The organism is Clostridium sp. K13 (genome assembly GCF_019734195.1).
Lineage (GTDB): Bacteria > Bacillota > Clostridia > Clostridiales > Clostridiaceae > Clostridium.
Map to the genome: position 1 here is coordinate 57,672 of NZ_JAASHM010000011.1, position 44,152 is coordinate 101,823.

The window sequence follows — 44,152 nt, forward strand, 5'->3', positions numbered from 1 at the left end:
TAAGATTAATATTTCATCTCCAACTTTAGCTTCTATATAAGTATACGCTTTATTTATACATAAAGCTAAGTTTGAAGGTAATGTCCAAGGAGTTGTTGTCCAAGCTAATATGTACTTGTTATCTTCTCCTTCAACCTTAAATTTAGCAACACAAGTTAAGTCCTTAACGTCTTTATATCCTTGTGCAACTTCATGAGATGATAATGCAGTTCCACATCTTGGGCAGTATGGCATTACTTTATGTCCTTCATATAAAAGACCTTTATCCCACATTTGTTTTAATGCCCACCAAACTGATTCAATATATGGATTGTGATAAGTTACATATGGATTTTCCATGTCAACCCAATAGCCAATTTGATTAGTCATTTTTTCCCACATACTTACATAAGTAAATACGCTTTCTTTACATTCTTTAACGAACTTCTCTACACCATACTCTTCGATTTGTTCCTTACCTGAAATACCAAGCTTCTTTTCTATTTCAAGCTCTACTGGAAGACCGTGAGTATCCCATCCTGCTTTTCTTATAACTTTATATCCCTTCATAACCTTGTATCTTGGGATAATATCCTTCATAACTCTTGTTAACACGTGTCCAACGTGAGGTCTACCATTTGCTGTTGGTGGACCATCATAGAAAGTGAAGTATTCACCATCTTGATTCATATCAAAATTCTTTTTTATAACATTTCTTGCAGTCCAAAGATTTGCTACTTCTTTTTCAAGACCAACAAAACCATTTGGTAGTTCTACTTTTTTGTACATAAGAATTCTCCTTTCTCTACGTTTATTAGCTATTAAAATTATTCTCTTAAAGACATATTTTAATCCTTTATTTTAAAATAAAAAAAACTCCATCCCAAAAGGACGAAGTGAATTCGCTATACCACCTAAGGTTAATAAACTCATAATTATGCTATGAGCTATAATTCAGATACTTTCATATCCTATCCCTTAACGCGGGCTAACGTGATAGCTTAATCGTAAAAACTTTCAGCCTCAAACTCCTAGGTGATTTTCCTTAAGTTATCTTATGATTTTACACCAACCAATCACTCTCTTAAAAGAATAAACTAAAGTACTTATCCTAATCATAGTCTTTAATGAATTTATTATATATTAATTAATTATGGGTTGTCAATTGCACCCAAAAGTTTATTTAAAGAAAAAGTAAAAGTGAAGAATGAAGCAACAAATTCAGCAAGACTTAAATTGAAAAAAATATACTTTTAAGAAGACTATAGGTTTCCAACCTCCACTATTCACTTTACACTCTTATTCTCCACTTAAATAATAATTATTATTATTTAATATTTAATGTTGACTATTTTAGTATACTATGATTTAATATAGGTGTTGAAACGTATTACATAAAATTAATTTCCCTAATAATTAATTTTTGTGTTTCCTAATATCTTTGTATTTTGGAGGATCTGTTATGGAAAATAATTTAAATGCTGATATCCTTGATAAAATAACAAAAGTTTGCACTTGTAAGTCTATATCTAGGGCCAAAATTAAGGAAGCTATTAAAAACGGTGCCCATACCGTAGAAGAAGTTTCTAAAATAACAGGAGCATGTACTGGAAGTTGTCATGGATTTAGATGTAAATCAAAGATTCAGAATTTAATTAACGATTATTCAAAATAATACCCAATCCAAAACTCCCCTATAAGTTTAACGATTTAAACCACTTACCTTGTAAGTGGTTTTTTATTGCAAAATTTAAGGTGAACTAATAGTTTTAAATTACTAGTTCACCTTTAGCAGTGTAAGCTTCAAGCTTCATCCACTTTACTACATTTATTTATTAGCATTAATTTTTCACTTCTTTTTAACTGTTTAATTGCATACTCTCTTTTCATAGCTTCTATTTTATCTTCAAATTCTTCAAAATAAACTAATTCAACTGGTAATCTAGCCCTTGTATATTTTGCGCCTCTTCCATTTGAATGTGCCTTAATTCTTCTCTCCAGATTATTTGTCCATCCAGTATATAAACTATTATCACTACATCTTAAAACATAAACATAATTCATACTTAATCTACCTATCTAAAATTTATTCTATATAGATTATATATTTCACTTAAAATAATTACAAAAAGCCACAGATTTTTTCTGTGACCTTTCGTTATATAATATTAAACTATTTATTATCATATAAATGACAAGCTATTTTATGTCCATTCTTTTTTAACTTTAATTCTGGTTGCTCTTTTTTACATATATCCATACACTTAGAGCAACGTGTATTAAACTTACATCCAACTGGTGGATTAGCTGGAGATGGAAGATCTCCTTCTAATATAGTTCTATTCATTTTAAAATCAGGATCAGGAATTGGAACTGCACTTAATAATGCTTGCGTATATGGATGTAGAGGATTATCAAAAAGTTCATCTTTAGGTGCCATTTCAACTAAATTACCTAAGTACATTACACCTATGACATCAGAAATATATTTTACTACTGATAAATCATGGGATATGAAAAGATATGATATGCCTCTCTTTTCTTGAAGCTCTTTCATTAAATTTATTATTTGAGCTTGAATAGACACATCTAATGCACTAACTGGTTCATCAGCAATTATTAAACTTGGATTAAGTGCTAATGCACGAGCAATACAAATACGCTGACGTTGTCCACCTGAAAATTCATGTGGGTAACGATCAATATGATAAGGTCTTAAACCACAGTCCTTCATTATTTGCATTATATAATCTCTGTATTGTTCTTTAGGAACTATATTATGAGCTCTTACTGCTTCACCTATGATTTCACCAACTGGCATACGTGGATCTAATGATGAATATGGATCTTGGAAAATAATTTGAACCTCTGGTCTAATTTTTTGAAGTTCCTTTTTAGACATTTTAAAAATATCTTTTCCATTTAATATAGCTTCACCCTCAGTAGGTTCTGTTAATCTTAATATAGTTCTTCCTGTTGTAGTCTTACCACATCCTGATTCACCAACTAATCCAAATGTTTGTCCCTTTTTTATTTCAAAAGATACACCATCTACTGATTTAACATGTCCAACAACATGCTGAAATACTCCTGCCTTTATAGGAAAATGCTTTTTTAAGTTTCTAACTTCTAAAATATTTTCGTTACTCATGTTTTACCTACCTTTCTGCCTTACTCATAAAGATGACAACTTACTTCATGTGTTTCTGTTATTTTCTTAATAGAAGGATAATCACCAAAACATGTATCAAAACATTTATCACAACGATTTTTAAAATAGCAATGATTTGGCATATTAATTGGATTAGGGACATTTCCTGGAATAGAATATAATTTTTCATTTTCCGAGTTCATACTTGGTAATGATTTTATTAACCCTATTGTATAAGGATGTTTAGGATCTTTAAATATTTCATGTACCGTTCCCTTTTCAATGACTCTACCTGCATACATAACTACAACATAATCACACATGCTAGCTACAACTCCAAGATCATGAGTAATAAGCATAATAGAGGCATTAATTTTACACTTTAAATCATGAAGTAACTCTAAAACCTGTGCTTGAATAGTAACATCAAGAGCAGTAGTTGGCTCATCAGCAACAATTAATTGTGGATTACAAGATAATGCCATTGCAATTACTATTCTTTGCTTCATTCCTCCACTTAGTTCATGGGGATATCTCTTAACTATTCCTTCTGGATTAGCTATACCTACTAATTTTAATAAATCAATTACCTTTGTATTAACTTCATCCTTTTTCATTTTTGGATTATGTAACACTATTGGTTCTGCTAATTGATCACCTATAGTAAATACAGGATTTAAACTTGACATAGGCTCTTGGAAAATCATCGAAATTTCATTTCCTCGAATTTTTTGCATTTCTGTTAAGGGTAATTTAGTAATATCTATTGCTTTCCCTCTATTTTTACAATTAAATTTTATTTCTCCACCTACAATTTGACCTTGAGGTCCTTGTAATAATCTCATTATAGATAAGCTTGTTACAGATTTTCCACAACCTGATTCTCCAACAAGCCCCACAGTTGCCCCTTTAGGAATACTAAAAGATACACCATCAACAGCTTTTACAGTTCCTGTATCAGTAAAGAAATGAGTTTGTAAATTATTAAACTCTAATATATTATTTTCATCACTCATAGTAGTTGTATAATAAGACTCTGGTACATTCTTCATTTTCTTTTCTTTATTATACTTTTTATACATCTTAGCATTGAATTTTTTAATTTCTTTCATTTTAGCTTTTTGTTGTTTATTAAATTCTTTTTTTGTCATTTCCATCTAAGCTCACCTACCTTTTCATCCTTGGATCAAATGCATCACGCAAACCATCACCAATAAAGTTAAACGCCATAACTATAAATAAAATTAATATTCCTGGTGGTAACCAGATATTTAAATAGTTTTTCATTATTATAGAACTATTAACTGCATTAACCATATTACCTAGTGAAGCATATGGGAATGCAAGTCCTACTCCCAAGAAGCTTAATGCAGATTCCGTTAATATAAATGAACCAAGGTCCATAGTTGCCATTACAATAATTACTGGAGTAACATTTGGTATTAAATGCTTAAATATTTTACGTGGTACACTAAGTCCACAAGCCTCTGCTGCTTGCATATAGTCCATTTCACGAATAGATAGTATTTGTCCACGTACCATTCTAGCAACACCAGACCAATTAAATACTCCCATTACTATCATTAAAAAATAAATTTTTGATTGTGGCTTAATTCCAAATGCCGACATTAATGATGCGGTAACTAACATTAACGGGAAAAATGGTATACAGTAAAAAATATCTACTAATCTCATAATTATCATATCTATTTTCCCACCATAATATCCTGCTACGCCTCCTAGAGTTACTCCTAATAATAGCTCTATAATTGTTACAACAACACTAAATACAAGTGAGATTCTTCCACCATACATAAGCCTAGTTAATACATCACGTCCATCAGCATCTGTTCCTAATGGATGAGCTGCTGACATAGGCGCTTTAACATTAACACCTACATTTTTTTCTTTAATCTTATCTGTATCTGTCATTCTTATTTCTTCGCCAGTTGTTTGATTTATATAAAATATTTCATATTCTCCATAGGGTGAAAAAAATGGTCCTACAAATGAGAATAGGGAAATTGCTAAAATAATACATACTCCTAAAATAGCTAGTTTATTTCTTAAAAATCTTTTCATTATTAATTGACCTGGAGTTTGAATTATTTGATTTTGTTCAAATATATCTTGTTCTTCTTGATTAGCTTGATTTGTATTTTTAATTTTCTCTGAAGTTAACATCAAAACCCCTCCTAATTATATCTAACTCTCGGATCAACTACTGCATACAGAATATCAGAAATTAATGTTCCAACTAGCGTAAGTACTGCCATAAACATTAAATATCCCATTAAGAAAGGTAAATCCTTACTATTAACTGCATCAAGAGCAGCTTTTCCCAAACCTGGAATTGAGAATATACCTTCAGCTATAATAGCTCCAGCAAATAAACTTGGTATTGTACCACCAATGAATGTTACTATTGGAATTAATGTGTTTCTAAATCCATGTTTATATATAACTTTATGTTCTGATAATCCTTTTGCACGTGCAGTTCTTATATAATCTGCATTTAAAACTTCTAGCATATTAGTTCTAACATATCTTAACCAACTACCCATACCTATAATTGCAAATACTGTAATAGGCAGAATAAAATGATACCCAATATCTAATGTTAATCTAAATCCTGTAAAATTTTCTCTAGCTGTAACCATACCTGATAAAGGTAACCAACCTAATCCCATTGCAAAAACTCTTTGTAATACTGCTGCTAGGAAGAAACTTGGTAAAGATATACCTGCTAAAGCTAAGAAAACTATAGCGTAATCCGTTTTTGTATATTGTTTCGTTGCTGATATAATTCCTAATGGAATAGCAATACAAAGCTCTATAACAAAAGCTATTGCTGCTAATGAAAAAGATGTCCACATTCTACTTGATATTACCTCTGTAACAGGCTTTGAATAAAGAAAAGATGTCCCAAAATCACCCTTAACAGCATTTTTAATCCAACTCACATAACCTTCAATAACACCACCATTTAAACCATAAGATTCCCTCAATAATTCTTTTTGCTCTGCAGTTATACTAGGATTTCCTGAAGTCATTTGCTCAACGAAGTCTCCAGGCATAGAACGTAATATTCCATAGATTAAAAAAGATACTCCAAAAAGAACTACAATACTAATTAACACACGACGTATAATATATTGCTTCATAATCCACCTCTTTCGTTTATATTAAAAATTATTAAAATATTAACCATAATTAATAAACTCTATAACTATCTAATTTCAATTCATATATATTAAAATATGAGGATGCTAATTAAAACATCCTCATACCTAAATACTATAAAACTACTTTAACTCTAATAAATGAATTTCATTTACATAGTTATAGTAAGTTGAAGTATTTTCTGGAATTGTATCTACATTAACTGTATCCCCGTTGTAAATCCATAAGTTTTTACGTTGATAAACTGGCATATAAGTAGCCCAACTCATAATTTGATCTAACTCTTCTTCTACTAATGCTTTTCTTTCATCAAAATCAAGAGTCTGCATTACTTCTTTTAATAAAGCATCTACTTTTTCATCTTGTACCCAAGTTCTATTAGAACCACCAGCTTTTACAAATTCACTACCGAATAATTGAGTTAAATCACAGTCATTAGAATTACCCCAAGCCATAACCCACATATCTATATCATCATTTTGTTGACGATTATTTAAAATTGAGAAATCAAGGTCACTAACAACTAACTCAGCTCCTAATTCTTCCATGTCAGATTTCATTTGAGTTAATATTGGTGTAGAAGGATGTGATGACGCACTACCAATACCAACTTCAACACTAAGTTGTTTTCCATCTTTAACTAATTTACCATCAACTTGTTCATACCCAGCTTCCTTGAAACATTCTAAAGCCTTATCTTTATCATATCCCCAATATTCTTTAGCATCTTGTGGGTACTCAGCTAATGTTGGAGTCATTGGTCTTTCAATAACTTCAGCTAATTCACCATAATAAGTAGCAATAGCTTGCTCTCTAGTCATTAAGTGCATTAAACCCTCACGAACCTTTAAATCTGGAATTCTCTTAGCAGAAATTGCAATATATCCATACCCTGGATTACCAATTAAAGAGTATTCAATTTCATTAGCTTCTAATTCTTCCATTATTTCTAAGGAAGCACTTGGATCTGTAATATCTATATCACCTGAAATAACAGCATTTACCTTTTGCTCTTCATCAACAACTTGATATTTAATATTTTCAATCTTAGGAGTACCTAAGAAATAGTCATCAAATTTAGTAACAGATACTACGTTGTTATCATATCCAACCCATTTATATGGTCCAGACCCCATTGGTGAATCATTCTTAGCTTTTACCATTGATAAGTCACCTTTAGTAAACCCTTCACCATAGTAGTGTTTTGGAGTTATAGGATCTAAAGTTAATTGACGGTCAGCTGTAATATTTATTCCATTAACTAATACTGTACAAGTTAAATCATCAACTTTTTCAATACCTGTTATTGTTTCAACGTTTATTCCATCAGCAAGACCTGCACTAATATATTCTTCAGATAATTTATCTACCCACCAAGAAACTGCATCATAATTATCTTTATACTTTTCATATTCACATTTTGCTAATAATTTTAAGAATTCATCACTATTTGATGCAACACTATCAGCATCATATCCTTCATTTTTTAAATACTCAACGAAAGTTGTCCCATCTCCTGGATCCCCATTTGGATCTCCTGCATACCAACCATCACAATTACTTGAAACTAAGTACTCCATAAATCCTTCTTCAGTTCCAGCCTTTTCAGTAGCTTGAGCATTTATTTCTGCTACTTTTGTAGAATAATCAGCATCATCATAATAGTATTCCTTCATTCCTACGATATCTATTGATGAAACAAATGATGCCATTCCATCATATGTTGGATCTGCTTTTACATAATAAGAGAATATTAAGTCATCAATAGTTACAGGCTTACCATCATGGTATGTCATTCCATCCTTTAACTTAATAGTGTATAAAGTTTGTACACTTCCATCTTCAGCTGTTACTTGTTCTGAAGTTATACTACCACCCTTATCTATCAATTCATTATTTTCATCTCTTTCACAAACAGATGTAAAAACTGTTTCAAATGCTTGTGCATCGTACGCTGACGTGTAAAAGAATGGATTAAATACTCCATTAAATGTTTGAGTTCCAATAACTAATGTATTATTGCTGCTACTGCTAGTAGTTCCATTATCAGTACTACTTCCTTCATTGCTTTTACTATTACCACACCCTGCTACAGTTAGTAACATAGTAGCCGATAATAACACTGCAAGTATCTTTCTTTTCATAATAAATTTCCCCCTTTTTTATATTTCTAAAATTTATATAATAATCTATAAAAAACTTATAGAAATTATCCCCCAGTAATTTTGTTCCTTTTATGTAATTATTTTTATTGTATTACAGTTTATTACATTTTATATATTGTTAAATATATAATAGCTTTTTTATTAAGTCAATTATCATTTGCTATTTTTTTTAACACTTTATTCACTATTTTTATCTTTTTAATCATTTTGCTGTCATAACCTATTTAAAAATCAAATTTTATTATTTTAATATAAGTTATCATTACGAAATTCATATATTTCTTCTTATTTATTACAATTTTTATATTAATTTATATATAAAAATAGTAAATTATTTTATAAGTAAAATTTACACTGTTATTTAATAGTTATGTTATAATTTTATAAGATTTAAAATAAGGAGATGTAAATGATGAGTAGTAAATTTTTCTTACATAAAGGAAAAAACAAAAGAGCTGAGCAAGGTCGTCCTTGGATATACATAGATGAAATAAATGAATATGATGGTGACTATGAAAATGGAGACATAGTTGAAGTATATAATCATAAAAATTACTTCATAGGTAAGGGTTACATAAATGATAAAAGTAAAATAACAATTAGAATAATGACAAGAGATATAAATGAAGAAATAGATGAAGCTTTCTTCAAAAAAAGATTTGCTGCTGCATGGGATTATAGAAAAACTGTTATTGATACTTCTTCTTGTAGATTTATATTTGGAGAAGCAGATTTTCTTCCTGGATTAACGGTAGATAAATTCGAAGATTATTATGTAATACAAATTTCTACTTTAGGAATGGATAAATATAGAGACTTAATAGTTAAAATATTAGTTGAAGAATACAATGCTAAAGGTGTTTATGAAAGAAGTGACATAAAAACTAGAGAAATTGAAGGCTTAGAACAAACTAAAGGCTTCTTAACAGAACCTTTTGATACTAATGTTGAAATTATTGAAAATGGAGTTAAATACATAGTTGATTTAGAAAATGGCCAAAAAACTGGATTCTTCTTAGATCAAAAAGAAAATAGAGCTGCAATGCATAAAATTTGCAAAGGTAGAGATGTTTTAGATTGCTTTACTCATACTGGTTCATTTGCTTTAAATGCTGGTATTGCTGGTGCAAAATCAGTTTTAGGAATTGATGTATCTCAACATGCTGTAGATTGTGCAACAAGAAATGCAGAATTAAATAATCTACAAGATACAGTTAAATTTGAATGCCATAATGCTTTTGATGTTCTTGGAGATTGGTCAAGAGAAGGTAAACAATATGATGTTGTTATTTTAGATCCTCCTGCATTTACTAAATCTAGAAATACTGTTAATGCTGCAATTAGAGGTTATAAAGAAATTAACCTTAGAGGATTAAAAATGGTTAAATCAGGAGGGTATTTCGCTACTTGTTCATGCTCTCATTATATGAGTGAAGAACAATTAAAGAAAACAGTACTTGAAGCTGCTCATGATGCAAGAAAAACATTAAGACAAATTGAAGTTAGAACTCAAAGTTCAGATCATCCAATTCTTTGGAATTCTGATGAATCATACTACTTAAAATTCTTTATATTCCAAGTAGTATAGAATCAGTGACAAGTTTCAAGTTATAAGTGGCAAGTTAAGTTAGAAACTCCTTAGGAAGTTTCTAAATATATATTCTAAATTCAGCTTAAGCTAAATTTATTCATTAACTTGTTACTTGTAACTCACTAAGCTTGTAATTTACCAATCTTACTCCCCTTGCTAACTTATAGCTGATTAAATATTGCTTTTTCATTATATTTCATAGGTTCTACATTAGGAAATAAAAATGACATTCTTAAAATATACACTGTCATTAATAATGTAATTGCTATTATTAATATAAATTTGAAATACTTTCTTTTGAGAATTAAAAAGAACATTACTACAAATGGTAACCAAAATAATGGATGAAATTTAAAGGCTTTTATAATATCACCATTAATTACTTCTGTAATAGCTCTACTCATACCACAAGATGGGCATGGAACTCCTATAACACCTCTTATTAAACAAATACTTCCCGTTATTGAAGAAAATTTTTTCATAAGTAAAAATATAATAAAGATTCCTATCACTATTAAACTTAATACCTTTATAAATTTTATCTTCTTAGTATTATAAGTAAAATATTTATTCATCATCTTAACCTAGCTACATATAAATTAATAATTACAATAAGGTATAGTATTTTTATCATAATTTAAGTTATTATACATATCTTTAAAAATATTAATATCTTCAGGACTTATTTTATAATATTTATCATCTATATTCATAATATAATCCTTAATAATTATGGTATGATTACTTTCTAACCCATTAGTCTGAATTAAAAAATCCCAATCTCCTAATAATTGTCCTGGAACTTCTTCCTTAGAAATATTATTTATAAATTCAATAATATTATCTATATCTATTTTATTATCTACAGACTTATAAGTGTTTCCATCTATTACATTCTTAATTATTACTTTATCAATATTAGTAGAATCTATAAAACTATCTCCTAGTGTATCTTGTAAACTAAACTCTTCTGTTATTCCTTTTTGTGCATCATTATCAATAGAACTTCTAGCTTCAGATTCATTATTACTAGCTATCTCCGGAATATCTGCACTATATCTTGCAATTTGATTATCTAAACTTTTTTCTATAGAATCTGACTTATTAAAATCAACTCCATATTTTACTGACATTCCAGCTATAAATATAAATGCAAAACATGCAGCAGTAGTCCATAATTTCTTGTTATTGTACCATCCATTAGTTTTCTCTTGTTTTTCCTTATCTAAATTTTCTAGAGTTTCTTCAAATTTATATTCAAAAGATTTTGGTAAGGCAAACTCTTGCTTTTCATTTTCACTTTTATTTTCTAAATATTCATCAAATTTATCCATGAAGCTCCTCCTTTAAAATATTATATAGCTTTTCTTTAGCTCTAGATAACCTGGATTTTATAGTTCCTTCCCTTACATTAAGGACTTTTGCTATATCCTTATATTTCATATCCTCAAAGTAAAATAATATTGTTGTAGTTCTTAGTTCATCATCTAAAGAATTAATTGCATTATATAGTGATAAATCTTTATAACTATCATTAACCTTTATGTTTTTAAAGTGATCTTTATCTACCGCTACTTCTCTTAATCGTTTTTTATATAAATTATTGCTTTCATTTATAACTATTCTTATTAACCAAGTTTTAAAAAAGACTTCATCCTTCAATGTTTTTATATTTTTATAAGCCTTTAATACAGCCTCACTAACTGCATCCTCTATGTCTTCTTCCTTACTTAATATGGATTTAGCCACTCTATATAATGCAACCTTATTTATTCTAATTAAATTACAAAAAGCTTCCTTATCGCCTCTTTTTGCCCTTTTAACTTCCATTATCAATTCATCTTTACTTAGATTATCTACTGAAGCCTCCAAACTATTCGCTCCCTTCATCCATTAGACTTAAATTTATCCTTCTTTGTTCCATAAGGAACACTATAAATCTTTAATTTTATTGACCTAACTTATACCTACTAACATAAAACAGAGTAGAAATTCTCTTAGATATATTATAAATTAAAAAGCGACTGTTGCAAAAATTATTTGTACAGTCGCTATAATATCTCTATAAATTTAAAATTATTTAAAATCTTTTCCTTGCCAAATATTATTATCTACAAGTGCTTTATCAATATCATTTAATACTTCCCATTTTTTCAAACTCCACATTGGCCCAATTAAGCTTTGTCTTGGTGCATCACCTGTTAGTCTATGAACTACCATATCTTCTGGTATCATAGCTACACTCTTACATATTAAATCGATATAATCCTCTCTACTTAGAAGTTGTAATTCTCCACTTTCATATTGCTCTACCATCTTAGTTCCCTTCATCAGATGTAATAAATGAAACTTAACTCCTTGAGCTCCTGAATGTGCAACATAATCTACTGTCTTTAACATATCATCTTTAGTTTCTCCTGGAAGCCCAAATATAGTATGTACAACAACTTCAATTCCTCTTTCCTGTAATTTCTTTAAACTACTATCAAAAGTTTCAAAATCATAACCTCTATTAAAATTATGTGCTGTTTTATCATTTATAGTTTGTAGTCCTAATTCAACCCAAAGGTAAGTTTTTTTATTTACTTCTTCAAGATAATCTAAAACATCATCATCTAAACAATCTGGTCTTGTTCCTATAGATAAAGCAATAACATTTTTTTGAGCTAATGCTTCTTCATATTTTCTTCTTAACTCTTCAACTGGAGCATATGTGTTAGTATAAGCCTGAAAATAAGCAATATACTTACCATCCTTCCACTTTTTCTCCATCATTTCTTTTCGGTCTTCAAACTGTTCTGTAATAGATAGTATTCTACTCCCAGCAAAATCTCCTGACCCTCTTGCACTACAAAAAGTACAACCGCCCTTTGCAACTTTTCCATCTCTATTAGGACACGTAAATCCCCCATCTAGTGATATTTTATATATCTTTTCTCCAAATTTATTTCTTAGGAAATAATTTAAACTGTGATATCTTTTTCCATTCCACTCTTTTATCATTTTTTTCTCCTTATATTAATAGCTATTTATATTAATACATTTATTTTAATATTAACTATGTAATTAAAATAGAGGTAACGCATATAAGCATTAACCTCTTTTATTTTTTACTATATTATAAATTACTTATTAACTAATTACAATTTAATCATTTCTTCACTTTTCATATTAAAACTGTATTTACCTGTAATATCATCAATACTACCATCAGATTTATAAACATCCATTATTAATTTATCTCCATCAAAATATCCAGCCTTAACATTATATATATCTCCATTAAAAATATCATCTAATTTAGCATCTACAGCCTTTCCATCATCAGCTTTATATATATTTAATCTACTTATTCCAACCTGATTTTTATAATTAACCGCTATATTATCATCCTCTTTAGAAAATATAAAATCATCTATTTTTATATTATTTAATAAATCTACTGATACAACTTTACTTGTAACAGGCTTTTCTAAAACTTCTTGCAGACTATTTAGTGTTGAACCTTGTGATGCTGTGTCTTGAGATATATCATCAACACCGTCTTTCATCAGTGAATTATCAATATAAGCAATACAAATAAAAGTATTCTTATCATCTATAGTCGAAATAGCCACCTTTTGACCAGTAAATCCCAAAACTACTTTTCCAAAGCTATTATTAGGTACTTTTTCCTTGTATAGCATAATCTTGTTTTCTCTTAAATATGTATCCTTAGGAATATTATTCAAGCTTATTATTAAGCTACTTTTACCACCCTTTTCTCCAATTATTCTTAATGAATTATTACTTATATATAATTCTCTTTCTGTTTTTGAATTTATTTCTCCTATACTATAATTTTCACCATTTCTATTTACTTTAATAGTATAGCTTTCTAAGTTACTCTTAGGTTCAATACTTGAATCTCTAATAACATTAAAAATATAATATCCAAACTCACTACTTACTATAGTTTTATCTAATTGAAATCCTGTTATATCAGAAACTCCTTCTGATATACTAACATTCTCCTTAATTAACTCACTTTCACAAATATCATTAGCTTTTGCTATATCACCATTTCTAATATTTATTAAATAATTAGTTGCTAACTCCTTTCCTTTGAATACATCAAATAAATCTATGTTTGCTTCCGTATTCTCATTTATCTTAGTACATCCTATTAATAAACTAATTGTTAAAATCAATATGCTACTTAAAACTCTTTTAAAATTAACCATATCAATCTCCTTATATACTTTTATTACTCTTAAATTTATTTTTCCTAATAAAATATAGCTTATTCACAAAAAAAGAATAATTGTACTGTAACCTTTATATATTAGATATTAGAAATATATTGGGGGGATATGCGTGAAAAAGGATTTCACTAAGATTTTTCAAATTGCTGTTGTATTTATTGGAACAGTTGTAGGTGCTGGACTTGCTTCTGGTAAAGAAATTACTCAATTTTTTACCTCTTTTGGTTTGACTAGTTTTTTGGGAATACTCTTTTGTGGAGTGTTTTATGTATTGATGGGGTCAATAATAGCTAAAATAGGTATTAAATATAGTCTTAACTCTTATAGTGATGTTCTAAAAATAATAAGCCCTAATTTATTAGGTAAAATAACAGGAGTAATAACAACCTTTTATTTAATTTCTAGTGCATCAATCATTCTAGCTGGAAGTGGTGCTTTAATTAATCAGTTTTTTTGTATTCCAAAAATTGTTGGTTCTCTAATTATGCTATGTATCGCTTGTATATTTTTATTAAAAGATACAGAAGGTCTTATTGAAGTAAATTCATTTATTGTTCCAGCTTTACTAGGTACAATCACCCTTATTCTAGTACTATATTTTTTATTTTGTAAAGATTCTATTTCATTACAACATATTGCTAGCTTCGAACCTCCTAAAGAAGGAGTTTTTGTTTCTACAATACTTTATGCAGGATATAACATACTTTGCTGCTCTGGTGTATTAGTTCCATTAAGTAATGAAACTAAAAACTCTAAAATAATGGTTTATGGCGTTGCATTTGGAGCTTTAGGCCTAACATTATTATCTGGTGCTATCAATTTATTATTATTAGCTAATCAACCATATATATTTGAACTTGAAATACCATTGCTTTTGGTTGCCCAAAGATTCGGAACTGTTATACAAGCTTTATTGCTAGTAATAATTTGGCTTGAAATGTTTTCTACCGAAGTTTCAGATGTTTACTCAATTAGTAAAACATTAGAACAAACTTTTAATATTAAATTTAAAAAAGGAATCTTTATCGTTTTAGCTGTAGCTCTACCAATATCACAAATTGGATTTTCAAATTTAATATCAACACTATATCCTCTTTTTGGTTTACTTAGCTTAATATTCATAACACAATGTATTTATTTCTATTATAAACATAAATCCGAACTTAATGAATAAATTGCGAAGCAATTTATTTAGTTAAGGGCCTTCGGCCTGTTAAGTTTTTTTGAACAGCGCTCCGCTAGTTCAAAAAGGTAAAAGTTGACTACGCCAACGGTAAAAGCCTTTTGGCTAGTTAAGGAGGAAACTTCATAAGAAGTTTCTAAAATATATATTTAAAGAAATTACGAAGTAATTTCCGCCTTAACTTTTTACCGTTTGCTTTAGCAACCCCTTACCTATGATTAATTAGCGCCAGCTATATTAATCACTTTACCTTGGCCATTAGGCCCTTAACTTTTATTTTCCTTCGCAATATATTTGAATTAATCGTCAAAGTAGTTTATTTTCGGTATTTCTTTTGAATTCATAATATCAAATGATAGTGGTGGAACAAATACTTTTTGATTAATAGATGACCTTAATTCTGCAATTCTTGTTACCCCAACATAAACATCTGATATTTTATACCAAGTTGCATAATCTACAACTCCTGTTTGTGGTAAGTTAAATATACTTTGAAATACCTTAACTGCTTCTTGCGTTTTTGATCCATAAACTCCATCAACTGCTAACTTAGGTATTAGTGGATAATTTTGAGCTATTCTATTTAATTGGTCTTGAATTGTCTCAACCTCAGCTCCACTAGAGCCTATAGTTAAATCATATCCTGGATAAGAACTAGGACTTCCTTTTACAATTTCTGCTGTAACTAATTCAATATCATTTCCATAGTAATTAGTTAATATTTCATATGGAGTTTTTCCTTGATCTCCAAGATATTTACTTCCCCATTGAGTCATCCAACCTGGACATTGAACATTCTTTCCATCGCAATACTGTGTTAATAAGGGTTGCTTTCTACCTACTCTTCTTATATAACTTGAAAAAATATCATCAACAACTGCGCTTATACTATCATATATATTTCTTCCATAAGTAAAAGCATGATCATATGCTGTAGAATTAGTTATATCATAATTCTTTCCTTTTCCCCTATACCATTCCGTATATATTCTATTTAATGTAAATGATATTATTGCATAAACATTAGCCCTTATAGTATTTTCTGGCCAAGTTGAATATATTTCACATGAAGCTACATTTTTAATATACTCCTTATACAAAACAGTATAATTAGGTGCTGAAGTATTGCTTGGCGTTCCAGTATGAACAGTTATAAACTCTGGAACTACTGGCTTTGGAAGTACAACTCCACTAGTTGGAGGTGGTAAAGGCTTATCAACTTCTTCTGGAATTTTGGCTGGATAATTTCCATTTAATGTATTAGGGCCTATATTTATTACATCTGCTCTGCTATTCCTACTATCAGATTTTATTAATTGACATTGTTGAATTGCTGTTTGGCCTGGAAATATTTGAACACCATTAATAACTAATGTTTGAAACCCCTCCCTATCTATTCTTAAATCATACAAACTGTAGGGTGTTGGTTGTGATGGTTCTTGTGAATATTCTAGTGGTGGTGCATTTAATTCAATAACTTGCGATTCTCCTGATGAATTAGTAACTAAGTTAACTTCTTTATTATCACTCGTTTTACCTGAAGATGATACTATGGTTATCTTACCACCCTCTACAGGTATATAAGTATCACCTACAAAACATTGTATTTTTAACCTACCTTTATCAGCCATAATAACTCCTTAATATATTAATCCATTAATTATTAATATGCTTTTTTATTATATTTAGTGATTATTATAAATCTCTAGGCTTTCTAATAAATAAGTTTTTAACTCTATACTCCTCAAAATCTGTATTTATTCTAGGTGTATATGTTTGTTTTATCCAATCAAATACACCTTGTAAATCAAACATTCCATATCCCCATTGCCTATTAGGATAAATATCACCAGGTCTTGTCTTTGCTCCACTTATAATGTATGTTTTTATTTGTGATGAATATATACCTGGATAATTTCCATCAGTAACTGCCCACTGAAGAATAAGAGCACAACATCCTGCCACAACAGCACCTGCAACTGAAGATCCACTCATCACTGAAGTTGCTCCTCCTGGAATAGTAACTAAAGCATTACTTCCTCCAGCTACTATATCCGGTTTTATATTTCCATACCTTGTATAACCATTACTGGATTCTGATACAATGGAATTATTATTTTGATTATAATATCCTACTGAAATTGCATTATTAGAAGTACTTGGTAATGTAATAGTTGTATATTCAACTGGATTTAAAAACTTAGTTTCATCATCTATAAGTTCCCTTTGAGGTATCCATGCATAATAATTACCCTCTACTATATATTCTCCAGTTAACCTAAATTTCCAAATTCCTGGTCTTAAATTATATGCTCTTATAAAAATAAGTGTATCACCTGTTGATAATTCAGGTGAAGTAAAATTAACTATCATTTCAGTTTTTTCATATAAAAATTTTATTCTTCTATTATTTGTATTTTTGGCTTCTATGTTATCAATTATTTCTCCTGTCGGTGATATTATTGATAACTTAACTCTATTAGGTTTATTTATCCATATTGTTATTGGTAAGTTTTTTTGCCTTTCGCCAATTCTTATTTCTATATCTTTAATATCACCTGCTTTCTCAATTATTCCTTCAGTATGAGTATCTGTATTTCCTTGGTTTCCAACTGGAACAACAATTACAGTTTCCGCTTGAGTTGAATAGTTATCAATAATACTTTCATCAATTCCATTTCCAGTATGAGAACCCATATTGCTTCCCATTGGAATAAATAGAACTAATGGCTTATTTAATTCCCTTGCAACTGAAACTACATATCTTATTCCCAGCAATACACTCCATGGGCTATATGATGGCACATCCATTTTATCAATAAGTGCTGCATCAAGTTCTACCTTAGTTGTTCTAGATAACTTAACAATAACAAACTTACAATCTGGGGCAACTCCCTTTAAATCTGGGTTTATTCCTCTTCCACCAATAATCCCACTTACCTTAGTACCATGCCCAATCTCATCCTTAGATGGAACTATACTATATGGATCCCCACCTGAAGTTTGCAAACTTATTGCTTGATTTATTTGATCTTCAGTATATTCTACTCCATATTTTAATCCATATATATACTTATCTCCTTGAATAGTTTGATCCCATAACCTTACTATTCTTGTTGTATCATCTTCCATTTGAAATTCTTTGTTAAGATAATCTATTCCAGTATCAATTACTCCAACCAATACGTCTCTTCCATTAAGCCTTAAATATGGATTGGTATTAAATACAGGTGCTCCACTTGCTTCTACTGGTGAAATATCATTTAATGTTAATATAGTAGAAACTTCAATATTAACTATTCTAATTGCTAATTTTTTTACTTCGTCAACTTTATCAGCTGGTGTAATTATCACCGCAAAATTTGATGATATCATTACTCCTTCAATATCTTGTATTTTCAATAAATTTTTTAAAACTTCTTGATTTGAAACTTCAGCTAAAAGGAAAATTTTATCTTTACTATCTGAATTATAATCCACATTTATTTCATCTGCTCTTTTAAGATAATCATCCATAAGTATAACTTTACTCTCTTTATTTCTAAGACCTAACCCTAATGTTTGAGATACTAAATTAATACTTTCTCTTAAACAAAGTTCACCATATCCCCAGCCTGCATCTGGATACTCTATATCTTGCCTAGTCTTTTTTGAACCTAGAATTAAAAAATATTTTACTCTTTCCCCATATAAATAAGGATCATTTCCATTTACTATTCCCCATTGCATCATAAGAGCTGCGGCACCTGTAACTTGTGGTGTTGCCATAGAGGTTCCTGTTTTTTTATCAAATGCCCTATTAGGTATAGATGAATAAATTCCTTCTCCTGGTGCAACTATATCAGGCTTTATATATTGTCCATTATATTTTTCTCCTCTTCCACTAAATGGTGAAATAATATCAACTAAATAATTATAACTTCCAACTGATATTACATTTTTAACTGTGGCAGGTATTCCTAATGTGTTATAAACAACAGGTTCTAAAAACTTAGTATTAACATTTAATCCTTCTGAAATAGGTAACCACATATCAAAGTTTCCGTCATATTTATTTAATTTTCTTAATGTTATTTTCCATTGTCCTGAAGATACAAAGCCATTAATTCCAGTTAATATAATTCCAATTTCTCCACTTACATCAAATGGCTTAGGTCCAGTTAAATATATGGAATATCTAGAATTTCCTATTGTTCCTTCATTAACTCCTTCTTTTACTAATATTTCACCAGTACCAATTCCATATGGAGAAATTAACTCTATACTTAATTGTGGCAATATTGATTTATATAAATTTATTACAACTATAGATTCATCTGATGAAATATTAAAATACACATCATTTACTTCTTCTAATGTTCCTCCTACATGATGTGCTGCTTCACCTTCATTTCCTGCTGCTATAACAATTGTTACTCTTTCAGTAGCAGAAACTGTTGAAATATATTGTTCAAGCAAACTACTACCATTATGTGCTCCATCATTAGTACTTAAACTCATATTTATAGCTAATGGCATATTTAGCTCTTTTCCCTTATCAATAAGAAACTTTATTCCCTTCATTATTTGAGTACTTAATGCAAATCTACTTCTAGCCACCTTGACCATTGCTATTGAACTTTCAGGTGCTACACCATAATATTGCTTATCTATTTTTCCTCCAGCACAAGCTATTCCTACAACATGTGTTCCATGTCCAGTAATATCAGTTGAATTAACTATTGAATATGGATCAGATGATTTAAGTGCTTCATTAATTTGCTCCTTAGTATATACCTTTCCACCTTCATCTAAATCATATATATATTCTATTCTAGTTGTTCCATCAGGATTTCTAAATGCAGGATGAGTATAATCTATTCCAGTATCAATAAATCCAATTAAAACTCCCTTTCCATTAAATTCACTTGAATTTAACTGTGTAATACAAGAAGCCCTATTACTTTCATAATCATCTGCATATAAACTTTTAGGTAGTTCTATATATTGAATTTCTGGGCTAGTTGCTAAAGCAACAAGATTTTCTATTGGAATTTCTGCTATTCCATATCCATATCCCAAATCAACATACTTTCCATTTAAGTTTTCCACTATTTTAGAAATTTCACTTGGAGAAGCTCCTGAAATTATACTTACTTCAATTTCAGAATCATTATTAGTTGCTAAAAAGCTATGTGATATATTAAGCTTTGATAATATTGATGTTGGCATATTCTTTAATATACCTAAATTATTTAAATTACCTTCTATGTTTACCACCTCGTAATAATTTCTCTTATCAATATATGTTTAATTTAAAATATCTGAACTATTAAATTTATTATTAATATCAAAGTTATCCACATGTTTTATTAAGTTATCCACACTATCCACATATTAATATATTGTTTTTTATTTTATTATTTATATAATAAAAAAGGTGCCCTTTGGCACCTTTTTATAATCTAATTTCTATTCTTTCTAACTTTGCAATTACCGATATTTCTCTAGATTCTACAGTTTCAGTCATAAGAGCTCCCCCGTTACTTACAAGAAGTAGCTTTGAATTTCCTAAGCTCTTTATTTGTCTTATTTTTCTATTTCCTTTATAATCAACCAAGAATATTCCATTATTGCTTATTTCTTTTACTAAATGTGCAAAAGCTAAATCTCCTTGCATCATTCTAAAGCCAGACATCTCATTATCCTGAATTTCTAAATACATAACTTTATCTTGAGGAAAACCTTCTACCTTATTTGAATGAATAGGTAACTCTATTTTCCCCTTAACATTTTTTAAACTATAATCATAAATTGGAACATTCTTTAAAACAGATGAAAATGCATTATCCCATACTTCCTCTGTTTCAATTTTTGATGGCTTCTTATTAACTGCAGCATAAGTTTTTCTCTCTTCCATTAATGCTTCATCAGTTACAACCATACTTACATCATTTAAATCTACTTTTAAAATTTTAGCAGCCTTATCTATAAATGATTCTTGTACAATTCTTCTTCCTGTTTCAACTTCATTTATAAATTTCTCTGCAACACCTAACTTCTTTGCAAATGCCTTTTGTGTCATACCAGATTTTACTCTAGCTTCTTTTATTTTTTCACCAACTCTACTCATTGTCCTTTTCCTTTCTAACTTTTGAATACCATTCTTTCTCATCTTTTAAATGCTTAATAAGATGATTTATCTTCCAATTAATTGACTGCTCAGTTACTACAGCTAAGATTCCATCCTTGATCTTTTGCCTAGTATCAATTATTGCCTTTCTAAGTTCATTCTCTGATAAATTATTATATAATATTACCTTCTCCTTAATTGGATTGCAATTAAATATATCTAATCTAGTACCTTTTAATACATCCATTAATGTCATTTCGCACATTTCAGGAGTTATTTCTATTATCTTATATCCAAGCTCACTTAAGTTTAATAACTCTATATTAGATAATCCATATACTAAAATACATTTATTATTATCAAGCATACCAACACCCCTTTTATACATGAAGATTTAATTTTAGGCTGCATTAAAACTTAATGTGAAAATAAAAATATTCACATCGTATTTAATACAGCCTAACACTCTTACAAACTTTTCTAATTAGTCTTCTATTATTTGAGGTTCTTCAAATTTTTCTCCAAAAGTATCTACAGTTACTTTCTTCATTACTTGATCCTCATATGGTTTATCACTATAATCTCTCTTAGTGTTAACTATCTTTGTAGCAACATCTAATCCCTCTATAAGCTTTCCAAATGAAGCATATTGTCCATCTAGGTGTGGTGCATCTTCAACCATTATAAAGAATTGACTACCTGCTGAATCTGGGTGCATTGCTCTAGCCATAGATAAAACACCTTTTGTATGTTTTAAGTTATTTGCAACTCCATTTCTTGAGAATTCACCTTTTATACTATATCCAGGACCTCCAATTCCCATTCCCTCTGGACATCCACCTTGAATCATGAATCCTGGTATTACTCTATGGAATATTAATCCATCATAAAATCCTCTATTTATTAAATCAACAAAATTTCTAACTGTATTTGGAGCTACTTCTGGATATAACTCCGCTTTCATTATATCTCCATTTTCCATTTCTATAGTTACTATAGGGTTTTTCATATTAATTACCTCACTTTCATTTTTTGGTATAATTTATTATTATCATATTTCTATACACTAATTCAATGTTTTATAAAAATTTTATATAAATTTTTACTTAAACTATCTCTATTATAATTGAATAAGTAACACTAAAATAAGTATTTAAGTTATGAAATTAAACTTTTGAGGTCCACTTAAAAGAAAAAAAGCCTCGAAAATCGAAGCTAATGAGATTTTAACTAATTAAAGAACGAAACTTTAAAATATATTTAATTCAAGGTTTTATTTATTGTTGAAAAGCAGTTCCTAAAACTACTCTTGAATAATCATTATAGTTTGATAAATTTTTAACATCTATTTGCTTAAAAATATAATCTCTTCCGAATTTATTTATTAAATCACTAAATAGACAAGTTAAAAAAGTTGATGGAATTCTATCTAATCCATAAAAATCTAAACTTACACCATTATCTAAATTATTTTTTACTATCTCCCTTAATAAGATAGCATCCTCTATTGAATATCTCTCTCCTAAGAAATCCTTTATTTTTATATTCATACTCATTACCCCAATCTCCTTTTTTAAATATTCTGAAAATTCTTTCTACAATAATAATATATACAATTTTCAGAATATTGTCAATGATTTAACAATTATTTTTTAAATAATTTCCTTTTTTTTAATTTTAATAAAAAAAACGCCTTTTGGCGTTTCTTTATGGTTGTTGAATTAACTTCCAACTTAAATCAATAACCTTTTTTTCATCTAAAGAATTATATATATCTACATTCCCTTTTTTAATCCTATCCGTTAATAGATTTTTTTCTCTTAATCTTCTTTTTATTTCTCTAGCAGTTCCCTCTCCACCATCCATTATAATAACATTACTTCCAACAATTTTAGCTATTACATCTTTAACAAAAGGATAATGAGTACATCCAAGTACTATAGAACTTATTTCACTTTTATCATATATACTTAGTTTTTCTTCTAAATATTCCTCTAGTTCTTCTCCACTCAAAACGCCATCTTCTATAAACTCCATAAGACCAGCACAGGGTATTGGAACTATTTCAGCCTTTTCCTTATATTTATTAAGTAACAAATTAAACTTCTCTTGTTTAATAGTCATAGGTGTTGCCATTATTAATATTTTTCCACTTCTATTTAACTCTACAGCAGGCTTTATTGCAGGCTCTATTCCAACTAAAGGTATATCCGGATATACCCTCCTTAATTCGCTTACAGCTGCACTTGTTGCTGTATTGCAAGCAACTACTAATCCCTTTATTCCCTTTTCAATTAAAAAATCAACAACATTAAAAGTTAAATCTCTAATTTCTTTTGTTGGCTTCACACCATATGGAGCATTTTTTGAATCTCCAAAATATATATAATTTTCATTAGGCATTATCTTTATAGCTTCTCTAAGTACACTTAGTCCACCTACGCCAGAATCTAAAAAACCTATTGGCAAATCCTTTTTATTCAAGTTCTCTCACTCCAATTTATATATTCCTTAATTTTATTTTATACCTTAATTAATAGTAAATCTACTTTCAAATTAATATTATATATAAATTATTGTGTGTTTTTCTTTCAATAAAAAACTATTAGTTATTAGACATCCAAGAGGGAATTGATACTCTATCATTTTCAAGTAATTGTGATTGTAATATATGCTTCTTTTTATCCAGCTCTCTCTTAGCAGAATTTATACTTAATAGTTCTTCTGCCTCTCTAATACTTTTTGCTTTAAAGACCATTGTCCATCCATCTTTATTATATTTTCCTGCACACATAACATACTTATCTTTATTTTTATTTACACCATTCATGCTATCGTAAATAAAACTATTAAGTTCCCCGATATTTTTATAATTAACTTTTACAAATATTCCTCTATTACCTTTCATACCGCACCTCCGAACAAACGTTCATTTCTTAAGTAAATAATACCAGAACATTTGTTCTTGGTCAACATTTTTTTACTTTTTTAGAGGGTTTTCTTTAATTTTATAGAATATTATCCATACTAAAGAATAATTTATCATAAAAGAAAGAACTAATATTATGAATTTTAAAACTGATAAATTTCAAAATATATCTATTATTATTTTATTAGTTGCTATTATCTCAATATTTATAATTGATTTTACAAAAACTAAAGCAGCTACAAACCTATCTATTTCTTTAAAAGAAAAATTACCTATATTAGATACAGAAATAGAGGCATATATTCCACCTAAAGAAGTTATAGGTGAATTACCTGAAGAAATCAATATACTTGATAACTATATTGATTCTAAAGTTAATAGTTATAACTATAAAGAAGACAATAGCAGTACGAATACTTCTACATCAAATAATCAAGATAATTTACAGCCTGAGCAATCTCAATAACTTACTCTATTTCATATAATTTATTATTGAAGTAATGCAATTTAAAATAAAAAAGAGGATTCAAATTTGAATCCTCTTTTTTATTTATTAATTTCTTACATTATTCAGCTATATTAAATACTTCTAAATCTCTTTTATCAATTTCAGATACCTTAACATCAGCAATCGCTCTTAATGTATCTAACGCTGTTATAACTCCTATATTTCTTTCTATAGCAGCTCTTCTAATTAAGAATCCATCTCTCTTAGAGTCATTACCCTTAGTTGGAGTATTTACTACTAAATCAACTTCTTTATTCTTAACAACATCTAATATATTTGGCTCTTCTTCATTAAGTCTTCTTACTTCTTCACAATCTATACCTGCTTCTCTTAATAGCTTGCAAGTTCCTTCAGTTGCAATAAACTTATATCCAGCCTTAGCTAAATCCTTAGCTATTGGTAAGAACTCTGCCTTATCATGCTTATTAATAGTAGCTAAAATCTTTCCTTTTTCCATTAATGGATACATGCTACCACCAACAAATCCTTTATATAAAGCTTCCTTAACATCTCTACCTACACCCAAAACTTCTCCTGTAGATTTCATTTCAGGTCCTAAAGATACTTCAACCTTTGGTAACTTTTGAGTTGAGAATACTGGAACTTTAACTGATACTAATTCTGGTTCTGGATAAACATCTACTCCATATCCTAAGTCAACTAACTTTTCTCCAAGCATAACTTTAGTAGCTAAATCTACTATTGGAACTCCACTTACCTTACTGATATATGGAACTGTTCTTGAAGCTCTTGGATTAACTTCAATTACATAAAGATTTCCTTCAAACTCTATGAATTGAATGTTTATCATTCCCTTAATTCCTATAGCTAAAGCTAATTTCTTAGTGTAATCTAAAACTTTTGCTTTAATTTCATCACTAATATTTTGGCTTGGATACATTGTTACAGAGTCTCCTGAGTGAACCCCAGCTCTTTCTAAATGTTCCATTATACCTGGTATTAAGATATTTTCTCCATCAGATATAGCATCTACTTCTATTTCTCTACCCATTAAGTATTTATCTATAAGTATTGGGTTTTTCGTATCCTTTTTAAATGCATTACTTAAGTAATAAGTTAACTCTTCTTCATCATGAGTTATTTCCATACCTTGACCACCTAATACATATGAAGGTCTAACAAGTACCGGATATCTTAATCTATTTGCTTCTTCTATACCTTCTTCTAAAGTCCAAACACCTTTACCCTTAGGTCTTGCTATATCAAACTTTTCAAGTAATTCTTCAAACTTTTCTCTATCTTCAGCCATATCTATTTGATCTGCTGTAGTTCCTAAAGTTTTAATTCCTTTTTCTTTTAAGAAGTTTGCAAGCTTAATTGCTGTTTGACCACCGAATTGAAGAATAACTCCATATGGTTTTTCTTTTTCAATGATGTTTAATACATCTTCTTCTGTTAATGGTTCGAAGTAAAGTTTATCTGAAATATTGAAATCAGTACTTACTGTTTCTGGGTTGTTATTAACTATTATAGTTTCAATTCCCATCTTCTTTAATGCCATTACACAGTGAACTGAAGCATAGTCAAACTCTATACCTTGACCTATTCTTATTGGTCCTGAACCTATTACTATAACTTTTTTCTTATCTGATACTTCAACTTCATCATATTGTTCATAAGTTGAGTAATAGTATGGTGATAATGCTTCGAATTCTCCTCCACAAGTATCAACCATCTTGTAAGCTGGTTTTATGTTCCAGATGTTTCTTAATCTATAGATATCATCTGGGCTAACTTTTAACATATCAGCTATAGCCTTATCTGAGAATCCTTTTCTCTTAAGGTTTAATAACCATTCTTTATCTAAATCATCTATTTTGCTTAATTTTAATCTAGTTTCTTCATGTACTATCCATTTGAATTTTTCTAAGAAGAATATATCTATTCCAGTAATTTTAGCTATGCTTTCAATTCTGTAATCTCTTCTTATCATTTCTGTAAGAGCAAATAATCTTTCATCATCTGGTTTCATTACAGCTTCTTTTAATTCTTGGATACTCATTTCTTTAAACTTTGGATGGTCTAAAGAATATTTTCCTATTTCTAAACTTCTTATACCTTTTAATAATGCTGACTCTAAGTTAGCACCTATAGCCATTATTTCTCCTGTTGCCATCATTTTTGTTCCTAAAGCTCTATCAGCTGTAAAGAACTTATCGAAAGGCCATTTTGGAATCTTAACTACTACGTAGTCTAATGTTGGCTCAAAACATGCATAAGTCTTTTGAGTTACTGCATTTTTAATTTCATCTAATCCATATCCTAAAGCTATCTTAGCTGCAAGCTTTGCTATTGGATATCCAGTAGCTTTTGATGCTAAAGCTGAAGATCTTGAAACTCTAGGGTTGATTTCAATAACTGCATATTCAAATGAATTTGGATTTAAAGCAAATTGTACGTTACATCCACCTTCAATTCCTACAGCATTAATAATGTTAATTGATGCAGTTCTTAACATTTGATATTCTTTATCTGATAAAGTTTGTGATGGAGCTACAACTATACTATCTCCTGTATGAATTCCTACTGGATCAATATTTTCCATGTTACATACAGTTATACAGTTTCCGTAAGAGTCTCTCATTACTTCGTACTCTACTTCTTTCCATCCCTTAACTGATTTTTCTAATAAAACTTGCCCTATAGTACTTAATTGTAATCCTGATGCAAGAATAACTTTTAATTCTTCTTCATTTTCAGCTATTCCACCGCCAGATCCTCCTAATGTATAAGCAGGTCTTACTATAACTGGATATCCAATCTTATTTGCAAATGCCATACCAGCTTCCATGTCAGTTACTATTTCTGATGTAATAACTGGCTCATTAATTCTGTACATCATATCTCTAAATAACTCTCTATCTTCACCTTCTTTGATAGAAGCTATTGATGTTCCTATAACCTTAACGTCATATTTTTCTAATATTCCTGCATCGTGTAAATCAACTGCTAGGTTAAGTCCTGTTTGACCCCCCATACCTGCAAGTAAGCTATCTGGTCTTTCTTTTGCTATTACTTTTTCTACAAACTCTACTGTTAATGGTTCTATATAAATTTTATCTGCAACTTCTTTGTCAGTCATTATAGTAGCTGGGTTAGAGTTAACTAATACAACTTCTATTCCTTCTTCCTTTAAAGCCTGACAGGCTTGAGTTCCTGAATAGTCAAACTCAGCAGCTTGCCCGATAACTATTGGTCCTGATCCTATAACTAAAACTTTTTTAATATCTTTATTTAATGGCATTTTCTAAACCCTCCTATAGTGCATATTCCATAAATCTGTCAAATATATATTCACTATCCTTTGGACCTGCTGCAGCCTCTGGATGGAATTGAACTGAGTATATTGGTAAAGTAGTATGTTTCATACCCTCTACTGTTCCGTCATTGATATTTAAGTGCGTTGCTACAACACCCTCTGGTAATTCATCAACTACATATCCATGATTTTGAGAAGTAATATGAACTCTATTTCTTTCTAAGTCTTTAACTGGATGGTTACATCCTCTATGTCCAAACTTTAATTTAGTAGTAGTTCCACCTAAAGTTAATGCTAATAATTGATGACCTAAACAAATTCCAACTATAGGTTTAATTCCAACTATTCTTTTAACATTTTCTATTACATCTGTTAAATCCTCTGGATCCCCAGGGCCATTTGATAAAAATACTAAATCAGGATTTACTGATAATACTTCTTCTGCAGTAGCAGTCATTGGGAAAACTGTTATTTTACAATTTCTCTTTTTGAAATTTCTAATTATATTAGTTTTTATACCAAAATCCATTATTGCAACATGCTTTCCTGTTCCTTCAATTGTGTATGGTTCCTTAGTTGAAACTATACTAACTGCTTCTTTATTTGAAAAAGCACTTATTTTTTCTTTAACTTCTTCTAAAGTTTCATGTTCTAATGAAATTATTCCCCTCATTGTCCCATTATTTCTTAATACTTTAGTTAAAGCTCTTGTATCTATTCCTTCTAATCCAATTATTTTATTTTGTTTTAAATAATCTTCTAACCCAATTTCACATCTAAAGTTATTTGGGAAACTACATTTTTCTCTTACTATAAATCCTCTTACTTTTGGTGTATCAGATTCATTATCTTCTAAATTAATTCCATAGTTCCCGATTAACGGATATGTCATAGTAACAATTTGACCATAGTATGATGGATCTGTTAATACCTCTTGATATCCTGTCATTCCAGTTGTAAATACAACTTCTCCTACGCTATCTTTTAAGTATCCAAATGCCTTACCTTCAAAAGTCATACCATTTTCTAATATAAGCCTTGCTTTCATTCCTAGCCCTCCTGAAATTTATGTATATAACAGCTAAAAATACACTTTCTAAAAGCTCTTTAACCTTAAATATATTTTCTTATAAATTCACTATATATTAATGAATTTATAAGAAAAGGATAGTAGGGAGACATTTAACTATGTAATCTCTCCATACTATCCTTATTATATTTAAAATCTACTTTAGAAAATTCTTTTGATAAATCGATGTAACTATTGCTATTTACGTATAACATACCTACATACTCCTTTCTGGCCTCTCTGGACCAATTTAAAGTGTACTTTTTAACTAATTAATTTATTCTATATCTTTGTATATTATTGTATATTCAGCTCGAATTATTGTCAATATTAAATTGATTATATTCGGATATTTTATATATTCAGTTAATTGCACACTTTTATTCCAATTATTTCATTGTGTATTTTTTATAATTATACATTTTTATGAATATTTATGCAATTGATTAGTGCTTTTATTCTTAACCTTCATATATTATATTAATTCTTACTAATATAACATTATTTTAAATTTTCAATCCACCTTACTATAAATTCTATTGGGTTATCATCATTACTTGGTGCTATGTACTTTGATTTATTTTTTAACTCTTCACTACCATTTCCTATGCAAAATCCATAATCAGCCTCTTCTAAAAGTTCTACATCATTCATATTATCTCCAACAGTAACTACAGTAAATTCACTCATACCTTTATGCTCAATTAGTTTATTTAATGCTTGTCCTTTAGAAATTTCCTTTGGTATTATTTCTAAATATACATCAGCACTTCTTACAATATCATTATCTCTATAACAATTCTTTAAATATGATTCTACAGAATCTAATTCTTCCTTTTCTCCAATAATTAAGGCTTTAGTCCACTTCTTACTCCAAATGCTATCATCAATATCATAAATTACATCATATCCAAGCTTGCTAAACCTCTCAGTTCTACTACATTGTTGATAAATATATACTGTTTCATCACTATATATTTCAATTCCTACATTTTTATCGAATTCTTTTACAGCTTTAACTATATTTTTTCTTTCTTCCTCTAAAAACTTTTCCCAAATTATTTTTTCCTCATTAAAATCATATACTTTCGTTCCATTATACATAATTACAGGTAATGTAACTTTCATTTTATGAATATGTCTTTTTATAGATGGCATCATACGGCCTGTAGCTAAAGTAAAATGTCCTCCATTATCTACAAAATACTCTATAGCTTTCTTATTCTCTTCAGATAATTTTCCTTTACTATTTAAAAGTGTTCCATCCATATCTGAAACTAATAAATATCCATCAAAAATCTTCATATATTATTATCTCCTTATTTCTTATTAGTCTTTAATATTATTTTTCTTGAAATGCTTTCTGGCAAAAATTTATTCCCTAGAACTAATAATTTATTTTTCACTCCTGGAATTATAATAAGCTTGCCTTTATTAAATTCTTTATACGTAATCTTTGCAACCTCTTCTGCATCCATTAAATACTTTTTAGCTGATTCACTTTTATTAATACCAGCTTTACCTTGAAATCCTGTTTTTACTGGTCCTGGACAAAGGCATGAAACCTTTATTCCAGTATCTTTACACTCTTCATATATAGCTTCTGTTAAATTAAGCACATATGCTTTTGATGCATAATAAGTTGCCATTCTAGGTCCTGAACAAAAAGCTGCTGTAGAAGCAACATTTAAAATTCCACCATTTTTATTTCCTATAATTTTAGGTAAAAAATACTTTGTTAATCTAGTTAATGATTTTATATTTATATCAATTAATGCTTCTTCCTTTTCCCACTCTATCTCTTTAAAGTCTCCAAATGTTCCTATACCCGCATTATTAATCAAAGTATTTATATTTAAATTATTTATTTCTACATAATTAAATAGTTTTTCTATATCATAATTCTTCGATATATCTAAGCTCAAAATTTTTATTTCTACATTATATTTATTTAATTCAGACTCTACTTTTTTTAATCTATCTATATTCCTAGCAATTAATATTAAATTTTGCCCACTTCTAGCATATAATTTTGCTAATTCATACCCTATTCCAGAGCTAGCCCCTGTAATTAATACATATTCTTTGTTGAAAGTCCTCATTTTTCCCTCCAATAATACATTTTTATTTTTTTATTAAAAAGGTCCCTAAAATTAAATTATACATTGTATTTAATAATGACAAAGTTCTTAAAACAAAAAACTTAATACTTATATAATAAAAAATTTTAAAAAAAGTACCTAAATTAAAATTACATATTGTATTTAATAATGACAAGATTAGTACTAAAAAAATATAAATTTTATAAAATAAAAATTTTTTAAAAAAGTACCTAAATAGAATTTATGCATTGTATCTAATAATGACAAAATTAACAACACTAACAATTAACTATTTATTTAAAAATATAAAATTAAAAAATTATTTAAAAAAGTACCTAAAACAAAAATAATAATTGTAATTAATAATATAAGAAAAAATGGAGGAATTAAATTATGAAAAAATTAATGATAGGTTTAGTATTAACAGCAATATGTGGTGGAGTTGGAGCAACAGCTTGGGCTACAACAAATAATGGTGAAATAAATAGAAACAGCGTAAATGTACAACCAGTAAATAATAACATCAAATCAGAAATAGAAAATTATATAAACAATACTTATGGTTCAAACTGGGCAATAGATTTATACGAAAAAAATGGTGAAGAATGGGATGAAATTTTAGAAAATGAATTAGAAAATAAATTTGGTCATAATTATGAAGACATAATTGACAATATTATTGATGCAAAAGAATTTGAATCTGGCTTAGATATAGATAATGATGATCTATATGACGATCAAGATGATAATGACGATATGTTTGACGATCAAGACGATATTAATGATATTGATGACAATGATGATCAACACGATAATGATGACATTAATGATACTCATTATGATGATCATGATGTTAATGATAGATATGATGATTAAACTTTAGAAAATTATAATTTAAAATATATAAATAAAAAAAAATAAAAATTATATTTTATTTTTAGGAGGCTATTATGGAAAAAAGCAGAAAAATAAATGAAGTTATTAATAAATATGGATATACATTAAATTTACATGAAATCAAAGCTAAAACTGGTGCTGGAAATGGACATAGACATACTATTGTAAATGTAGATAATAATATATCTAACAACTCACCTAAACTTGAAAAACTATATGAAATAATAACAAATACTAAAGGAAGCGTTAATCTTCATAAAATCAAAGCTCAAACTGGTGTGGGAAATGGATATAAACACATTGATAAAGTAAATATGTCAACTACTATAAATAATGACACAGATAAAACTTATACTCATAAAAGTCATAAAATTAATGATTTAATTATTAATACTTCTAAAAAACTTAATCTTCACGAAATAAAGGCACAAACAGGTGCTGGAAGTGGATATAAGCATTAATTTAAAACTAAAAATAGCCTTATAAAGATACATTATTAATGTATCTTTATAAGGCATAAAAAGAAATCTTTAATTTGAGCTAAACGCTCTCTTCTTCTATATCTTTTCATCCTATCATATTCCCTCATATCTGAGGCAATACCATAAGCTTCTATTCCAAATCTTCTTGCAATAAAAATAGCTCTTGGCAAATGATATCTATTAGTTGATATTATAGCACTTTTTATATTAAATTTATTTTTTGCTCTATTAATACTATCATAAGTACAAAAGCCACAATTATCTATTAATAAATCTTCGCTTCTAACATTTGCTTCCGTATAATTTTTCATAATCCAATTTTTCATTACTGCAGGCTCATTATACGATTCACCACTATTATCACCAGTTAATAAAATAGTTTTACAAATTCTTCTTACATATACTTTAGCTCCTGTATCTAGTCTATCAGCTAATAAATCGCAGGGATTTCCATCGTGCCTTACACCTGCCCCTAAAATAATTACAGTATCACAATCTATCGGAAGGTCTTTTAAATCTAAGATATACTTATCCCCATACAGATCCATTATTGCAAATATACCAAGAACAATTGCCACTACTATTAAACAAAAAATCAATACATAGGTCATATAGTATTCCTTCTCGACTATTTCTCCTACTATATGATATGTATCGATTTGTAAATTTGTACATAAATTTTTATAGTTCTACTTTCATCTTAACATGAGGAATATTGACTTCATCATAAATATCAGATATAACCTTAAAACCTACGCTTTCATATAAGCCTTTTGCATAAAGCTGCCCAGATAATACCACAATATTTTCATCTAAATTATTTTTTATAAAATCTAATGCTACTCTCATCATTTTTTGAGCTATGCCTTTTCTTCTATGACTTGAAAGCACTAAAACTCTTCCTACAGAAACATAATCATATGCAATGCCCTTAGGCACTATTCTACTATAAGCAACAATTCTTCCATCTTCTTTTAACATTATATGATAGCAATTCTTATCCTTATCATCAAAATCCTGCTCTTCGACTATTTTCTGTTCACAAACAAAAACTTCAAATCTAGATTTAGCAATTTCATACATTTCATCAACATTTAATTCATTAAATCTCTTTATCTCAAAATTCATATTATTTACCCTCCTATACATTATTTAAAATAGAACGCTAAAATTATGCCTCCAACATTTTAATTTCTTAATTATGCTGAAGGCATCTTAACTTATTAATTATCTTATTTGTCCATTTCCATAAATAATATATTTAATAGTAGTAAGCTCCTTAAGGCCCATAGGTCCTCTTGCATGAAGTTTTTGAGTACTAATTCCTATTTCAGCTCCAAATCCAAACTCTTCTCCATCAGTAAATCTTGTTGAGGCATTTACATAAACGGCTGCTGCATTTACTTTTTGTAAGAACTTTTGAGAATTTTCATAATCTCTAGTTACTATAGCCTCTGAATGACCTGATCCAAATTTATTAATTATGTTAATAGCTTCATCTATATTTCCGACTACTTTTACTCCAATTTTATAATCTAAGTATTCATTATACCACTCTTCATCATTTGCTTTTATTATTGATGAATCATAAGCAATAGAAGATTCATCTCCTCTAATCTCTACATCTTTTTCTCTTAAGGCTTTTAATATTATTGGCATAAACTCCTTAGCTATATTTTCATTAACTAATAATTTTTCAGCTGCATTACATACAGATGGTCTTGAAGTTTTTGCATTAATTACTATATCTTTAGCCATTTCAAAATCAGCATATTCATCAACATATATATGACAGTTTCCTGTTCCAGTTTCAATTACAGGAACAGTTGCATTTTTTACTACTGCTTGAATAAGACCTGCTCCACCTCTTGGAATTAAAACATCTATATACTCATTTAATCTCATCATTTCAGTGGCAACTTCTCTGCTAGTATCCTCAATTAATTGAATTGAATCCTCTGGAAGTTCTACAGACTTAAGTCCTTCTCTTAAAACTTTAACTATAGATTTATTAGAGTTTATAGCTTCACTACCACCTCTTAAAATAACTGCATTACCAGCCTTAAAGCAAAGCCCAGCAGCATCACTTGTTACATTAGGTCTTGCTTCATATATTATTCCTATAACTCCTAATGGTACTCTTTTTTGCCCAATTTGTAATCCATTAGGTCTAGTCCACATTCCTAAAACTTCTCCAACAGGATCAGGCAGTGATATAACTTGTCTTAATCCATTTGCCATTCCTTCTATTCTTTCTTCATTTAAAGCTAATCTATCAAGCATAGACTTTGAAGTACCTTTTTCCATGGCCTTTTGTAAATCAATTTTATTAGCGTTAATAATTTCTTCCTTATTATTAACTAAAAAATCAGCCATTGCATTTAAGCCTTTATTTTTTTCAGCAGTACTTAAATTCCCTAGTATAAAAGAAACTTCTTTTGCTTTTTTACCTTTAATAATTAATTCATTCATTGTTACCTAACCCCCCTCTTATTATTTTTTTATAAATAATGTTCCAATTTCTTTACCTTCAGTTATATCCATTAATATTGCTGGATCATCTCCATTTGCTAATATCATATTACATCCTGCCATTGTAGCTCTTTTAGCTGCTGTTAATTTAGTAGCCATTCCACCTGTTCCAAGTGAACTTCCTGCACCACCAGCACATGCTTCTAATTCTGGTGTAATTTCTTCTACAACTCTTATTAACTTAGAATTAGGATTTTTTCTTGGATCTGAATCATAGAATCCATCAATGTCAGATAATATAATTAATAAATCTGCCGATACTAATTGTGCAACTATTGCAGATAAATTATCATTATCTCCAAACCTAACTATATTTTCTATCTCATCTATAGCAACAGTATCATTTTCATTAACTATTGGTATTATTCCATTCTCTAATAAAGTTTCAAATGTATTAACAACATTTTCTCTTATATGATCATCTTCTATAACATCCCTAGTTAATAATACTTGCCCTACTATATGACTATATTCACCAAACAATTTACTATATATATGCATAAGCTCACATTGTCCTACTGCAGCAACAGCTTGTTTTTCTTTTATACTCTTTGGCTTTTCCTTTAATTTTAATTTGTTAACACCAACTCCAACTGCTCCTGATGTAACAAGAACAACTTCTTTACCTGAATTCATTAAATCCGATAATACTCTTGTTAGCTTTTCTATTCTTGTTAAATTTATATTTCCATTATCATATGTAAGAGTTGAGGTTCCAACCTTAACTACTATTCTATTACAATTTTTCATTTGCTCCCTGAAATTCACTTTAATCATCTCCCAAATCATAGCTTGTTATTTTTATATTATAATTATCTTTATTAATATTTGCTATAAAAATTTCCTTTACATTTATGTCCTTATATTCCTTTTAAAATGTTTTATGCCCATAAATTTGAATAAAAAATCTATAAAATTTAATGTTTTTGCATAAAAATTAAATTTTATAAGATTTTTTTTAATTTTTATGCATCAAAAGTATTGATTTTTAATATTCTTGCATTTAAAATTAATGTAGTTGAATAAATATAAAAAAATTATGTATATATATAAAGGAGATAAAATGGAAATTTCAAAATTCAAACCATTTGATGATAATAATAAAGTTACATTAAAAGATAACTTAAAATTTATAATTCCTTCACTAATTGGTGTTCTATTATTTATGATTCCACTAAAGCATGAAGGTGATGTAACAATTCCAATAGCTATTTTCTCAGGAATGTTAGTAGATTTTCTTGGTGAATATCTAGTATATATAATTACCGGAACATTAACTATTTCTGCTGTACTTAGTTTAGTAACTACGTTATTTAAACCTAGATTTATTACTAATAATAAATTCTTAAATTCACTTTTTAATACTACACCTTTATGGTTAACAGCTAGAATTCTTGGTGGAATATTTGGAGTTCTTGCAGTATTTCAAGTAGGCCCTGAAATGATAATAAGTGCAGATACTGGTTCATTTGTATTATACGACCTTTTAACTGTATTATTCTCTATATTCTTATTTGCAGGATTATTCTTGCCATTATTACTTAACTTTGGTTTATTAGAGTTCTTTGGTTCTTTATTAACTAAAGTAATGAGACCAGTATTTAAGTTACCTGGACGTTCATCAATTGACTGTATTACTTCTTGGTTAGGTGATGGTACATTAGGAATAATGTTAACTAATAAACAATATGAAGATGGATTCTATACAGAAAGAGAGGCAGCTACTATAAGTACTACATTCTCTGCTGTTTCAATAACATTTAGTTTAGTTGTAATAAATACTGTTGGACTTGGTAATATGTTTGTACCATTCTATTTAACTGTTACTTTTGCTGGTATAGTTGCTGCTGTAATAGTTCCAAGAATTTATCCATTATCAAAAAAGAAAGATACTTATTATAATGGTGAAACTACAAAAATAGATGAATCTATTCCAGAAGGACATACTTCTTTATCATGGGGATATGAGCAAGCTATAACAAAGGCTAGAAAGAATTCTAGTATTAAAGAATTCTTTGTTGATGGTTCTAAAAATGTTTTAGATATGTGGATTGGTGTTCTTCCAGTTGTTATGTGTATGGCAACAATTGCTCTTATAATAGCAACTTATACTCCTTTATTTAGAATTTTAGGTTTACCTTTTGTTCCAATACTTCAATTATTACAAGTGCCTGAAGCGCTTCAAGCCTCTCAAACATTAGTAGTTGGTTTTGCAGATATGCTATTACCTTCAGTTGTTGCTTCAACAACTATCACTAGTGAGATGACAAGATTTATAGTTGCTGCAGTTTCTGTAACTCAACTTGTATATATGTCTGAAGTTGGTGGAGTTTTATTAGGTTCAAAAATTCCAATAAATATAAAAGAATTAATAATTATTTTTATAGAAAGAACTTTAATAACTTTACCAGTTATAGTTTTAATAGCAAACCTTATTTATTAAAATATATAAAAGCTGTCGCAAATGCGACAGCTTTTTTTAATAAAAAAAAGGAGCAAACAAATTTGTTTAACTCCTAAATCCTTGATAATGGTGACCTGTAGGGGAATCGAACCCCTGATTTCACCGTGAGAGGGTGACGTCTTGACCTCTTGACCAACAAGCCTTATTGTAAATAAATTCCTTATAGTATTAATATTACCATATTTCTTTTAAATATACTAGATAATTTTTCCAAATATTATCTTTTTAACTATTTTTTCATAAAATAAAAAATTTATTTAAAAACCCTTGACTTTTTATTAGGTAATAATTATTATTAGTTACAAGAGATAAATGATAATAACTATCATTTGAAATGAAATATCAGGAGGTTTTATTATGTCATTAATAAATAAAAAAGTTTCAGATTTTAAGGTTCAAGCATATCACAATGGGGAATTCGTAGAAGTTACTTCAGATTCATTAAAAGGTCACTGGTCTGTAGTAGTATTTTATCCAGCAGATTTTACATTTGTTTGTCCAACAGAATTAGGAGAATTAGCTGATAACTATGCTAAATTCCAAGAAATCGGTTGCGAAGTTTACTCAGTATCTACAGATACTCACTTCGTTCATAAAGCATGGGCTGATACATCTGATACAATTGGAAAAATTAAATATCCTATGTTAGCTGATCCAACTGGTAAATTAGCTAGAGATTTCGAAGTTATGATTGAAGAAGAAGGTTTAGCTTTAAGAGGATCATTTGTTATTAATCCAGAAGGTGAAATTAAAGCATACGAAATCCATGATTTAGGAATCGGAAGAAGTGCTGAAGAATTATTAAGAAAAGTTCAAGCTGCTCAATTCGTTGCAGAACACGGAGATCAAGTTTGCCCAGCTAAATGGCAACCAGGTGAAGAAACATTAACACCAAGCTTAGATTTAGTAGGAAAGCTTTAATAAATAAAAAGAGTGGTACATCCACTCTTTTTATTCAAATCTTATTATTCTCAAGATATCCTTAAATTATTTAAAATTGATAATTTAAAAATGTTTTGATATTAATGCAAAATATTTAATGTTAGGAGGTATATTAAATGAATGATATATATGATTTATTAATAATAGGTGGAGGTCCTGCTGGTCTTTCAGCAAGTATTTATGCAGGAAGAGCTAAATTAAATACACTTATCATAGAAAAATCTGAAATAGGTGGTCAAGTAAATAAAACCTTTGAAATTTCTAATTATCCTGGTGCAAGAGATAGTAACGGCCCAAAGCTAATGTCTGAAATGAGAGAACAAGCTGAAGACTTTGGGGTAAACTTTATGTCTGCTGAAGTTACTGAAGTAGATTTAGAAGGCGAAATTAAAACTTTAAAAACAGATAAAGGCGAAGTAAAAGGTAGGTCGGTAATAATAGCAACTGGAGCTTCTCCTAGAAAACTTGGATTTAAAGGTGAAGAAGAATTTACTGGTAGAGGTGTTGCTTATTGTTCAACTTGTGATGGACAATTCTTTGAGGGATTAGAGGTATTTGTAATAGGCGCTGGATTTGCATCTGCTGAAGAAGCTATATTCCTAACTAAATTTGCTTCAAAAGTTACTGTAATAGCAAGAGAGCCTGAATTTACATGTGCAAAATCAATTGCAGATAAAGTTTTATCTCATCCTAAAATTGAAGTTAAATTTAATACAGAAATCCTTGAAGCTAACGGTGAAGAAATGGTAAACTATGCAAAGTTTATCAATAATAAAACTGGTGAAACTTTTGAATATCATGCAAAAAAAGAAGATAACGCTTTTGGAATATTTGTTTTCGTTGGATATGCTCCTAAAAGCAACTTATTTAAAAATATATTAGATTTAGATAAATTCGGTTATATTTTAACTAATGAAAATATGGAAACTAATATTGATGGAATATACGTTGCTGGAGATTTAAGACCTAAGCAATTAAGACAAATTGTTACTGCTGTAGCTGATGGTGCAATTGCGGCAACAACCGCAGAAAGATATGTTATTGAATTAAAAGAAAAATTAGGAATTAAAGAAGATACTTATTCCCCTAAGAAACCTGTTAAAGAAAATAAAATTATTGAAAATAATTCTTTAGGTAATGTTTCTAGAAAAAGTTCTCTTTTAAATGATTCTTTAAGAAATCAACTTAAAGGTATTTTAGAAAAATTTGAAAATAAAATTACTCTTGTATCAATTGTAGATGAATCAAATACTAAATCTATTGAATTAAAAGATTTAATATTAGATATCGGTGATTTAGGTGAAAAGATATCTACTGAAATATATAAAGTTGGTGAAAATTTAGATATTGAAACTAAAATAAATGCAAATAAATATCCAGTAGTAGCACTTTTAGATAAAGAAAATAACTATAGTGGTGTAAAATTCCATGGAGTACCAGGGGGACATGAATTAAATTCATTTATTTTAGCAATGTATAATTTAGCTGGGCCTGGTCAACAAATTCCAGAAGAAACTTTAATTAATATTAATGAAATTTCTAACTCTACTAATATTAAAGTTTGTGTATCATTATCTTGCCACTTATGCCCTGATGTTGTTGTATCAGCTCAAAAGATCGCTATAAATAATAAAAATATTGAGTCTGAAATGATAGATATATCTAACTTTAAGGAAATAAAAGATAAATTTAAAGTTATGAGTGTTCCTGCAATAATAGTAAATGATGAAAAAATATATTTTGGTGCGAAAAAAATAGATGAAATTATAAATTTAATCAAATAGCATTTATAAATGTATTGAGAGTAGATAAATACAAATTTATCTACCCTCAATTTACTTTAACCTTAATTTTCTATATCTATTATATGCACATATAATTTCTTGCTTTCTAACCATAGCAAGACTTCCATAGCCACCTCTAGCATTGTCAATTCCAATAAGTTTAGTATTTATTTCTTTAATAATTTTATCTGTAATTTCAATTAATGTTAGATCTTTTCCCATAAAATTATTTTCAACATATTTCATTATGGCACCAATGGTATTTAACTGTTCACTATCTACTATTTGTTCAACAGCGCATAAATCTATGTTTTCTCTATTAATAGAAATTCCATCTTTCCCTAATGTTTTAACTTTAACTCCTTTAGGTCCACTTTCTATTGTTCCTTTAAGAATTACTCTATTAAAATCTATATTAATATTTATTTCTTTAGTATGTTCTATATTTCCTTTACTTAAAGCTTTAGCCTTTTCTGTTACTTCAAAAGGTTCATAATTGTCCATTTGAATAACTAAATCCGCAATATCAAAGAAATCTCCTGAGCTCCCAGCTACTAAAATTGTAGATATACCTTTTTTATTATAAAGACTTCTTGCAACATCAATAAATGGTGTTATTGGCTCCTTATCCTTTGCTACAAGTTGTTGCATAATACTATCTCTAATCATAAAATTAGTTGCTGATGTATCTTCGTCAATTAAAAATAATTTTGTATCACTTTCAATTCCTTCTACTATATTAGCTGCTTGTGATGTACTTCCACTTGCATTTTCTGTATAGAAATTTACTGTATCTTTTCCATTAGGGAGATTATTTATAAATAATGATATATCTGTTTTAGTTATTGCCCTTCCATCTTCAGCTCTAACCTTTAACGCAGTATTATCTGTAATAACAAATTCCCTTCCATCGCCTTCAATATGGTTATATACACCTAACTCTAAGGCTCTAAGTAATGTTGATTTTCCATGATATCCTCCACCAATTATTAATGTTATTCCTTCTGGAATTCCCATTCCCTTAATTATTCCTTTGTTAGGTAGATTAAATTCTACTTCTAACTCCTTAGGTGATATAAACTTCTTACCACTTTTTAATGGTTTCTGTGAAACACCACTTTCTCTTGGTAAAACGGAATTATTAGCTACAAATGCTACTAATTTTCTCTTATTAAGCTCACATCTAATAAACTCTTGATCCTCAACTAAATCTAGTCTATCACTTAAAGCTTTAGTATTTATATTATTATAAATTAAAGTATTTTCTACTATGTTAGGTAAAACATTAAATAATATTTTTTCTAATTCAGCAGATAATACACTTCTTCCCCTAGCAGGAAATCCTATATAAAACCTAGCTTCAACTTTATCACTATCAATTATTATTGAAGTTCTTTCCAATATTTGTTGAGTACATCTACTTATTTCTAAAAGCCCACTCTTCCTTGACCCAAATATTTTTTCACTATATTTATATATATTTTTACTAAATAATCTATTTAAAAAATCACATAATGCAATTCTTTTGTATTTCTCATTAAATAATTGCCCTGGAAATTTATTAACTTTATTTTCAACTATTACTCTAACTCTCGAAGGTGATGCAAAAGGATCTCCTTGAACATGATCTATACTTAATACATAATTATTAAATTTATATTGTCCTTCTAACTCTTTATAGCATTTATACCCACGACCATTAATTCTATCTAATTCTCTTTTTAAATCATTAAGATTTTTCATAAATTACTCCTGTTCAGCAAAAAATTCATCAATTAACTTTTCACTCATTCTTCTATACATATTACTCATATTTACTAAAGAACATAATATTAAAAATTTCTTTTCAAAATCACCATCTAACTCTTTATTTTCATCAACTTTATTACTTATTTTTTCTATTTTATTATTTACATCAACTATAAAATTATTTTCATCATTGCTACAATCATCTAAAAAACAAGAATATAATTCTCTTAGTGGATAATTATCTTCTTCTGATTTATTTATAATTTGATCTAAACATAGCTTTATATCATTAATTGATAAAACACCTTTTAAATTATAAATTAAAGACATTAATATTATATGTTCCTTTGAATACTTCTTATTTTTTATTGGTAATAGTAATTTACCTTTAGCATAATTATTAATCATAGTTTTTGTTAATATTTTTTCATCTTCATTTCTTTTTTGTTCATTTAATTTTGATTCAAATAACTGTATTACTTGATCCATATATAAATCTATCTCTGGTATTTCATCTAATTTTATATTGCTTTGTAATTGTAAATTATTTAATATATCTAATATTTCCATGACATCCTCCATATAGTTTTAAAAACCATCTCTTATCACTATTATATTTTAATAATAATAGTATTTTCTAATATTTGCAAGAAAAACAGATGTATTTAATGATAATTTCCTTAAATCTCCTATTATAAACTTTGACTCTTTTGCACATATAATAAATAATATTAATATAATATCATGTAGTTTTAAAAACTACATATTGAATTGAGAGGTGTTCATTATGTATAAAAAATTGAGAGAACCAATTAACTCTATAACTCATTTTGCAGGTGCTGGATTATCTTTTATTGCTTTAATAGCAATGCTAATTAAGGCTATATCATCAAACGCATCTAGTATTGCAATATTATCTGTAGCTATTTTTGGAATTAGTTTAATTCTTTTATATACAACTTCTGGAACTTATCATGGAATAATTTCTTCTGAAAAAGTAATTTCTATATTTAAAAAACTTGATCATTCAATGATCTTTGTCCTAATTGCTGGATCTTATGCACCATTCTGCTTGCTTTCTATTGGTGGTAAGTTCGGTATTACTATGTTCATAATAATGATTACTCTTGCTATTGCAGGAATTATCTTTAAACTTTGCTGGTTTAATTGTCCTTGTTGGGTAGATAGTGCTATGTATATCGGAATGGGATGGGCTGCTTTATTTATGATTAAACCTTTAGCTGCAATTTTACCTGGAATAAGTTTATTTTGGCTAGTTCTTGGAGGAATTCTTTATACAATAGGTGGTATTATTTATGCTACTAAGTCTGAAAAATTAAAAATAGGCAATTGGGGATTTCATGAAATATTTCATATTTTCATATTACTTGGTAGCTTAAGTCACTTTATCTGTGTATTTACTTATGTAATATAATTAAATTCATTTATGAGAGGTATATATAATGCTTAATTTTGATTTATATAAAGAAGGTGTAGAAATTGGTATAGAACGCGGGCAATATTTATTGCTAATTAAGTTGTTAAAAAAGAAACTTGGTAAAATTTCTGATTTACAACTGAATAAACTTGAAGATTTAGATACTAGTAAAATTATTAATGTTGCTTTGAATATTTTTACAATAGAAAATATGGATGATTTAAATAAATATCTAAATTAATTATTATCATAAAAAATACTCACAATAAATTTTATTGTGAGTATTTTTTATCAGACTGTTGACAAAGTGTCAACAGTCTTTAATTTTATACAAATATGTAATATAATATAAAATATATTAATTTATT

The 44,152-nt window shown here is 28.5% G+C and carries 41 protein-coding genes, 1 tRNA gene and 1 other annotated feature (1 of these 43 running past the window's edge); of the genes, 11 read left to right on the forward strand and 31 right to left on the reverse strand.

The window, feature by feature from the left end; translation table 11 throughout:
* Positions 1 to 768: the 5' end (the start) of an isoleucine--tRNA ligase gene (ileS, locus tag HCG76_RS08520; protein ID WP_221699922.1), read on the reverse strand. The gene continues 2,343 nt to the left of window position 1, outside the view; only the first 768 of its 3,111 coding nucleotides appear in the window; the start codon lies at positions 766 to 768; its stop codon lies beyond the left edge, outside the window.
* Between the two features lie 95 nt (positions 769 to 863).
* Positions 864 to 1,107: a binding site (T-box leader), on the reverse strand.
* Positions 1,108 to 1,441: 334 nt separating this feature from the next.
* Here ileS and HCG76_RS08525 point away from each other — a divergent pair.
* Complete coding sequence (locus HCG76_RS08525; protein WP_221699923.1) at positions 1,442 to 1,654, forward strand: (2Fe-2S)-binding protein; 213 nt, start codon at positions 1,442 to 1,444, stop codon at positions 1,652 to 1,654.
* 128 nt (positions 1,655 to 1,782) lie between these two features.
* On the opposite strand, the gene HCG76_RS08530 is transcribed toward HCG76_RS08525, so the two are convergent.
* The 6 genes from HCG76_RS08530 to HCG76_RS08555 all read right to left on the reverse strand — a co-directional run bounded on the left by HCG76_RS08530 (position 1,783) and on the right by HCG76_RS08555 (position 8,457).
* Positions 1,783 to 2,043 (reverse strand): GIY-YIG nuclease family protein, encoded by a 261-nt coding sequence (locus HCG76_RS08530; protein ID WP_221699924.1) that lies wholly within the window; start codon positions 2,041 to 2,043, stop codon positions 1,783 to 1,785.
* Positions 2,044 to 2,152: 109 nt separating this feature from the next.
* The gene (locus HCG76_RS08535) at positions 2,153 to 3,130 is read right to left on the reverse strand and encodes an ABC transporter ATP-binding protein (RefSeq protein WP_221699925.1); all 978 of its coding nucleotides are present in this window, start codon (positions 3,128 to 3,130) and stop codon (positions 2,153 to 2,155) included.
* Positions 3,131 to 3,150: 20 nt separating this feature from the next.
* The gene (locus HCG76_RS08540) at positions 3,151 to 4,146 is read right to left on the reverse strand and encodes an ABC transporter ATP-binding protein (RefSeq protein WP_370778873.1); all 996 of its coding nucleotides are present in this window, start codon (positions 4,144 to 4,146) and stop codon (positions 3,151 to 3,153) included.
* 151 nt (positions 4,147 to 4,297) lie between these two features.
* Complete coding sequence (locus tag HCG76_RS08545; protein ID WP_221699926.1) at positions 4,298 to 5,314, reverse strand: ABC transporter permease; 1,017 nt, start codon at positions 5,312 to 5,314, stop codon at positions 4,298 to 4,300.
* 11 nt (positions 5,315 to 5,325) lie between these two features.
* Positions 5,326 to 6,294 carry an ABC transporter permease gene (locus tag HCG76_RS08550; protein ID WP_221699927.1) on the reverse strand — a complete coding sequence of 323 codons (969 nt, stop codon included), beginning with the start codon at positions 6,292 to 6,294 and terminating at the stop codon, positions 5,326 to 5,328.
* A 141-nt stretch (positions 6,295 to 6,435) separates the two neighbouring features.
* Entirely contained in the window at positions 6,436 to 8,457 is a 2,022-nt protein-coding gene (locus tag HCG76_RS08555) for an ABC transporter substrate-binding protein (RefSeq protein ID WP_221699928.1), read from the reverse strand.
* Between the two features lie 433 nt (positions 8,458 to 8,890).
* On the opposite strand from HCG76_RS08555, the gene HCG76_RS08560 reads away from it, so the two are divergent.
* Positions 8,891 to 10,066, forward strand: a complete 1,176-nt coding sequence (locus tag HCG76_RS08560; RefSeq protein WP_221699962.1) for a class I SAM-dependent rRNA methyltransferase — start codon at positions 8,891 to 8,893, stop codon at positions 10,064 to 10,066.
* Between the two features lie 164 nt (positions 10,067 to 10,230).
* Here the strand turns inward: HCG76_RS08560 and HCG76_RS08565 are convergent, their stop codons facing one another.
* The 5 genes from HCG76_RS08565 to HCG76_RS08585 form a co-directional block, all read right to left on the reverse strand.
* Positions 10,231 to 10,647: a DUF2752 domain-containing protein gene (locus tag HCG76_RS08565; protein WP_221699929.1), complete on the reverse strand. Its 417-nt coding sequence runs from the start codon at positions 10,645 to 10,647 to the stop codon at positions 10,231 to 10,233.
* A gap of 21 nt (positions 10,648 to 10,668) precedes the next feature.
* A complete protein-coding gene (locus HCG76_RS08570; RefSeq protein WP_221699930.1) occupies positions 10,669 to 11,403 on the reverse strand; it encodes a hypothetical protein in 735 nt (244 codons plus the stop codon).
* Positions 11,396 to 11,941 carry a sigma-70 family RNA polymerase sigma factor gene (locus HCG76_RS08575; protein WP_221699931.1) on the reverse strand — a complete coding sequence of 182 codons (546 nt, stop codon included), beginning with the start codon at positions 11,939 to 11,941 and terminating at the stop codon, positions 11,396 to 11,398. Before HCG76_RS08575 ends, HCG76_RS08570 begins: the two co-directional genes overlap by 8 nt.
* A gap of 204 nt (positions 11,942 to 12,145) precedes the next feature.
* The gene (locus HCG76_RS08580; protein WP_221699932.1) at positions 12,146 to 13,072 is read right to left on the reverse strand and encodes a TIGR01212 family radical SAM protein; all 927 of its coding nucleotides are present in this window, start codon (positions 13,070 to 13,072) and stop codon (positions 12,146 to 12,148) included.
* Positions 13,073 to 13,209: 137 nt separating this feature from the next.
* Positions 13,210 to 14,292 carry a hypothetical protein gene (locus HCG76_RS08585; RefSeq protein WP_221699933.1) on the reverse strand — a complete coding sequence of 361 codons (1,083 nt, stop codon included), beginning with the start codon at positions 14,290 to 14,292 and terminating at the stop codon, positions 13,210 to 13,212.
* Between the two features lie 133 nt (positions 14,293 to 14,425).
* Between HCG76_RS08585 and HCG76_RS08590 the strand changes: the two genes are divergently transcribed.
* The gene (locus HCG76_RS08590) at positions 14,426 to 15,487 is read left to right on the forward strand and encodes a YkvI family membrane protein (protein WP_221699934.1); all 1,062 of its coding nucleotides are present in this window, start codon (positions 14,426 to 14,428) and stop codon (positions 15,485 to 15,487) included.
* A gap of 308 nt (positions 15,488 to 15,795) precedes the next feature.
* Here HCG76_RS08590 and HCG76_RS08595 read toward each other — a convergent pair whose 3' ends face one another.
* From HCG76_RS08595 to HCG76_RS08630, 8 genes are all read right to left on the reverse strand, one after another.
* Positions 15,796 to 17,127, reverse strand: coding sequence for a peptidoglycan-binding domain-containing protein (locus HCG76_RS08595; RefSeq protein WP_221699935.1), 1,332 nt, complete (start codon positions 17,125 to 17,127; stop codon positions 15,796 to 15,798).
* Positions 17,128 to 17,191: 64 nt separating this feature from the next.
* Positions 17,192 to 20,755 (reverse strand): S8 family serine peptidase, encoded by a 3,564-nt coding sequence (locus tag HCG76_RS08600; RefSeq protein ID WP_294171353.1) that lies wholly within the window; start codon positions 20,753 to 20,755, stop codon positions 17,192 to 17,194.
* 178 nt (positions 20,756 to 20,933) lie between these two features.
* A complete protein-coding gene (locus HCG76_RS08605; protein WP_221699936.1) occupies positions 20,934 to 21,608 on the reverse strand; it encodes a helix-turn-helix domain-containing protein in 675 nt (224 codons plus the stop codon).
* Positions 21,601 to 21,975, reverse strand: coding sequence for a DUF3783 domain-containing protein (locus HCG76_RS08610; protein ID WP_221699937.1), 375 nt, complete (start codon positions 21,973 to 21,975; stop codon positions 21,601 to 21,603). Before HCG76_RS08610 ends, HCG76_RS08605 begins: the two co-directional genes overlap by 8 nt.
* Before the next feature lie 117 nt (positions 21,976 to 22,092).
* A complete protein-coding gene (locus tag HCG76_RS08615) occupies positions 22,093 to 22,617 on the reverse strand; it encodes a peptidylprolyl isomerase (protein WP_221699938.1) in 525 nt (174 codons plus the stop codon).
* Positions 22,618 to 22,885: 268 nt separating this feature from the next.
* Positions 22,886 to 23,158 carry an STAS-like domain-containing protein gene (locus HCG76_RS08620; protein ID WP_221699939.1) on the reverse strand — a complete coding sequence of 91 codons (273 nt, stop codon included), beginning with the start codon at positions 23,156 to 23,158 and terminating at the stop codon, positions 22,886 to 22,888.
* A 157-nt stretch (positions 23,159 to 23,315) separates the two neighbouring features.
* Positions 23,316 to 24,092, reverse strand: a complete 777-nt coding sequence (gene murI / locus HCG76_RS08625; protein WP_221699940.1) for a glutamate racemase — start codon at positions 24,090 to 24,092, stop codon at positions 23,316 to 23,318.
* 121 nt (positions 24,093 to 24,213) lie between these two features.
* Positions 24,214 to 24,516, reverse strand: a complete 303-nt coding sequence (locus HCG76_RS08630) for a hypothetical protein (RefSeq protein ID WP_221699941.1) — start codon at positions 24,514 to 24,516, stop codon at positions 24,214 to 24,216.
* Between the two features lie 157 nt (positions 24,517 to 24,673).
* On the opposite strand from HCG76_RS08630, the gene HCG76_RS08635 reads away from it, so the two are divergent.
* Positions 24,674 to 25,003 (forward strand): hypothetical protein, encoded by a 330-nt coding sequence (locus tag HCG76_RS08635; RefSeq protein WP_221699942.1) that lies wholly within the window; start codon positions 24,674 to 24,676, stop codon positions 25,001 to 25,003.
* A 100-nt stretch (positions 25,004 to 25,103) separates the two neighbouring features.
* On the opposite strand, the gene carB is transcribed toward HCG76_RS08635, so the two are convergent.
* The 4 genes from carB to HCG76_RS08655 all read right to left on the reverse strand — a co-directional run bounded on the left by carB (position 25,104) and on the right by HCG76_RS08655 (position 31,496).
* Complete coding sequence (carB, locus tag HCG76_RS08640) at positions 25,104 to 28,310, reverse strand: carbamoyl-phosphate synthase large subunit (protein WP_221699943.1); 3,207 nt, start codon at positions 28,308 to 28,310, stop codon at positions 25,104 to 25,106.
* Between the two features lie 13 nt (positions 28,311 to 28,323).
* A complete protein-coding gene (locus tag HCG76_RS08645) occupies positions 28,324 to 29,373 on the reverse strand; it encodes a carbamoyl phosphate synthase small subunit (protein WP_221699944.1) in 1,050 nt (349 codons plus the stop codon).
* Between the two features lie 522 nt (positions 29,374 to 29,895).
* The gene (locus HCG76_RS08650) at positions 29,896 to 30,699 is read right to left on the reverse strand and encodes an HAD family hydrolase (protein ID WP_221699945.1); all 804 of its coding nucleotides are present in this window, start codon (positions 30,697 to 30,699) and stop codon (positions 29,896 to 29,898) included.
* Positions 30,700 to 30,713: 14 nt separating this feature from the next.
* Positions 30,714 to 31,496: an SDR family NAD(P)-dependent oxidoreductase gene (locus tag HCG76_RS08655; RefSeq protein WP_221699946.1), complete on the reverse strand. Its 783-nt coding sequence runs from the start codon at positions 31,494 to 31,496 to the stop codon at positions 30,714 to 30,716.
* A 393-nt stretch (positions 31,497 to 31,889) separates the two neighbouring features.
* Between HCG76_RS08655 and HCG76_RS08660 the strand changes: the two genes are divergently transcribed.
* Complete coding sequence (locus tag HCG76_RS08660; RefSeq protein ID WP_221699947.1) at positions 31,890 to 32,372, forward strand: hypothetical protein; 483 nt, start codon at positions 31,890 to 31,892, stop codon at positions 32,370 to 32,372.
* 74 nt (positions 32,373 to 32,446) lie between these two features.
* A complete protein-coding gene (locus tag HCG76_RS08665; protein WP_221699948.1) occupies positions 32,447 to 32,854 on the forward strand; it encodes a hypothetical protein in 408 nt (135 codons plus the stop codon).
* 35 nt (positions 32,855 to 32,889) lie between these two features.
* On the opposite strand, the gene HCG76_RS08670 is transcribed toward HCG76_RS08665, so the two are convergent.
* The 4 genes from HCG76_RS08670 to proB all read right to left on the reverse strand — a co-directional run bounded on the left by HCG76_RS08670 (position 32,890) and on the right by proB (position 36,157).
* A complete protein-coding gene (locus HCG76_RS08670; protein ID WP_221699949.1) occupies positions 32,890 to 33,486 on the reverse strand; it encodes a SanA/YdcF family protein in 597 nt (198 codons plus the stop codon).
* Positions 33,487 to 33,556: 70 nt separating this feature from the next.
* The gene (locus HCG76_RS08675) at positions 33,557 to 34,003 is read right to left on the reverse strand and encodes a GNAT family N-acetyltransferase (RefSeq protein ID WP_221699950.1); all 447 of its coding nucleotides are present in this window, start codon (positions 34,001 to 34,003) and stop codon (positions 33,557 to 33,559) included.
* A 99-nt stretch (positions 34,004 to 34,102) separates the two neighbouring features.
* Complete coding sequence (locus HCG76_RS08680; RefSeq protein ID WP_221699951.1) at positions 34,103 to 35,347, reverse strand: glutamate-5-semialdehyde dehydrogenase; 1,245 nt, start codon at positions 35,345 to 35,347, stop codon at positions 34,103 to 34,105.
* 21 nt (positions 35,348 to 35,368) lie between these two features.
* Positions 35,369 to 36,157, reverse strand: coding sequence for a glutamate 5-kinase (gene proB / locus HCG76_RS08685; protein WP_370778811.1), 789 nt, complete (start codon positions 36,155 to 36,157; stop codon positions 35,369 to 35,371).
* 313 nt (positions 36,158 to 36,470) lie between these two features.
* Here proB and HCG76_RS08690 point away from each other — a divergent pair, with 313 nt between their 5' ends.
* A complete protein-coding gene (locus HCG76_RS08690) occupies positions 36,471 to 37,850 on the forward strand; it encodes a YjiH family protein (RefSeq protein ID WP_221699953.1) in 1,380 nt (459 codons plus the stop codon).
* An 88-nt stretch (positions 37,851 to 37,938) separates the two neighbouring features.
* On the opposite strand, the gene HCG76_RS08695 is transcribed toward HCG76_RS08690, so the two are convergent.
* Positions 37,939 to 38,013 (reverse strand) — tRNA-Glu (locus tag HCG76_RS08695).
* Between the two features lie 215 nt (positions 38,014 to 38,228).
* On the opposite strand from HCG76_RS08695, the gene ahpC reads away from it, so the two are divergent.
* The gene (gene ahpC / locus HCG76_RS08700; protein WP_221699954.1) at positions 38,229 to 38,792 is read left to right on the forward strand and encodes an alkyl hydroperoxide reductase subunit C; all 564 of its coding nucleotides are present in this window, start codon (positions 38,229 to 38,231) and stop codon (positions 38,790 to 38,792) included.
* A 137-nt stretch (positions 38,793 to 38,929) separates the two neighbouring features.
* A complete protein-coding gene (locus HCG76_RS08705; RefSeq protein ID WP_221699955.1) occupies positions 38,930 to 40,597 on the forward strand; it encodes an FAD-dependent oxidoreductase in 1,668 nt (555 codons plus the stop codon).
* A gap of 51 nt (positions 40,598 to 40,648) precedes the next feature.
* Here the strand turns inward: HCG76_RS08705 and HCG76_RS08710 are convergent, their stop codons facing one another.
* Positions 40,649 to 42,340 carry an ABC-ATPase domain-containing protein gene (locus tag HCG76_RS08710; protein ID WP_221699956.1) on the reverse strand — a complete coding sequence of 564 codons (1,692 nt, stop codon included), beginning with the start codon at positions 42,338 to 42,340 and terminating at the stop codon, positions 40,649 to 40,651.
* A gap of 3 nt (positions 42,341 to 42,343) precedes the next feature.
* Entirely contained in the window at positions 42,344 to 42,916 is a 573-nt protein-coding gene (locus HCG76_RS08715) for a DUF1836 domain-containing protein (protein ID WP_221699957.1), read from the reverse strand.
* A 217-nt stretch (positions 42,917 to 43,133) separates the two neighbouring features.
* Here HCG76_RS08715 and trhA point away from each other — a divergent pair, with 217 nt between their 5' ends.
* Positions 43,134 to 43,781: a PAQR family membrane homeostasis protein TrhA gene (gene trhA / locus HCG76_RS08720; RefSeq protein ID WP_221699958.1), complete on the forward strand. Its 648-nt coding sequence runs from the start codon at positions 43,134 to 43,136 to the stop codon at positions 43,779 to 43,781.
* A 28-nt stretch (positions 43,782 to 43,809) separates the two neighbouring features.
* Complete coding sequence (locus HCG76_RS08725) at positions 43,810 to 44,025, forward strand: DUF4351 domain-containing protein (protein ID WP_221699959.1); 216 nt, start codon at positions 43,810 to 43,812, stop codon at positions 44,023 to 44,025.
* The last annotated feature ends 127 nt before the right edge of the window (positions 44,026 to 44,152 follow it).

Bases quoted from the DNA above. Each gene is read 5' to 3' on its own strand.
- trhA (WP_221699958.1), top strand. From the start codon at position 43,134: ATGTATAAAAAATTGAGAGAACCAATTAACTCTATAACTCATTTTGCA.
- HCG76_RS08605 (WP_221699936.1), bottom strand. From the start codon at position 21,608: ATGAGTAGAGTTGGTGAAAAAATAAAAGAAGCTAGAGTAAAATCTGGT.
- HCG76_RS08565 (WP_221699929.1), bottom strand. From the start codon at position 10,647: ATGATGAATAAATATTTTACTTATAATACTAAGAAGATAAAATTTATA.
- HCG76_RS08630 (WP_221699941.1), bottom strand. From the start codon at position 24,516: ATGAAAGGTAATAGAGGAATATTTGTAAAAGTTAATTATAAAAATATC.
- HCG76_RS08525 (WP_221699923.1), top strand. From the start codon at position 1,442: ATGGAAAATAATTTAAATGCTGATATCCTTGATAAAATAACAAAAGTT.
- HCG76_RS08665 (WP_221699948.1), top strand. From the start codon at position 32,447: ATGGAAAAAAGCAGAAAAATAAATGAAGTTATTAATAAATATGGATAT.
- HCG76_RS08650 (WP_221699945.1), bottom strand. From the start codon at position 30,699: ATGAAGATTTTTGATGGATATTTATTAGTTTCAGATATGGATGGAACA.
- HCG76_RS08560 (WP_221699962.1), top strand. From the start codon at position 8,891: ATGAGTAGTAAATTTTTCTTACATAAAGGAAAAAACAAAAGAGCTGAG.
- HCG76_RS08580 (WP_221699932.1), bottom strand. From the start codon at position 13,072: ATGATAAAAGAGTGGAATGGAAAAAGATATCACAGTTTAAATTATTTC.
- HCG76_RS08610 (WP_221699937.1), bottom strand. From the start codon at position 21,975: ATGCTTGATAATAATAAATGTATTTTAGTATATGGATTATCTAATATA.
- HCG76_RS08635 (WP_221699942.1), top strand. From the start codon at position 24,674: ATGAATTTTAAAACTGATAAATTTCAAAATATATCTATTATTATTTTA.
- HCG76_RS08690 (WP_221699953.1), top strand. From the start codon at position 36,471: ATGGAAATTTCAAAATTCAAACCATTTGATGATAATAATAAAGTTACA.
- carB (WP_221699943.1), bottom strand. From the start codon at position 28,310: ATGCCATTAAATAAAGATATTAAAAAAGTTTTAGTTATAGGATCAGGA.
- HCG76_RS08585 (WP_221699933.1), bottom strand. From the start codon at position 14,292: ATGGTTAATTTTAAAAGAGTTTTAAGTAGCATATTGATTTTAACAATT.
- HCG76_RS08660 (WP_221699947.1), top strand. From the start codon at position 31,890: ATGAAAAAATTAATGATAGGTTTAGTATTAACAGCAATATGTGGTGGA.
- HCG76_RS08675 (WP_221699950.1), bottom strand. From the start codon at position 34,003: ATGAATTTTGAGATAAAGAGATTTAATGAATTAAATGTTGATGAAATG.
- HCG76_RS08645 (WP_221699944.1), bottom strand. From the start codon at position 29,373: ATGAAAGCAAGGCTTATATTAGAAAATGGTATGACTTTTGAAGGTAAG.
- HCG76_RS08710 (WP_221699956.1), bottom strand. From the start codon at position 42,340: ATGAAAAATCTTAATGATTTAAAAAGAGAATTAGATAGAATTAATGGT.
- HCG76_RS08540 (WP_370778873.1), bottom strand. From the start codon at position 4,146: ATGAGTGATGAAAATAATATATTAGAGTTTAATAATTTACAAACTCAT.
- proB (WP_370778811.1), bottom strand. From the start codon at position 36,157: ATGAAAAATTGTAATAGAATAGTAGTTAAGGTTGGAACCTCAACTCTT.
- ahpC (WP_221699954.1), top strand. From the start codon at position 38,229: ATGTCATTAATAAATAAAAAAGTTTCAGATTTTAAGGTTCAAGCATAT.
- HCG76_RS08530 (WP_221699924.1), bottom strand. From the start codon at position 2,043: ATGAATTATGTTTATGTTTTAAGATGTAGTGATAATAGTTTATATACT.
- HCG76_RS08655 (WP_221699946.1), bottom strand. From the start codon at position 31,496: ATGAGGACTTTCAACAAAGAATATGTATTAATTACAGGGGCTAGCTCT.
- HCG76_RS08715 (WP_221699957.1), bottom strand. From the start codon at position 42,916: ATGGAAATATTAGATATATTAAATAATTTACAATTACAAAGCAATATA.
- HCG76_RS08680 (WP_221699951.1), bottom strand. From the start codon at position 35,347: ATGAATGAATTAATTATTAAAGGTAAAAAAGCAAAAGAAGTTTCTTTT.
- HCG76_RS08570 (WP_221699930.1), bottom strand. From the start codon at position 11,403: ATGGATAAATTTGATGAATATTTAGAAAATAAAAGTGAAAATGAAAAG.
- HCG76_RS08535 (WP_221699925.1), bottom strand. From the start codon at position 3,130: ATGAGTAACGAAAATATTTTAGAAGTTAGAAACTTAAAAAAGCATTTT.
- HCG76_RS08595 (WP_221699935.1), bottom strand. From the start codon at position 17,127: ATGGCTGATAAAGGTAGGTTAAAAATACAATGTTTTGTAGGTGATACT.
- HCG76_RS08670 (WP_221699949.1), bottom strand. From the start codon at position 33,486: ATGACCTATGTATTGATTTTTTGTTTAATAGTAGTGGCAATTGTTCTT.
- HCG76_RS08620 (WP_221699939.1), bottom strand. From the start codon at position 23,158: ATGAATATAAAAATAAAGGATTTCTTAGGAGAGAGATATTCAATAGAG.
- HCG76_RS08615 (WP_221699938.1), bottom strand. From the start codon at position 22,617: ATGAAAAACCCTATAGTAACTATAGAAATGGAAAATGGAGATATAATG.
- HCG76_RS08725 (WP_221699959.1), top strand. From the start codon at position 43,810: ATGCTTAATTTTGATTTATATAAAGAAGGTGTAGAAATTGGTATAGAA.
- HCG76_RS08705 (WP_221699955.1), top strand. From the start codon at position 38,930: ATGAATGATATATATGATTTATTAATAATAGGTGGAGGTCCTGCTGGT.
- HCG76_RS08550 (WP_221699927.1), bottom strand. From the start codon at position 6,294: ATGAAGCAATATATTATACGTCGTGTGTTAATTAGTATTGTAGTTCTT.
- HCG76_RS08555 (WP_221699928.1), bottom strand. From the start codon at position 8,457: ATGAAAAGAAAGATACTTGCAGTGTTATTATCGGCTACTATGTTACTA.
- HCG76_RS08545 (WP_221699926.1), bottom strand. From the start codon at position 5,314: ATGTTAACTTCAGAGAAAATTAAAAATACAAATCAAGCTAATCAAGAA.